General features: G+C 64.4%; 57 protein-coding genes, 2 tRNA genes and 1 pseudogene (1 of these 60 cut by a window edge). 36 read left to right on the top strand and 24 right to left on the bottom strand.

All coding sequences use genetic code 11. The features are described 5' to 3' along the window. The 4 genes from RX330_RS17685 to RX330_RS17700 form a co-directional block, all read left to right on the top strand. On the top strand, nt 1-72 hold the 3' end of the coding sequence (locus tag RX330_RS17685; protein WP_212089738.1) for a beta-ketoacyl-ACP synthase III. Its footprint begins 909 nt before the window's first position; only the last 72 of its 981 coding nucleotides appear in the window; its start codon lies beyond the left edge, outside the window; the stop codon is at nt 70-72. A 133-nt stretch (nt 73-205) separates the two neighbouring features. Further along, on the top strand, nt 206-547 hold the full coding sequence (locus tag RX330_RS17690; protein WP_018456841.1) for an integration host factor subunit alpha: 342 nt from the start codon (nt 206-208) through the stop codon (nt 545-547). Between the two features lie 24 nt (nt 548-571). Further along, complete coding sequence (locus tag RX330_RS17695) at nt 572-1,153, top strand: MerR family transcriptional regulator (protein WP_317243803.1); 582 nt, start codon at nt 572-574, stop codon at nt 1,151-1,153. Nucleotides 1,154-1,260: 107 nt separating this feature from the next. Continuing rightward, nucleotides 1,261-1,338: transfer RNA gene (locus RX330_RS17700), tRNA-Pro, on the top strand. A 303-nt stretch (nt 1,339-1,641) separates the two neighbouring features. On the opposite strand, the gene RX330_RS17705 is transcribed toward RX330_RS17700, so the two are convergent. Further along, the gene (locus RX330_RS17705; RefSeq protein WP_317243804.1) at nt 1,642-2,265 is read right to left on the bottom strand and encodes a TetR/AcrR family transcriptional regulator; all 624 of its coding nucleotides are present in this window, start codon (nt 2,263-2,265) and stop codon (nt 1,642-1,644) included. Between the two features lie 124 nt (nt 2,266-2,389). On the opposite strand from RX330_RS17705, the gene RX330_RS17710 reads away from it, so the two are divergent. Further along, entirely contained in the window at nt 2,390-3,355 is a 966-nt protein-coding gene (locus RX330_RS17710; RefSeq protein WP_317243805.1) for an alpha/beta fold hydrolase, read from the top strand. Between the two features lie 118 nt (nt 3,356-3,473). Here RX330_RS17710 and RX330_RS17715 read toward each other — a convergent pair whose 3' ends face one another. Together RX330_RS17715 and RX330_RS17720 are read right to left on the bottom strand one after the other, a co-directional pair. Beyond that, nucleotides 3,474-4,244, bottom strand: coding sequence for an EAL domain-containing protein (locus RX330_RS17715; RefSeq protein WP_317243806.1), 771 nt, complete (start codon nt 4,242-4,244; stop codon nt 3,474-3,476). 350 nt (nt 4,245-4,594) lie between these two features. Further along, nucleotides 4,595-4,762 (bottom strand): hypothetical protein, encoded by a 168-nt coding sequence (locus RX330_RS17720; RefSeq protein WP_245333756.1) that lies wholly within the window; start codon nt 4,760-4,762, stop codon nt 4,595-4,597. Between the two features lie 652 nt (nt 4,763-5,414). Here RX330_RS17720 and RX330_RS17725 point away from each other — a divergent pair. After that, nucleotides 5,415-6,386: an SDR family NAD(P)-dependent oxidoreductase gene (locus tag RX330_RS17725; protein ID WP_317243807.1), complete on the top strand. Its 972-nt coding sequence runs from the start codon at nt 5,415-5,417 to the stop codon at nt 6,384-6,386. 262 nt (nt 6,387-6,648) lie between these two features. Further along, nucleotides 6,649-7,782: an alpha/beta hydrolase gene (locus tag RX330_RS17730; protein ID WP_317243808.1), complete on the top strand. Its 1,134-nt coding sequence runs from the start codon at nt 6,649-6,651 to the stop codon at nt 7,780-7,782. Here the strand turns inward: RX330_RS17730 and RX330_RS17735 are convergent. Continuing rightward, nucleotides 7,779-8,285: a MarR family winged helix-turn-helix transcriptional regulator gene (locus RX330_RS17735; protein WP_212089754.1), complete on the bottom strand. Its 507-nt coding sequence runs from the start codon at nt 8,283-8,285 to the stop codon at nt 7,779-7,781. The two genes, RX330_RS17730 and RX330_RS17735, sit on opposite strands and share 4 nt — an antisense overlap. A 399-nt stretch (nt 8,286-8,684) precedes the next feature. Between RX330_RS17735 and RX330_RS17740 the strand changes: the two genes are divergently transcribed. Then, nucleotides 8,685-10,172, top strand: a complete 1,488-nt coding sequence (locus tag RX330_RS17740) for a porin (protein ID WP_212089762.1) — start codon at nt 8,685-8,687, stop codon at nt 10,170-10,172. 306 nt (nt 10,173-10,478) lie between these two features. On the opposite strand, the gene RX330_RS17745 is transcribed toward RX330_RS17740, so the two are convergent. The 3 genes from RX330_RS17745 to RX330_RS17755 form a co-directional block, all read right to left on the bottom strand. Continuing rightward, nucleotides 10,479-10,952 carry a GcrA family cell cycle regulator gene (locus RX330_RS17745; RefSeq protein ID WP_317243809.1) on the bottom strand — a complete coding sequence of 158 codons (474 nt, stop codon included), beginning with the start codon at nt 10,950-10,952 and terminating at the stop codon, nt 10,479-10,481. Nucleotides 10,953-11,026: 74 nt separating this feature from the next. After that, nucleotides 11,027-11,224, bottom strand: a complete 198-nt coding sequence (locus RX330_RS17750; RefSeq protein WP_007603456.1) for a hypothetical protein — start codon at nt 11,222-11,224, stop codon at nt 11,027-11,029. A gap of 200 nt (nt 11,225-11,424) precedes the next feature. Then, nucleotides 11,425-12,366, bottom strand: a complete 942-nt coding sequence (locus RX330_RS17755; protein WP_317243810.1) for an acetamidase/formamidase family protein — start codon at nt 12,364-12,366, stop codon at nt 11,425-11,427. Nucleotides 12,367-12,530: 164 nt separating this feature from the next. On the opposite strand from RX330_RS17755, the gene RX330_RS17760 reads away from it, so the two are divergent. From RX330_RS17760 to RX330_RS17770, 3 genes are read left to right on the top strand one after another with little or no spacing between them, the layout of a single operon-like run. Beyond that, nucleotides 12,531-13,298, top strand: coding sequence for a YdcF family protein (locus RX330_RS17760; RefSeq protein ID WP_317243919.1), 768 nt, complete (start codon nt 12,531-12,533; stop codon nt 13,296-13,298). A 56-nt stretch (nt 13,299-13,354) separates the two neighbouring features. Further along, nucleotides 13,355-14,137, top strand: coding sequence for a DUF169 domain-containing protein (locus RX330_RS17765; protein ID WP_317243811.1), 783 nt, complete (start codon nt 13,355-13,357; stop codon nt 14,135-14,137). Nucleotides 14,138-14,146: 9 nt separating this feature from the next. Then, a complete protein-coding gene (locus tag RX330_RS17770; RefSeq protein WP_317243812.1) occupies nt 14,147-15,325 on the top strand; it encodes a saccharopine dehydrogenase family protein in 1,179 nt (392 codons plus the stop codon). Between the two features lie 19 nt (nt 15,326-15,344). On the opposite strand, the gene RX330_RS17775 is transcribed toward RX330_RS17770, so the two are convergent. Then, the gene (locus RX330_RS17775) at nt 15,345-15,764 is read right to left on the bottom strand and encodes a MucR family transcriptional regulator (protein WP_247313727.1); all 420 of its coding nucleotides are present in this window, start codon (nt 15,762-15,764) and stop codon (nt 15,345-15,347) included. A 147-nt stretch (nt 15,765-15,911) separates the two neighbouring features. After that, nucleotides 15,912-16,778, bottom strand: a complete 867-nt coding sequence (locus RX330_RS17780) for a DUF308 domain-containing protein (protein WP_317243813.1) — start codon at nt 16,776-16,778, stop codon at nt 15,912-15,914. Between the two features lie 309 nt (nt 16,779-17,087). Here RX330_RS17780 and RX330_RS17785 point away from each other — a divergent pair, with 309 nt between their 5' ends. Beyond that, a complete protein-coding gene (locus RX330_RS17785) occupies nt 17,088-18,737 on the top strand; it encodes an ArnT family glycosyltransferase (RefSeq protein WP_212089783.1) in 1,650 nt (549 codons plus the stop codon). Between the two features lie 221 nt (nt 18,738-18,958). Further along, nucleotides 18,959-19,738, top strand: coding sequence for a class II aldolase/adducin family protein (locus RX330_RS17790; protein ID WP_212089785.1), 780 nt, complete (start codon nt 18,959-18,961; stop codon nt 19,736-19,738). A 132-nt stretch (nt 19,739-19,870) separates the two neighbouring features. Here RX330_RS17790 and RX330_RS17795 read toward each other — a convergent pair whose 3' ends face one another. Then, complete coding sequence (locus RX330_RS17795) at nt 19,871-21,067, bottom strand: FAD-dependent monooxygenase (protein ID WP_212089793.1); 1,197 nt, start codon at nt 21,065-21,067, stop codon at nt 19,871-19,873. 147 nt (nt 21,068-21,214) lie between these two features. Between RX330_RS17795 and RX330_RS17800 the strand changes: the two genes are divergently transcribed. After that, complete coding sequence (locus tag RX330_RS17800) at nt 21,215-21,691, top strand: MarR family transcriptional regulator (protein ID WP_317243920.1); 477 nt, start codon at nt 21,215-21,217, stop codon at nt 21,689-21,691. Here the strand turns inward: RX330_RS17800 and RX330_RS17805 are convergent. From RX330_RS17805 to RX330_RS17815, 3 genes are all read right to left on the bottom strand, one after another. Then, entirely contained in the window at nt 21,660-22,916 is a 1,257-nt protein-coding gene (locus tag RX330_RS17805) for an O-antigen ligase family protein (protein WP_317243814.1), read from the bottom strand. The genes RX330_RS17800 and RX330_RS17805 overlap by 32 nt on opposite strands. Before the next feature lie 166 nt (nt 22,917-23,082). Further along, entirely contained in the window at nt 23,083-24,633 is a 1,551-nt protein-coding gene (locus RX330_RS17810) for an undecaprenyl-phosphate glucose phosphotransferase (RefSeq protein ID WP_317243815.1), read from the bottom strand. A 118-nt stretch (nt 24,634-24,751) separates the two neighbouring features. Beyond that, a complete protein-coding gene (locus RX330_RS17815) occupies nt 24,752-25,885 on the bottom strand; it encodes a glycosyltransferase family 4 protein (RefSeq protein WP_317243816.1) in 1,134 nt (377 codons plus the stop codon). Between the two features lie 201 nt (nt 25,886-26,086). Between RX330_RS17815 and RX330_RS17820 the strand changes: the two genes are divergently transcribed. Beyond that, nucleotides 26,087-28,381 carry a GumC family protein gene (locus RX330_RS17820; protein WP_317243817.1) on the top strand — a complete coding sequence of 765 codons (2,295 nt, stop codon included), beginning with the start codon at nt 26,087-26,089 and terminating at the stop codon, nt 28,379-28,381. A 97-nt stretch (nt 28,382-28,478) separates the two neighbouring features. On the opposite strand, the gene RX330_RS17825 is transcribed toward RX330_RS17820, so the two are convergent. Beyond that, entirely contained in the window at nt 28,479-29,660 is a 1,182-nt protein-coding gene (locus RX330_RS17825) for a GNAT family N-acetyltransferase (RefSeq protein ID WP_317243818.1), read from the bottom strand. A gap of 130 nt (nt 29,661-29,790) precedes the next feature. Between RX330_RS17825 and RX330_RS17830 the strand changes: the two genes are divergently transcribed. Further along, nucleotides 29,791-30,831: a polysaccharide deacetylase family protein gene (locus tag RX330_RS17830; RefSeq protein ID WP_317243819.1), complete on the top strand. Its 1,041-nt coding sequence runs from the start codon at nt 29,791-29,793 to the stop codon at nt 30,829-30,831. Between the two features lie 3 nt (nt 30,832-30,834). Here RX330_RS17830 and RX330_RS17835 read toward each other — a convergent pair whose 3' ends face one another. After that, nucleotides 30,835-31,056: a DUF2842 domain-containing protein gene (locus RX330_RS17835; protein ID WP_212089807.1), complete on the bottom strand. Its 222-nt coding sequence runs from the start codon at nt 31,054-31,056 to the stop codon at nt 30,835-30,837. A 96-nt stretch (nt 31,057-31,152) separates the two neighbouring features. On the opposite strand from RX330_RS17835, the gene RX330_RS17840 reads away from it, so the two are divergent. Next, on the top strand, nt 31,153-32,235 hold the full coding sequence (locus tag RX330_RS17840; RefSeq protein ID WP_317243820.1) for a COX15/CtaA family protein: 1,083 nt from the start codon (nt 31,153-31,155) through the stop codon (nt 32,233-32,235). A 5-nt stretch (nt 32,236-32,240) separates the two neighbouring features. Here RX330_RS17840 and RX330_RS17845 read toward each other — a convergent pair whose 3' ends face one another. The 4 genes from RX330_RS17845 to RX330_RS17860 all read right to left on the bottom strand — a co-directional run bounded on the left by RX330_RS17845 (nt 32,241) and on the right by RX330_RS17860 (nt 35,752). After that, the gene (locus RX330_RS17845; RefSeq protein WP_212089811.1) at nt 32,241-32,585 is read right to left on the bottom strand and encodes a hypothetical protein; all 345 of its coding nucleotides are present in this window, start codon (nt 32,583-32,585) and stop codon (nt 32,241-32,243) included. Between the two features lie 196 nt (nt 32,586-32,781). Continuing rightward, entirely contained in the window at nt 32,782-34,062 is a 1,281-nt protein-coding gene (locus RX330_RS17850) for an O-acetylhomoserine aminocarboxypropyltransferase (RefSeq protein ID WP_212089813.1), read from the bottom strand. A 150-nt stretch (nt 34,063-34,212) separates the two neighbouring features. Continuing rightward, the gene (locus RX330_RS17855) at nt 34,213-34,797 is read right to left on the bottom strand and encodes a CoA-binding protein (RefSeq protein WP_317243921.1); all 585 of its coding nucleotides are present in this window, start codon (nt 34,795-34,797) and stop codon (nt 34,213-34,215) included. 130 nt (nt 34,798-34,927) lie between these two features. Continuing rightward, a complete protein-coding gene (locus tag RX330_RS17860; protein ID WP_317243821.1) occupies nt 34,928-35,752 on the bottom strand; it encodes an enoyl-CoA hydratase in 825 nt (274 codons plus the stop codon). An 83-nt stretch (nt 35,753-35,835) separates the two neighbouring features. On the opposite strand from RX330_RS17860, the gene RX330_RS17865 reads away from it, so the two are divergent. The 6 genes from RX330_RS17865 (at nt 35,836) to RX330_RS17890 (ending at nt 39,532) form a co-directional block, all read left to right on the top strand. Further along, nucleotides 35,836-36,264 (top strand): PaaI family thioesterase, encoded by a 429-nt coding sequence (locus tag RX330_RS17865; RefSeq protein ID WP_212089817.1) that lies wholly within the window; start codon nt 35,836-35,838, stop codon nt 36,262-36,264. Nucleotides 36,265-36,421: 157 nt separating this feature from the next. Next, on the top strand, nt 36,422-36,886 hold the full coding sequence (gene rplM / locus RX330_RS17870; protein WP_008137961.1) for a 50S ribosomal protein L13: 465 nt from the start codon (nt 36,422-36,424) through the stop codon (nt 36,884-36,886). A gap of 1 nt (nt 36,887) precedes the next feature. Further along, nucleotides 36,888-37,367 carry a 30S ribosomal protein S9 gene (rpsI, locus tag RX330_RS17875; protein WP_008547917.1) on the top strand — a complete coding sequence of 160 codons (480 nt, stop codon included), beginning with the start codon at nt 36,888-36,890 and terminating at the stop codon, nt 37,365-37,367. A gap of 229 nt (nt 37,368-37,596) precedes the next feature. Then, nucleotides 37,597-38,817, top strand: coding sequence for a GGDEF domain-containing protein (locus RX330_RS17880; protein ID WP_317243822.1), 1,221 nt, complete (start codon nt 37,597-37,599; stop codon nt 38,815-38,817). Nucleotides 38,818-38,878: 61 nt separating this feature from the next. Further along, a complete protein-coding gene (locus tag RX330_RS17885; protein WP_212089821.1) occupies nt 38,879-39,118 on the top strand; it encodes a hypothetical protein in 240 nt (79 codons plus the stop codon). A 117-nt stretch (nt 39,119-39,235) separates the two neighbouring features. Then, nucleotides 39,236-39,532, top strand: coding sequence for an antibiotic biosynthesis monooxygenase family protein (locus tag RX330_RS17890; RefSeq protein ID WP_035673823.1), 297 nt, complete (start codon nt 39,236-39,238; stop codon nt 39,530-39,532). Between the two features lie 16 nt (nt 39,533-39,548). On the opposite strand, the gene RX330_RS17895 is transcribed toward RX330_RS17890, so the two are convergent. Beyond that, nucleotides 39,549-40,703, bottom strand: a complete 1,155-nt coding sequence (locus RX330_RS17895; protein WP_317243823.1) for an AI-2E family transporter — start codon at nt 40,701-40,703, stop codon at nt 39,549-39,551. Nucleotides 40,704-40,812: 109 nt separating this feature from the next. Here RX330_RS17895 and RX330_RS17900 point away from each other — a divergent pair, with 109 nt between their 5' ends. Next, nucleotides 40,813-41,571 (top strand): hypothetical protein, encoded by a 759-nt coding sequence (locus RX330_RS17900; RefSeq protein WP_375848582.1) that lies wholly within the window; start codon nt 40,813-40,815, stop codon nt 41,569-41,571. Nucleotides 41,572-41,663: 92 nt separating this feature from the next. Further along, nucleotides 41,664-42,437, top strand: coding sequence for a gamma-glutamyl-gamma-aminobutyrate hydrolase family protein (locus RX330_RS17905; RefSeq protein ID WP_317243824.1), 774 nt, complete (start codon nt 41,664-41,666; stop codon nt 42,435-42,437). Between the two features lie 57 nt (nt 42,438-42,494). On the opposite strand, the gene RX330_RS17910 is transcribed toward RX330_RS17905, so the two are convergent. Next, nucleotides 42,495-43,298 carry an adenylate/guanylate cyclase domain-containing protein gene (locus RX330_RS17910; protein ID WP_317243825.1) on the bottom strand — a complete coding sequence of 268 codons (804 nt, stop codon included), beginning with the start codon at nt 43,296-43,298 and terminating at the stop codon, nt 42,495-42,497. A gap of 355 nt (nt 43,299-43,653) precedes the next feature. On the opposite strand from RX330_RS17910, the gene bla reads away from it, so the two are divergent. The 5 genes and pseudogenes from bla to RX330_RS17935 all read left to right on the top strand — a co-directional run bounded on the left by bla (nt 43,654) and on the right by RX330_RS17935 (nt 46,926). After that, nucleotides 43,654-44,613, top strand: coding sequence for a subclass B3 metallo-beta-lactamase (gene bla / locus RX330_RS17915; protein ID WP_317243826.1), 960 nt, complete (start codon nt 43,654-43,656; stop codon nt 44,611-44,613). Then, nucleotides 44,610-45,635, top strand: a complete 1,026-nt coding sequence (locus RX330_RS17920) for a DUF1254 domain-containing protein (RefSeq protein WP_317243827.1) — start codon at nt 44,610-44,612, stop codon at nt 45,633-45,635. Before bla ends, RX330_RS17920 begins: the two co-directional genes overlap by 4 nt. 82 nt (nt 45,636-45,717) lie before the next feature. Further along, nucleotides 45,718-45,855 (top strand): annotated as a pseudogene (locus RX330_RS17925) (TRAP transporter large permease subunit); the annotation flags it as partial. Between the two features lie 148 nt (nt 45,856-46,003). Continuing rightward, the gene (locus RX330_RS17930; RefSeq protein WP_212090459.1) at nt 46,004-46,213 is read left to right on the top strand and encodes a hypothetical protein; all 210 of its coding nucleotides are present in this window, start codon (nt 46,004-46,006) and stop codon (nt 46,211-46,213) included. 101 nt (nt 46,214-46,314) lie between these two features. Then, complete coding sequence (locus RX330_RS17935) at nt 46,315-46,926, top strand: hypothetical protein (RefSeq protein WP_317243828.1); 612 nt, start codon at nt 46,315-46,317, stop codon at nt 46,924-46,926. A 381-nt stretch (nt 46,927-47,307) separates the two neighbouring features. On the opposite strand, the gene glnA is transcribed toward RX330_RS17935, so the two are convergent. Next, a complete protein-coding gene (glnA, locus tag RX330_RS17940; RefSeq protein WP_212089827.1) occupies nt 47,308-48,717 on the bottom strand; it encodes a type I glutamate--ammonia ligase in 1,410 nt (469 codons plus the stop codon). A 151-nt stretch (nt 48,718-48,868) separates the two neighbouring features. Next, entirely contained in the window at nt 48,869-49,207 is a 339-nt protein-coding gene (locus tag RX330_RS17945; RefSeq protein ID WP_007603495.1) for a P-II family nitrogen regulator, read from the bottom strand. 381 nt (nt 49,208-49,588) lie between these two features. Between RX330_RS17945 and RX330_RS17950 the strand changes: the two genes are divergently transcribed. Genes RX330_RS17950 through RX330_RS17965 form a run of 4 tightly spaced genes read left to right on the top strand, consistent with a single transcriptional unit; the run spans nt 49,589 to nt 52,147 of the window. Next, nucleotides 49,589-51,088, top strand: coding sequence for an NAD(P)H-hydrate dehydratase (locus tag RX330_RS17950; protein ID WP_317243829.1), 1,500 nt, complete (start codon nt 49,589-49,591; stop codon nt 51,086-51,088). Further along, a complete protein-coding gene (locus tag RX330_RS17955; RefSeq protein WP_317243830.1) occupies nt 51,088-51,537 on the top strand; it encodes a GNAT family N-acetyltransferase in 450 nt (149 codons plus the stop codon). Before RX330_RS17950 ends, RX330_RS17955 begins: the two co-directional genes overlap by 1 nt. A 24-nt stretch (nt 51,538-51,561) precedes the next feature. Further along, nucleotides 51,562-51,858, top strand: coding sequence for a type II toxin-antitoxin system RelE/ParE family toxin (locus RX330_RS17960; protein ID WP_317243831.1), 297 nt, complete (start codon nt 51,562-51,564; stop codon nt 51,856-51,858). A 1-nt stretch (nt 51,859) separates the two neighbouring features. Next, nucleotides 51,860-52,147 (top strand): addiction module antidote protein, encoded by a 288-nt coding sequence (locus RX330_RS17965; RefSeq protein WP_212089833.1) that lies wholly within the window; start codon nt 51,860-51,862, stop codon nt 52,145-52,147. Between the two features lie 9 nt (nt 52,148-52,156). Here RX330_RS17965 and RX330_RS17970 read toward each other — a convergent pair whose 3' ends face one another. Beyond that, a complete protein-coding gene (locus tag RX330_RS17970) occupies nt 52,157-53,473 on the bottom strand; it encodes a multicopper oxidase domain-containing protein (protein WP_317243832.1) in 1,317 nt (438 codons plus the stop codon). Between the two features lie 154 nt (nt 53,474-53,627). Here RX330_RS17970 and RX330_RS17975 point away from each other — a divergent pair. Both RX330_RS17975 and tig read left to right on the top strand, forming a co-directional pair. Beyond that, a tRNA-Leu gene (locus tag RX330_RS17975) sits at nt 53,628-53,712 on the top strand. Nucleotides 53,713-53,884: 172 nt separating this feature from the next. After that, nucleotides 53,885-55,246 carry a trigger factor gene (gene tig, locus RX330_RS17980; RefSeq protein ID WP_317243833.1) on the top strand — a complete coding sequence of 454 codons (1,362 nt, stop codon included), beginning with the start codon at nt 53,885-53,887 and terminating at the stop codon, nt 55,244-55,246. Nucleotides 55,247-55,375 lie beyond the last annotated feature (129 nt).

A 55,375-nucleotide genomic window follows, 5' to 3' on the forward strand; every position in this document is an offset into this window, starting at 1 on the left:
AAGGGCGATATGATCTTGCTGGAAGCGATGGGCGGCGGCTTCACCTGGGGCTCCGCGCTCGTGCGCTGGTAGAGCCACAGTCGATAAAATTTTGCCGAATCGGCGCCGATTATCGATGCGCCTGCATTGATGAGCGCTGTTGACCGTCGTATCGTAAGCTCATAATTTCAGACAACAATTGTTCGCCGTGATGTGGGGCAGGGCGATGACCGATCAAAGTAAAACCGTAACGCGTGTCGATCTGTGCGAAGCCGTCTACCAGAAGGTGGGCCTGTCGCGCACGGAATCGTCCGCCTTCGTGGAACTCGTGCTGAAGGAGATCACCGACTGCCTGGAAAAGGGCGAGACGGTGAAACTCTCTTCGTTCGGGTCCTTCATGGTCCGCAAGAAGGGCCAGCGCATCGGCCGCAACCCGAAGACCGGCACCGAGGTGCCGATCTCGCCGCGCCGGGTCATGGTGTTCAAGCCGTCGGCGATCCTGAAGCAGCGGATCAACGCCCAGCACCGCACCAATGGCGATGCCAGCAAGGCTCAACCCGAGGCGTAACGCCTTTCGCGAAGGATTTGGCATTTGGACAAGGCGCCGGATGCGTTCCGAACCATCAGCGAAGTAGCGCAGGAGCTCGACATCCCGCAGCACGTGCTGCGGTTCTGGGAGACCCGCTTCTCCCAGATCAAGCCGATGAAGCGCAGCGGCGGCCGCCGCTATTACCGCCCCGACGACGTCGACCTGCTCAAGGGCATCCGCCGGCTGCTCTACGGCGAGGGGTACACCATCCGCGGTGTGCAGCGGATCCTGAAGGAGCACGGCGTCAAATCGGTGCAGGGCCTCGCCGATAGCGCGGCAGCGGTCTCGTTCGGCGCGATCGAGGATGCCATCGGTGCCAGCCTGAGGGAGCCCGAGGACGACGAGGCGCCCATCAAGGGCATCGCCGACGCCGACGATGACGACTACCAGGGCGATGAGGAGGAAGGCATCGACTTCCGCTTCACCGAGGTCGACGACGAGGAGATCCTCACCACCTTCCGCAAGGGTGGCACCCCCGCCGCACCGGCCGGACCCAGCGCGCTGGACCGGGAGCGGCTCGGCCGGGCGCTCGCCGACCTGGTCGCCTGCCGCGAAATGCTGGACCAGGCACTGAACGAGGGGTAGGGGCGCTTCCGCCTGTTGTGCGGCCAGTTCCCGGGGTCGGACGGAGACACCAAAATGGTGTCGCTCGCCTTGCGCATCGCGCCGATCCTAGCTAATGGAACGACGTTCGGAGCGTGGCGCAGCCCGGTTAGCGCACTAGTCTGGGAGACTAGGGGTCGGAGGTTCAAATCCTCTCGCTCCGACCAAAATTTCCACAGCATCGGTTGGGTGGATGACCGTCGGCGTGGAGCGCCTGCTCCGCCGGTGATGCATGCGCGACCGGGGCGGTAGCGGGCGGGCTTCCGCGGCTGGTAGGCTAAAATGTCGAAAACAACCCCATGCACAGTAGCGAAGCCGTTGATGGAATGACGTTTTTCCGAATCGATTTGACCGGCCTCTGTGTGGATAATCTAGGAAGCCGTTTCAACGGCAATCGGTGAGGAAGCGCGCCTGCTCGCGTCGACCTTCTGACCAGCGAACATCTTCCACATCCCAGTTGCCGGTCCATCTTACCTCAAATACCCCACCACCATCCGCGTCGTCTCGTCCACCAGCACCTTCACCATCTTCTCCGACAGCATCTCCGCCCCGTTCAGCACGGTGTTGTGCGCGACCGCTTCGATCGCGCTGACGCAGATGAAGGTCGCCACATCCATGTCGATCTTTCGCATCTCCTTGCGGTGGCTTTCGAGATAGCCGCGCACGAGGGCGTGGACTTCGCGGTTTGTCGCTTCGACGTCCCTGAGCTGGCCGATGCGCGGGATCTGCTCGGCGAGGATGCGGTGCAGGTCGGGGTCGATGTGGTGGGCCTCGATCGCGACCGTGACGAGCCGGCGTACCGCCTTGTCGATCGGCATGTCCGCCACCTCGACGAAGGCGGCGCGGACGACCTTCATGATCTCGTCGTTGTGACGCTCGATTACGGCGGCGACGAGCGCCTCCTTGCTGGGAAAATACTGATAGAGCGAGCCGACGCTGACGCCGGCGATCTCGGCGATGCGGTTGGTGCTGGCCTTCTCGAAACCTTCACGGACCAGAATGCGAGCGGTCGCCTCGACCAGAGCGTCGACGGTGGCGCGCGACCGCGCCTGCGAGGCATTTTTCCGTGGATTTGTCGGCGGCTTGCGCGCCATGGGCTTGGGTCCTGAATGCGAGTAGAAAAAGCGAGCGAATGCTCGCATTATATCGGCCCGTGGCGGCCTGTCGGCAAGCCCCTTGTGTCGCCATATGGATGCGGGGCCAGGCGGAGAACGGACCATGAGCGTCGCAAGACTTGTGTCGGCCTTGCAGTTTTGTCCTGACATCTGCGGGCCGCGGAGCCGCGACCCTGCGCCAAGCCTGCAAAGTCGCGCTTTCAACCTGCTGCTGCGCCGGCTTCCACATAAGAAGCAACTCGCCTCCGCCGAAGCGGTGCAGTCGCATGTGCAGAAGCTTGCCTTGCAGCCCGCCTCGTTCGAGCCGACCGGGCTCGGTCGCGGTGTCGAGGCGATCCTGACCCGGATGGGCGGCTGGCCCGTCTATTACACCGCGCCGTCCTCGGGCCATGAGGGCTGTAACTATGTCATGTTCCTGCACGGCGGCGGCTACATCAACCAGATCGCGCCGGCGCATTGGCGATTCATCGGCGAGATGACGCGCAAGGCGCGTGCCTCCTGCGTCGTGCCGATCTATCCGCTGGCGCCGCGCGCGACCGCTGGGGATGTCGTGCCGAGGACGGCCGAGCTGCTGCGGATGCTGCTGGAAGACGCAGGCACCGCAAAGGTCACGGTGGTGGGTAATTCCGCGGGCGCAGGACTTGCGCTTGCCGCCTGCCAATGGCTGCGCGATGGCGGCCATCGGCAGCCGGCGCGGCTGGTGCTGATTTCGCCGGCGGCCGATGCGTCGGTCAGCCGTCCGGAGCAGGTCGAGATCGCAACGCGCGATCCGGTCCAGGACATTCCGGGGATCATCGAAGCCGGACGGCTCTATGCCGGCGAGCTCGATGTCGGCCATCCCTTCGTCAGCCCGCTCAACGGTACTTTCCGTTTCCTCGCACCGATGACGATCTTCTCGGGCACGCGCGATCTGCTGTACCCCGACAGCGTCGATCTTGCAGAGCGGGCGAGGGCGGTCGGCGTGCCGGTCGAGCTGCATCTGCTGCGCGACCAGCCGCACAATTATGCGCTGATGCCGACGCCGGAGGGGCGGCAGGCGCGTGCGCTCATCATGCGCGCGATAGCTTAGGAGGCAAGAGGTTGGGGAAGAAAGGTGTGATTGACGTTACAGGGCGGGCAGCCTTGGCGGGTCTGGCGACTGCAATGTTCGGGCGGGGGAAGGCGGCTCGTCATCGACGCGGCGACCGTCAGCTTGCGAGGGCCGCTTCCGTTGCGGAAATCGCGTGCACGTTCGGCAAGCTCATGAACCCCGGCTTGGAAAAATAATATCCCTGGAAGAGATCAATCCCCGCAGCCCGGAGCACCGTCAGTTCGGCTTCGCTTTCCACGCCCTCGGCGAGGAGCTTGATATCAAGTTCACGTGCCATCGATGCGATGCCGGCGACGATGACCTGCTTCGGGCGGCTGAGGTGGATGTTGCGCAAAAGCTCCATGTCGATCTTGATGAGGTCCGGCTGGAGCCTCGCCAGCAAACTGAGCCCGGCATAGCCGGCCCCAAAATCATCGAGCGCGGTCAGAAAACCGAGCGTCTTGTAGGTTCGCACAATGTGCTCGACATGCGCAGGATCGGCCATACGTTCGTTTTCGGTGAACTCGAACATGAGGTTCGCGGGCGAGAAGTTCGAACGGCGCGCCGCCGCCAGGGATTGTTGAATGCACGCCTGCGGCTCGTAGACTGCGTTGGGCATGAAGTTGATGGACAGCCGAGCTTGCGGATCGTCAAACAGCTTTCCGGCGGTCTCAATCGCCATGACTCTGGCGGCCTGGTCGAAGCGGTAAAGCTGGTCTTCGGTCAGTTGGCTCAGGACGCTCTGTGCACTTTCGCCATTGGGCCCGCGCACCAATGCTTCATAGCCCCAGACGCGCTGTTCGTTCACGGCGACGATCGGTTGAAACGCCATCTTGAATTCGAACGGCAGTCCCTCGCCGCCGCCGCATCCCTTGCAGGCCCCCGCCATTGATCTCTCCTTCGTGGAAAGTTCACGATAGGGGCGAGTGATTAAGGATCGGTGCGATCCCGTCGCGGCGTTCCAACCAACGGCGCGAGACCTGCTCGGCGAGGACGCGGTGCAGCCTCGGGGCTGACGCGCTGGCCTCGATCGCCACGATCACGAGCTTGCGCACGGCCCAGTTGATCGGCGGAGGGGCGCGCAACGCGCGTGCGATTATTTTGCGTGAGATTGCTCAATTGGAGAGCGTGACGATTGTCACAAAGCGCTGACGCAATCGGTCTGGCGCAGCTTGAGCCCGTGCGGAGGGACAAGGCGACCCCCGGGCGTTTCCTCGCTATCCGTAGTTCTTCGGGGCCTTAGGCGTGGCCCTTGATCTCGTAATGGCCGGGCACGCATTTGTAGCGCTCGAGGCGCCAATTGGCGTGATAGATCGGATGCTCGCCCATCCATTTCGCCAGCGGTGCCTGTGCGCCGACCGCGCACTGCATCATCGAAATCTCGGGCGTCATGTTGCTGTCAGTCACGATTTCCTCGACGCAACTGCCTGAGCTAGCTACGCTAAGCCGGCAGAGCACGGCAACGACGGTCACGAACATTCCAGTCACCTCATCGGTAGTTTCAGACCACGAAGAGGATGCAAGCGGAGTGCCAGAGCCTGTGACACGCAAACAACACGCTGGCCTGGCCGACTCGACCCAGCGTCCGAACTCCAGTTGATGATTCGGGTTGTAAAAAAATTGCCCCTAAACCGAAGCCGGACAAATACGGGAACCCGTCAGCTCTACGGGCATGAGCCCGCGACGCCGGCGCGCCCCGCAACGGAGCTTCCCGGCGACGATCGTCAGCGCCTAGTCTTTCGAGACGACCGCTTTCGGCGGTCCCCCAGGATGAGGCTGGCGAGCATCGCTGTCTGTTGAAACTGGCGCAACGCACACCGCCCGCATCCTGAGGGCCCGCCAGCGGCTGGCGGCGCGAAGGATGTGCCTCGGGCGAGACGCCCGGATGCAGGGCGCGTGATTGCGTGAGCTTCGTTTAATCCGCGCGCCGAAATAATCGATGTCGAACAATCACGGCGCGCCACTTTCAATTGCGCGTGCAGCGCTGCTACATTTTGCGCGCGCCCGGCAAGCGGCGCGCTAACGAAGAAACATGCCGACAGGGAGGGACCGAAGTCCCATGAAGGATTTTGCTGGAAAGATCGCGGTCATCACCGGCGGCGGCACGGGAATGGGGCGCGAGCTCGCACGGCAGCTCGTGGCCGAGGGCTGCAACGTCGCGATGTGCGACGTCTCGGAGGCCGCGATGGCCGAGACCAAGCGGCTCTGCGAGGCCGAGAAGCTGCCGCAGGGCCTGCGCGTCACGACGCACGTCGCCGACGTCGCGATCGAGGATCATCTGAAGCGTTTCCGCGACGAGCTCGCCGAGCAGCAGAAGACCGACAGGATCCATCTGCTGTTCAACAATGCCGGCATCGGCGGCGGCGGCAGCCTGTTCACCAACACGCGCGAGCAGTGGGAGCGCACCTTCAACATCTGCTGGGGCGGCGTCTATCTCGGCGTGCGAACCTTCCTGCCGATGCTGGTCGCCGCGGACGAGGCCCACATCGTCAACACCGCGAGCGTCAACGGCTTCTGGGCCTCGATCGGCATGGGCCAGGCCCACACCGCCTACAGCTCCGCCAAGTTCGCGGTGAAGGGATTTACCGAAGCGCTGATCAACGACCTCCGCCTGCACGCGCCGCACGTCAAATGTTCGGTGGTGATGCCCGGTCACATCGGCACCTCGATCGTCTCGAATTCGCGCAAGGTGCAGAGCGCCGACGGATCGGAGCGACTCAATGCCGACGAGGTCGCGCTGACCCGCAAGCGCATGGTCGCGGCCGGCGTGCCAGCTGCTGACAAAATGTCGGACGAGGAGATCCAGGCGGTGTTCGCCGAGCGCGCCCGCAGCTTCCTCGAGGATGCGCCGACGAGCGCGGCAGAGGCCGCGAAGATCATCCTCGACGGGGTCAAGGCGGAGCGCTGGCGCATTCTCGTCGGCGAGGACGCCGAGCGCCTCGACGCACGCGTGCGCGCGACGCCCGAGCAGGCCTATGACCGCGCCTTCTACGAAAGTTTTACGCAGGAAGTCGGCTGGCGGCTCGGTTGAAACCGCCAGGCCGAGCCTCGTGGAACGCGCGCGTATTTAGGTATGATAGTTATCATGTCAAGAGTCGCGCCGGTCATTTTGGCCGGCCGCCTTCGTGCGCGTTCGCCATCTCATGACAAAACGGAATGTCACGCATGCGACGTGAATGTCTGTTCAAGCGATGGTGATCTCGAACGGCTGTAATGCCACGCGCGGCCGCTTGGTTGGGGAACCGAAATGGTTTAGTCAGTCTGGTGTAAGCGATGACAGAGCGTAGCTCCCGATGATACCCGCATGCCTCTCGGACGATTTGCTTCTTTGCCCCGAGCGAGAGGACATCTCCGCTGAATTCACGCGGCTGCTCATCGCCGCCCAGGATGGCGGAGCCACGATCGCCGAATGCCTGATGATCGCGCGGCAATTGAAGGGGGGCGATGACCGCTCCTGGCATCGCGAGTGGAAGAGGCTGGCGCAGGCCAATCGGCAGCGCGCCGAGGCCGCGTTCGCCGAAGGTCACATGGCGAGTGCCCAGCGCAACTGGCTGCGCGCCATGAATTACTACGGTGCCGCGGCGATGCCGCTCGAGCCGGACGACGAGCGCCGCTGGGTTGCCGTGCTCGCGATGCAGGAATGCGCGCGCCGCTATCTTTCGGCGCGTAGCCCGGCGGGCGAGGTCGTAACGATCCCCTGGCTCGACGGCCACGCATTGCAGGGCTACTTCCTCCCTGCACAGCCGGGAGGCGGCCAGGCGCCGACCGTGATCTGCATCGGCGAGCCCGGCCATCGCAAGGAAGAGTTCCTGTTCAAGCTCGTGCCGCATGCGCGCGAGCGAGGATTCTCGATGCTGGCCCTCGACCTGTTCGGCGACCAGCGTGACGATTACATCGATGAGCTGCTGCGGCGCCGGGATATCGAGGGCGCGATTCCTTGCGTCATGGATTATCTGGAGACGCGCGGTGACGTCGATTTCGCGCGCGTCGGGATCATCGCCGACGGCTGGGGCTCGTCCTTTGTCGCGCGCGCCGTGTTGCAGGAGCCGCGGCTTGCCGCCGCCGTCTGCGACGGGGGCCTGTGGGACCTGCACGAGCGGGCCTTCTTTGCCAGCCGATTCGCGAGGAGCGACCTCAGCATCGTGCCGGTGCCGCACGCGCCGCTGATGGCCTCCAGCGCCGACTGTCCGGTGCTGATCACGCTCGGCGAGGACGGCTGGCTCAAGGCCGACCGGGCGCGTCAGATCGTCCAGAGCTCCCGGCTCGGCAGCTCGAATGTCATGCTGAAGGTGTTCACTGCGGCCGAGACCGGCGCGGCGCAGGCCCATGCGGACAATCCGAGCCTTGCCAACGAGTACATCTTCGATTGGCTCGAATCGCGGCTCGGCCCCGCCGGGGCGGATCTGAGCGCCGTCGTAGGGCGCTAGAAGTCGAGGGAGATCCGGACGCAGGCCTTCTCGAGGCGATTCTTCAGCGTCGCGAGCTTGGTGGTGAATTCGGTCAACTCGTTCTCGTCGAACTCCTGGAAGACGAATTCGCGGATCGTCTTGTACTGCTCGTTGAGGCTCGTGATGTGCTTCTGCGCCTTCTCGGCCAGCGACAGCCGCACCACGCGGGCGTCGGTCGGCGAGGGGCGACGGCGCAACAGGCCCTTCTTCTCGAGCAGCTTGGACTGGGTGGTGACGAAAGACGGATCGACGTGGAGGAGCTTGGAGACGACGTTGACCGGGATGCCGTCGTCCTTGTCGAGGTCGGAGATCGCCATCAGGATCAGCCATTGCGGGCCGCTGATGCCGAGCGTCTTCGCCCAGAACTGACGCAACTCCTCCAGATACATGTTGATCGACGATATCTCCCAGGTGAAGCGCCTGATGATATCCAGGTTGCCGATCGAGCGCAGGCGCGCTCCTTCTTTCCTCGTCGCGGACACTGCGTCTCTCCCGTGAACCGATTGTTCGGGCCGGTGCTCGTGGATGGGCATTAGTCCACGCAAGCCTGCTCTGACGCAAGTGCAGAGCAGAGTAATTTCGTCATGAAAATTACAAATATGACCGACTCAGGGGATCGGCTGGGGGTGTTGCGCGCGGGGCACAGGCTTAGTGAAACCACAAAGCTTAGTAGATAAAGTATTTTGAGTAGCTGAATGGCGCAGATATGTTGCTCATGGCGGTGGGGGGTACTCGATCGTCCCGTTGCAGGTGGTTCGCTCACGTCACTCCCGAAGGCGGGTGTGTCCGGAAGCGCAAAGTGACCGAGCGGATTCGAAGAGACGGGGATCTGGGGGGCCTTTCGGTCCAGTCTCCGTAAAATAGCAACTTGGAGGTTTTAAATGAAGATGGTGAAGAGCCTTTTGCTCGGCACTGCGGCGGGACTGATCGCCGTCGGTGGAGCTCAGGCGGCTGATCTCCCCGTGAAGGCCAAGGCGGTCGAGTACGTGAAGATCTGCTCGCTGTACGGTGCCGGATTCTACTACATGCCGGGCACTGACACCTGCATCAAGCTGGGCGGCTATCTGCGTGCCGACGCGGTTGTCGGCGCGAGCCCCTACAGCTTCCAGCAAAGCGGCTCGAGCGGCAATCAGGGCTCGAACAACCGTCTGACCAATTACTGGTACAGCCGCGCCCGTTTCGACTTCACCGTCGATACCCGCACGGCGACCGAATACGGTGTGGTGCGCACCTACGCCGATGTGGTCGCCACCTATGACAGCCCATCCGTCACCGGCAGCGGCGGCGGCACGACGGCCCCGACCGGCGCGGCCTCGCTCGGCCTCTTCCACGCCTTCATCCAGTTCGCCGGCTTCACCTTCGGCCGCACGGTTTCGATCTTCGACGCTCCGTGGCAGAGCTATCCGGCAGGCGGCCCCGACACCATTCCCGGCGGCAGCAACCACACCAACGGCGTCAATCAGGTTGCCTACACGGCTGATTTCGGCCAGGGCATCACCGCTTCGTTCGCGTTGCAGGATGAATCGACGGCAACCAACGGCCAGTCGAACCTCTGGAACGTGTCGACCGGTACGGCCGCTCAGTTCGTGACGGGCGTCTACGGCACCAGCGCCTGGGGCGGCACGCGTACGCCCGACATCATCGGTCAGGTTCGCGTCGACCAGGCCTGGGGTCTGGCCCAGATCTCGGTCGCGGCGCATGACATCCATGCGGCCTACTACGGCGCGACGGAAACCAGTGGTCACCCGTCCGACAAGTGGGGCTGGGCCGTGCAGGGTGCCTTGTCGATCAAGAACATCCCGACCGGCGCGGGCGACGTCATCAACCTGCAGGCCGTCTACACCGACGGTGCAACCCGCTACAATTTCCAGAGCCTGTTTCCGCAGAGCTTCTTCATGTTCAGCGGTAGCGGCACCGGCGCGTATCAAAGCACCGGCTTCGCCGGTGTTGCCGACGGCGTCTTCGGGATCGGGACCGGCATCGATACGGTCAAGACCTGGGGCGTTCGCGGTGGCTTCACCCACAACTGGAGCCCGAACTGGACGAGCGGCGTCTATGGCGGCTATGCCCAGCTGAAGTACGGCGATGCGGGCAAGGCCCTGATCTGCACCAACTTCGCAGCGATTGCCGTGCCCGGTGCGACCTGTAATCCGGACTTCAACTTCGCGGTCGTCGGCGTCAATACCGTGTGGACTCCGGTCAAGGGCCTCGCATTCACTGCGGACGTGAGCTGGTCGCGTCTGGACCAGAAGTACTCCGGCGCCATCGCGAGCCCGGGCGTTGCCACCGCGGCAAAGCCGGCGGCAGTGTACGAGCTGAAGGATCAGAACTCGGTCAGCATGCTGCTCCGCGCTCAGCGTAACTTCTAAGATCAATCTCGCTGATTGGTCAGAGAGCCCCGGCGGGAAACCGCCGGGGTTCTTGTGTGCTCTCGTCATTCTCGGGTTTCTTCCGGGGCCGAGCGAAGCACCGGCGCTCAAGCCGTCCGATGGCGTGCCACAAAAAAGCTGGAAGCTTCGGTGCGTTCACTTCTGATAATTATTTACTTACGTGAGTTACTAAGCTATATAGCGCTTGGCTGACAATGAGAGTTGTCACTCCTGGCTTCATGCTAGGCCTCCGAAACCTCCGGCAATGCCCTGCCGGAGGTTTTTCGTTTGTGATGAGCTTGCAGACTAGGCGCGTGCGACACGCAAGCGCGCGTTCGGCCGGTAGGCGAGGCGGCTGTGGCCGGCGCAATAGGGCTGGCCGTCGGGCGCGGAGTTGCCGCAGAAGCAGAAATCCTCGGCGCCCGGCGTCGAAATCGGCCAGCGGCAGCGGTTCTCGGCAAGCTCCAGCAGCGAGCAGCGGTTGGCGTCGTCGATGGGACCTGTCGCCACGGGGGCGTCGGTGTCGCCGTAGATCGTGGCGAGCATTTCATATTGCAGCCGTGGCACGGCCCTCGATGCCCGCGCCAGGCCCCGCTCCTGAACCTTGCGGTCGTCGTTCGTCCTGCCACGGGTCAGGTTGAGGCGAGACAGCTTGCCGATCACGGCGTTGCGGCTGACGCCGATGTCGGCTGCGATCTCGCGGCAGGAGAGGCCGGCCTCGAAGTGCCGCTTCAGAAGCTCGATGCGTTCGTCGGTCCAGGTCGGGGAGAGAACAGGCATGTGGTGCGGTCCCAGGTTGCAGATGCGGCCATCCGCCTCTCGAGATCCGTCCGCTTCACGCATCGAGTGCGCGCTCACGTCCTGCCATTGTCGCGGATCGACAAAAGCCCGTCCTTGATGGCGAGACGGATGCCTTCCTCGATCAGGGTACGCGCGACGCCGGGAACGCTGGTGCCGTGGGTGCCCTGTCTCACCAGCTTTTCCAGATAGGTGATGGTCGAGAGCGCCAAGGTTACGGGAATACGGTCAGTCTCGGCTTTTTCGGTGGCCATGGCCCGAACGCTAGCCTCTTACTCAGGTACATAAAAGTAACGATTAAGACTCTATTTAGGTTTGATGGCGGAAGTCAAATGCAGTCTGCGCTTGACGCTCAGCGCTTTGGAATCGCAAAGGAAATTAGTCACGACCGAGCTCGCCGCGCGGAAGACCGGGCGGCGGCGGGCGTCAGCGGATCGGGAAGGGGCGGCCGGGCTCAGCCGTGCACGATCGCCTTTTCGATCATGCAATGGATGCCCTTGGCGCCGTTGACGGTCTGCGTCACCCGCAAATCTGCCGCCAGGCTGCACAGCGTGTAGGCGTCCTCGCGCGACAGGTTTCGCTTCTCGCCGAGCAGTGCGATCATGTCACGCAGGGCGCGCACCACGCATTGGTCGAGGTCGGGGTCCATCGCCATCGTCATGTAGTGGGTCGCCGTCTCGGCGCGGGGATAGTCGAACCTGAGATCCTTGCGCAGCGTCAGGCGGAAGCGGCCCTGCAGCGCAGTCTCGATCGCGGTGACGCAGACTTCGCCGTCGCCCTGCACGCCATGGCCGTCGCCGCAGGAAAACATCGCGCCCGGCACGAACACCGGCAAATAGAGCGTTGCGCCGGCGCCCAGCTCCTTGTTGTCGAGATTGCCGCCCATGGCGCGCGGGATCAGCGAGGAGATGCGGCCCCAGCTCGGTGGCGGTGAAACGCCCATCACGCCGAAGAACGGTTTGAGCGGCAGGTCGAGGCCCCACGGCATCCGGCCGACCATCCTGGTACGGTCGAGCGGGATGTTGAGGATGCGCGTCTCATGGAAATCGTCGGGCAGGGTGCCGGACAGCGGCTTGATCATGTTCCAGCCCCAATCCTGCCTGAGCTGAACGTCGAGGATCTCGACCGCGAGCACGTCGCCCGGCTCGGCGCCTTCGACGGCGATCGGGCCGGTGAGGATGTGGCCGGGCAACATGCGCTCGTTGTTGGCATGAACCTCGTGCATCTCAGGCGGAATATGAAACTTGCCGCCGTCGGGCAGCATGTCGGGTCCGCCGCTGATGGTGTCGACCGTCACTTCATCGCCGCTCGCGAGGGTGAGGACGGGCTTGAGCGCGGCTTCGAAGAAGCCCCAATGGCAGGTTTTCGGGCTGGAATGCAGGTGGTGATGGGTCATTTGCCGCGTCCGATCACTTTCATCAGGCCGGACTTGACCCGGCGATTGATCCTCTTTCAAGAAGATTTCCGAGGATCGCCGGGCGGGTCAAGCCCTGCGCAGAGGCAAGATCATCCAGCGAGGCTCCCCTGTTTTTCGTTCTGTCCAAGACAATCGGCGCCGCGCTGCTGCCGATCAACCTGCTGGTCGAGCTCGGCATCCTGTCGCTGGTGCTGATGGCGACGCGCTTTGCCGCGCTCGGCCGCAAGCTCGCCGTGACCACGCTGGTGCTGCTGGCGCTGGCGGCGTTCTCGCCGCTCGGCAATCTCCTGATCTATCCGCTTGAATCGCGCTTCCCGGTTTGGGATTCCTCGCGCGGCGCGCCCGACGGCATCATCGTGCTCGGCGGCTCGGTCGACACCGATCTGTCGGCGGCGCATCGCACGCCTGTCGTCGCGCATGCAGCCGATCGTCTGTTTGCGCCGGCCGATCTCGCGCGCCGCTATCCGAATGCGCGCATCGTTTTCACCGGCGGGTCGGCGAATATCATCTCCACCGACGCGAAAGAGGCCGACTATTCGGCGCCCATCCTCGAGAATCTCGGCATTCCGAAACAGCGCATGATCCTCGAGCGCAATTCGCGCAACACCTGGGAGAATGCGATCTTCACGAAAGAGCTGGTGATGCCGAAACCGGGCGAGCGCTGGCTCCTGGTGACGTCGGCCTTCCACATGCCGCGCTCGATGGGGATCTTCCGCAAGGCCGGATTTGACGTCGAGGCCTATCCCGTGGACTGGCGGATGGGCGGACGTGACGACCTTTTTTCCTTCACCAACATGGGTGCGGACGGGCTGGGCCGAACCGAAGTTGCCGTGCGCGAATGGATCGGCCTCGTGGCTTACCGTCTGATGGGCAGGACCGGCGAGTTGCTTCCGGGGCCCACCAAGGACTAGAACGAGGACCGCAAAACAAGACCACGCAAGGCGCGATCGCCCGTCCGGAGGAAGCCATGCAACAGCAGAGTGCAGACAGCATCGATCTGGCCGGCCTCGTCGCCGATCTCAACAGCCTGCTGCGGCTGAAGACGACTGTGATCGGCATGAAGCTGTTCGCGCAAGCGGCCGAGATGGAAGCGATCCCGAAGATCCGGCGGCCGAATGCGATCCACACCACCGACCAGATCGTTTCGATGGCCGCACGGCTGGGCTGGACCGTCGGCATCACCGCCGACGATCTCGTCGGCGCGCAATGCCGAGCGGTGATCGGCCTTGCGCCGCAGGACGAGACATGGCTCGCCGGCGAAAATTACGTCGGGGTCTGGCATGGCACGGCGGACGACGCGCGCAAGCGCCAGGAGGCGCTGGACGTGGTTCCGTTCGGACAATATCAGGCGCTCGCCGTCAGCCCGCTTGCGAGCGGGCGGCTCGATCCGCCCGACATCTGTCTCGTCTATGCGACGCCCGGGCAGATGATTATCCTGATCAACGGGCTGCAATATACCGGCTACAAGAAGTTCGAATGGGGCGTGGTCGGCGAGACCGCCTGCGCGGATTCGTGGGGCCGGGCGCTGAAGACCGGGGAGCCCAGCCTGTCCTTGCCATGCTATGCCGAACGGCGCTATGGCGGCGTGCCGGACGAGGAGATGCTGATGGCCTTGAAGCCGTCGCATCTCGCCAAGGCGGTTCTGGGCATGAAGGCGCTGGCCAAGAACGGCCTGCGCTATCCGATCCCGCCCTACGGCATTCAAAGCGACGTCCGTGCCGGCATGGGCGTGAGTTACGCGAAAAAGTAAGGGACGAGCATGAGCTCTGCGAAATTCGACATCGTCATCTACGGTGCGACCGGTTTCACCGGCCAGCTCGTCGCCGAGTATCTGACCAGGCAATACAAGACCGACAATTCGCTGAATTGGGCGATGGCCGGCCGTAGCCTCGGCAAGCTGAAATCAGTACGCGATGCGATCGGCGCGCCCGGGAATACGCCGCTGATCGTGGCCGATGCGTCCGACGCCGCGTCGCTGAAGGCGATGGCCGAGCAGACGATGTCGGTGATCACGACGGTCGGTCCGTATCAGTTCTACGGCGAGGAGTTGCTGGCTGCCTGCGTCGCCACCGGCACGGATTATTTCGATCTCTGCGGTGAGCCGATCTGGATGCGGCAGATGATCGACAAGTACGAGGCGGCAGCGAAAGAGAGCGGCGCGCGCATCGTGTTTTCGTGCGGTTATGATTCCGTGCCGTTCGAGCTTGGGACCTTCTTCGTGCAGAAAGAAGCCAAGCGGGTGTTCGGCGCGCCGGCGCCGCGCGTGAAGGGCCGCGTGCGCGACATGCGCGGCACGCTGTCAGGCGGCACCGCGGCGAGCGCGAAAGCGACCTTCGATGCGGTCGCCAAGGACCTCAGCCTCGTCGCCATTCTCAACGATCATTTTGCGCTGACGCCCGGCTTCACCGGGCCGAAGCAGCCGAAGGGCAACAGGGCGATCTTCGAGGAGGATCTGCAATCCTGGGCCGCGCCGTTCATGATGGCGCTGATCAACACGCGCAACGTCCATCGTTCCAACATGCTGATGGGCTTTCCCTACGGCCAGGACTTCGTCTACGACGAGATGGTCCTCACCGGTCCCGGTGAGAAAGGCGAGGCCAACGCCAAGCGCGTGATGGCCGCCAACGCCGAGAAGACCGGCCCGAACGCGCCGAAGCCGGGCGAGGGGCCGTCGAAGGAAGAGCAGGAGAACGGCCGCTTCGACCTGCTCTATGTCGCGATCGCGCCAGACGGCCGCATGGTCCGCGTCGGCGTCACCGGCGACCGCGATCCCGGCTACGGCTCGACCTCGAAGATGATCTCCGAATGCGCGATCTGCATGCTGCGCGATACCACGGACGTTCCGGCAGGCTTCTGGACGCCGGGCGCAGCGATGCAGCACAAGCTGATCAAGCGGCTGGTCGATCACGCCGGGCTGACGTTTGGGGTGGAAAGCTAGTTTCGGATCGTGCCCGACTCTACTTCCCCTTCTTCCGCTGCTGCTGTCCGAGGCCCATCTGCTTCGCCAGTTGCGAGCGCGCCACCGCATAGTTCGGCGCGACCATGGGATAGTCGGCCGGCAGGCCCCATTTCTCGCGGTATTGCTCCGGCGTCATGCTGTACTGCGTGCGCAGATGGCGCTTCAGCGATTTGAAGCGCTTGCCGTCTTCCAGGCAGACCAGATAATCGGGCGCAATCGACTTTTTCAGCGAGACCGCCGGCTTGGCCGGCTCGAGCGGCGCAGTCTCGGTGCGGCCCGACGACACCCGCACCAGGGCGCCGTGCACCTGGCTGATCAGGTTCGGAATCTCCGCAGCCGGCGTCGGATTGTTGCTGAGATAGGCTGACACGATGCTCGCCGTCAGCTCGATGAAATTCTTCGCCCCGGCATCAGACATCGGCCCGCCCTCTCTCCACCTTGCTCCTCACGGGATAGACGACGCCGAACTATTCGGTGTCAACAATACGTTCGGCCGAATACGACAATTGACGAGGATGAACCGATGACCGGCGAGGGTGGTGTTTTAGTCGAGCCGCAGCCCGCCTCAGCCCCGCTGGTCGAGATGGGCGCGCAGCTCGTCGATCGAGGCAAAGCGCATCATGCCCTCCGGCATCTGCGCTTCGATCGAGCCGTCGGAATAGAGCGAATAGGCCATGCCGTCGACGATTCCGGATTTGAGCACGGTCACTGGCGGCTGCTCGACGGCTGGCGGCGTCGGCTCGGGTGCAGGCGGCGGGGCGGCCTCCGCCAAGGTGGACGGCGAGCGCGGCGGCTGGCGACGCAAGGCGGCCGGCGGCTCCGGCGGACGCATGCGCTCGGGCTTCGGCCAGGCATCGTCGAAACTGGCAGGCGGACTGTCCAGGGCCTCACCTGGCTCCAGAGGAAGCTGCGGCGGCGCCCCCTCGGTGGCCTTCGCCTCCGCGCGCTCGCGCTCCTTGCGTGAGGTCGAGGCGAACAGGAGGTTGCGCCGGCGCGGCGCTTCCGGAGGTGCGGGCGGCGTCGGAGCTTCCGGCTCCGGCGGCACCTCGACACGCGGACGCTCGCGCGCGGCAGCTTCGTTCTGCCATGGCGGCGGGCCTGCGGCGGGTGGCGGCGGTGGCGGCTCCGTCCTCGCGGCCGAGCCGGACGTCGGCTCGGGCGCTGCTGCGCCTGATACGGCAAGGCCTGGCAGCACGGGCCTGACCCGAACCTCCGACGGCGCGACTGCACCCGCCAGCCGCCGAGCGATGCCCTTCAGTTCTCCGACCACGACATAGAGGCCGACCAGTAACATTCCGGAGCAGACTGCGATCGTGCCCGAGATTATCAGGGGGCTGCCGAGGCTGAACTCCCTGACCGAGAAGCCAAACAGGATCGAAAGGAGGCCCGCCACGACGGCGAAAATCCCCGCGATCAACAATGCCAAGGTCATCGAACTCACCCCCGGCCGCGCATCCACGCGCGACCCGTCACGCCACGATACCGTCATACGATGTTCCACGCCAACGGCGAATTGCAAGCCACGTTCCTAAGAGGAAGGAAATCAGGGACTTATTCACATTCCCTTCAGCCAGGGCTCGCTACTGCTCGTCTGCCGTCAGCATCCGGAATTGCTGCATCGCATCAGGAATTTAGCCATAATGCCCAATTACTTGGTAATGGAACTGCGCTATAGGGAATCCGGGGTTGAGGCCCGCGCGCGCCAGCAGGGCCAAGAGGGGATTCCGGGGCACCGATAGCCATGACATCCATCACGACGTCGGCGATCGATACGCCTCAGCGGCGTTCGGTCGAACGGACTTGCGACGATCTGGCCATGCTGGTGCTGGCTGCGGTCGCCGTCATTGCCGGCTTGACCTTCCGCGACTACGGCCTCGGTTGGGACGATTACACTCACGCCGAATATGCCGACCTGTTGCTGCGCATGTTCGGTTCCGGCTTCAAGGACACCGCGGCGCTCTCTTTCGCCAATCTCTACATGTATGGCGGCGGCTTCGACATGGTCGCGGCTCTCCTGCACAAGATCATTCCGCTCGAATTGTTCGAGACGCGACGTCTGGTCGGCGCCATCGTCGGCGTGATCGGTCTTGCGGTAACGTGGCGGCTCGGCCGCCGCATCGGCGGCCCGCTTGCCGGTCTTGCCTCACTCCTGTTGCTCGCGCTGTGCCCGATCTTCTACGGCCACATGTTCATGAACCCGAAGGACGCGCCCTTCGCAGTGGCCATGGTCGTCCTGATGCTCGGCCTCGTCCGACTCGCCGATGAATATCCGCAGCCGTCGCCGCGCACGATCCTGATCGTCGGCCTCGGCGCCGGCCTTTCGCTCGGCTGCCGCGTTCTCGGCGGTCTCGCGCTGGTCTATGCCTTGATCGCCTTCATCCCGCTCTTCCTGGAAGAATTGCGCAACGAAGGTCTGCGCGAGTCGATCCGCCGCTTCGCCCATGTCCTCTATGTGCTGCTGCCCGGCCTCGTGTTCGGCTACCTCGTGATGGGGCTGATCTGGCCGTGGTCGATCATGGAGCCCGGCAATCCCTTCGAGGCGCTGACCTACTTCTCGCATTTCTTCGAGAAGCCCTGGAAAGAGATGTTCGACGGCGCGATCGTATCGGTGCCGGATATGCCCTGGTCCTATCTGCCGACGCTGTTCGCGCTGCAGCTGCCCGAAGTGATGCTGGTGCTGATGGCCGGCGCCGTGGTCAGCACTTTCGCCGTGCTGCCGCGACGCGAGGTTCCGGCGCGCCGCAAGACCATCCTGCTGATGCTGACGCTGGCCGCAACCCTGCCGCTTGCGATTGCGATGGTGAAGCGGCCGGCGTTGTACAACGGCATCCGCCATTTCGTGTTCGTGATTCCGCCGATGGCCGTGCTCGGCGGCGTCGCTTTCGGCTGGGCCATGGAGCGCCTGCGCGCCAATCACCGCACCTGGCAGCCGGTCGTGCTCGCCACCTTCTGCTTCGGCCTCGCGCTGTCGCTCGCCGAGATGATCCGACTGCATCCCTATCAGTACACCCACTTCAACCACATTGCCGGCACCGTGCGCGGCGCCGACAACCGCTTCATGCTGGACTATTGGGGTCTTGCGCTGAAGCAGGCCTCCGACGAGTTGCGCGAGCAGCTCGTCGAGCGCCAGGAGGTGCCGCCGACCAATCGCAAATGGAAGGTCGCGGTCTGCGGCCCGCAGCGTCCGGCCCAGGTCGCGCTCGGCCCGGACTTCACCATCGGGTGGGATTCCAACGCTGCCGATTTCGCGATGACGCTCGGCGAGTTCTACTGCAAGGGCCTGACCGCGCCCGTGATGGTCGAGATCAAGCGCGACGACGTGGTGTTCGCCCGCGTCTACGACATCCGCGGCCGCAGTATTTCCAGCCTGCTGTCGATTCCGGCGCCGTAGAATTTTCTCCTGAGACGTGGCCCGGATGGAGTGCGGCGAAATCCGGGACCCCTCTCGGAGTGGCCCCGCATTCCGCGGAGCCTGTCATCGGGCGGCGCTTCGCGCCGACCCGTTGGCTCCATGCGGGCTACGCTGGACTGCCGCGCTTTGCGCACCTTGCTGCCAACGAGTAGCGGTACTACGCTCCCTCCACGCAACAACGATGTTCGGAGAGACCAGCCATGTCGCCAGCGGAAGCGCGCCTGAAGGAAGTGCCGTCTGATATGACGGAGGCCGAGTGGCAGCAACGGGTCAATCTCGCCGCCTGCTATCGCCTGGTCGCGCTGTACGGCTGGGACGATCTGGTCGACACCCACATCTCCGCGCGCGTGCCCGGTCCCGATCATCACTTCCTCATCAACCCCTACGGGCTGATGTTCGACGAGATCACGGCGTCCAGCCTCGTCAAGGTCGATTTGCACGGCAATCAGCTCTCCGAGAGCGAGTACAGCATCAACCCGGCGGGCTTCACCATCCATTCGGCGATCCACGAGGTGCGCGAGGACGCGATCTGCGTGCTGCATCTCCACACCCTCGACGGCACCGCGGTCTCGAGCTGCGCGGAAGGGCTGCTCCCGCTGAACCAGACGGCTCAGCTCGTCACCCACGACCTCGCCTATCACGACTATGAAGGCATCGCACTCGACCACGACGAGCGGCCGCGGCTGCAGAAGGACCTCGGCGACCACAACCACATGCTGCTGCGTAACCACGGTACGCTCACGGTCGGCCGCTCTGTCGCCTCCGCCTTCGAGCGCATGTATCATCTCGAACGCGCCTGCTCGATGCAGGTGCGCACGCGCGCGCTGGGCACGCCGGTCTATCCGGTCGAGGAGATTGCGATCGAGAAGAACACCGAGTTGCTCGCCAACCGCGATCGCGCCGAGCTGCGCGCCACCAACCTCGTGTGGCCGCCGCTGCTGCGCAAGCTCGACCGCGAGCTTCCGGGCTATCGGTCTTGAGATTTTCGGGATTTGGTGTAGAGTAGCACCCAACTGACCTCTACGCCTCTTGGAATGAAACGCCGCCCAATTCCGGGCGGCGTTTTTATTTGGTGAGCTTCGTTAGCTGACCCAGCCTATGGCAGGTCGTCGCTACACCGCCCGCGCGTCATACGCGTACATGAAATCCATGCCCTTGGCGCCAAGCGGCAGCAGCCATTTCAGCATCTGATTGCGAACCCATGCGCCGGTGGCGCTGAACTCGCGCTTGCCGTTGCCGTTGCGGCGCGCCATGGCGACGATCTTCTCGGTGCGCGGGCGGCGCTCAGCCTCGAAGGCCTGGAAGGTGGCGCCGAGCTCCTGACCCTGCTGCATCAGGCGCGAGAGCCGCATCGCGTCCTCCAGCGCCAGCGAGGCGCCCTGGCCGGCATGGGGGCTGGTCGCGTGCGCGGCATCGCCGATCAGGAGCGAGCGCTTGCGCGACCAGGTCGGCAGGGTTGCGAGATCGAGCGTGTCGGTGACGACGATGTTCTCGGCCGCTTCGATGATGGCGGGGATTGGATCGTGCCAGCCGCGGTGGAAGTCGCGAAGATGCTGCTTCAATGTCGTCGGATCGAGCGCGCGAAACATCGCCGCGTCCATGCCGTGCGCGGGCTGCGTGCTCCACCACATCACGCCGTCGTTCGGATCGGGGCTGCAATAGCCGTAGCCGAAGAAGCCGCTCCGTCCGAAGGTGGTCTCGACGCGCTGACCGATCGATCTGCCGTCGAGCACGGCGTGCGGCACGAAGCCGCCGAAGCCGATGAGTCCGGTGTCGAACGGTTGCGGTCCGTCCGGGATCACCTGGCGGCGCGTTACCGAGTGCAGGCCGTCGGCGCCGATCAGGAAGTCGCCCTCGGCGGTGCTGCCGTCGGAGAAGTAGGCGATGATCGGCTGGTCGCCGCGGTCCTCGATCTTGATCAGCCGCTTCTCGAAATAGAGCGAGACGCAGGCGCACCAGGCCTTGTCGATCAGGATTTCGTTCAGCGTGGCGCGGGAGATGTTCACCGCGGGCTGGCCGAAGCGCCGCGCCATGTCGCGGTTGATCGAGCCGAGCCGTTCGCCGCCTTGCGAATAGAAGTCGAATGCCTCCGCGACCGAGCCGCGGCTGACCAGCTCCTGCGCAAGGCCGATTTCGTCCATGACATGCATGCCGTTCGGCGCGATCTGCAGGCCGCCGCCGATTCCCTTCGAATAGGGCCAGGCCTCGTAGATCTCGGACTCGATGCCGGCCCGGCGGAGCAGGATCGCGGCCACGGGTCCGGCAATGCCGGCGCCGATGATCAGCGCCTTGCGGGGACGATAGGACATGGGCTTGCTCCCGACATTTCCGCGGTGCTAGGGAGAAAAAGGTCGCTAAATATCTTAGTGACTAAGATATATATCGCCTAAGAGATGAGGTAGGCCTTGTCAAGGACGAAGGCGCGGACGGCGCTGTTGCAGCAGCTCGAGGAGGCGATGCGCCGGTCGTCCGCGCAAGGTGTGCTCTACGGGCAAACCGTTGCCAACGTTGCCGGAATTGCCAATTCCGATCTGGAATGCATGGACATCCTGTACCTCGAAGGCCGTGTTACCGCAGGCAGGCTCGCCGAGGTCACGGGCCTCACGACGGGGGCCATCACCGGCGTGGTCGACCGGCTCGAAAAGGCCGGCCTGGTCCGCCGTGAGCGCGACGAGAAGGACCGCCGCAAGGTTTTCATCGCGGTCGTGCCCGAGGCGATCGCAAAGCTCACCCAGTTCTACGTCCCGATGCAGCAGGCCATGGAGAAGGTGTGTGGCGGTTATTCCGACGAGGAATTGCGTCTGCTGCTGCGCTTCGCCAATGAGGGTTACAAGGGCGTGCTCGCGGCCACGGAGGCGCTCAAGCGTTTGCTCGATACGCCGCCGGAAAAGCGGCCCGATCTCAGGCTGAGGAAGCGTCCTCGCCAGCCCTGATCTTGTAGATCTGTGCGGCCGCGATCATGCCCCACATCACGCCCAGCATCATCCAGAAGTGCCGCCAGTGGTCGGTGTCGATCACGAAGCTTTCGCCGACGGTGCCGACGAAGGCGGCGAACACGGCGAGATATGCACGCTGCCAGGGCACGCGGACGAAGACGTGCCGGAAGCCCATGATGACGGTGGTGAAGACCAGCGCCGGGTAGCACACGCCGGCCAGCCAGCCACCGGACATGAAGGCGTTGAGGTAGGAGTTGTGGGTGTCCTCGGGAAAGAAGCGGTGGAATTGCAGCGGGCCGATGCCGAACGGCAGGTCGAGCGCCATCTCCGCACCCAGGATGTGGCGGCCGAACCGGCCGAAGCGGCCTTCGTCGTAGCTCTGGCCGAAGCTTGCGCGCTGCTTGAACATCTCGGCGGTGGAATCGAACGACAGCAGCACCGCGATCAGCGCCAGGCCCAGCACCGCGGCGACCATCGCCATGATGATGATGCGCGAGCGCTGCGCGTTGGTGCGGCTGGTCAGCACCATCAGCGCCAGCATGAAGGCGGAGGTCAGCACCAGCCCGCCCCAGGCGGCACGCGAGAAGGCGAGCAGGATCGCCAGCGACATGATGCCGAAGGCGATGACGTTGCGGACGGCCTTAGCCAGCTTGTCCGAAACCACGCTCTGCAGCGCGAACAGCGCGGGCAGGATCATGAAGGCGCCGAGCACGTTGGGGTCCTTGAACGTGCCGCGCGCGCGCCCGTAGAGCGTGAGGAGATCGTTTCCGCCGGGAACGAGGTGGAAATAGCCGGCGACAGCCAACACCGAGGCGACCATCGCACCGACCACGAGGCCGCGGCGGAGCATGTCGAGCCGGGCCAGCGTATCCTCGGACATGACCATGGCGAAGAACACCACGGTGACCGCCATATACCAGGATGTGGCGATCCAGCTCACCACCTCGGACTTGTCGAACAGCGGGATCGCACTGATGGTGTAGCCGACATTGAGCAGGACCAGCATCAGCACGAGCGGCATCAGCACGAGTCTCAGCCGCAGGCCGGTGGCGAAGAACGTGACGGTGGCGAGCAGCGTCGCGATCTCGTAGGGGCTCGGCTCGATGAACACGATCGCGCCGGAGGCGCCGACCAGCCACACCAGCGCGCGCTGCAGCGCCAGCACACCGGGCGCAGCCGGTGCGGTCAATTTCACTTCACCGGCTGTCGCCGCATACGCCATCAGACTCTCATACGCTCACGCTACTAGTAGTTACAACTTCCGCTGTCATGCTCCGCGAAAGCGGGGCATCCAGTACTCCGAGCCGTTCGTGGCCGTTCCCGCTGCCGGTGATGACTGGATCGCCGGTCAAGCCGGGCGATGACAGCGTGACTCGGGGGTAGCAAACTCAATACGCGTTCTCGTTCTTGGTCAGCAGCGAGATCGGCGTCTTCAGGAGAATGTAGAGGTCGAACAGCACCGACCAGTTCTCGATGTAATAGAGGTCGAACTCGACGCGCTTCTGGATCTTCTCTTCGTTGTCGATCTCGCCGCGCCAGCCATTGATCTGGGCCCAGCCGGTGATGCCCGGCTTGACGCGATGGCGGGCGAAATAGCCGTCGACGGCCTCGTCGAACAGCCGGCTCTGCAGCTTGCCCTGCACCGCATGCGGGCGCGGGCCGACCAGGGAGAGATTGCCGGCGAAGACCACGTTGAAGAGCTGCGGCAGCTCGTCGAGGCTGGTCTTGCGGATGAAGCGGCCGACGCGGGTGACGCGCGGATCGTTCTTGGTGACGACCTTCGAGGCCGTGGGATCTGCCTGATGGTGGTACATCGAGCGGAATTTGTAGACGTCGATGCGCTCGTTGTTGAAGCCGAAACGCTTCTGGCGGAACAGCACCGGGCCGGGGCTGTCGAGCTTCACCGCGAGTGCGACGAGGCCCATCACCGGCAGGGCGGCGAGCAGGGCGAGGCTGCCGACGATGCGGTCGAACAGCCATTTCATCACCAGGTCCCAGTCGGTGATCGGCGCCTCGAACACGTCGAGCGTCGGCACCTCGCCGAGATAGGAATAGGAGCGGGGCCGGAAGCGCAGCTTGTTGGTGTGCGCGGAGAGGCGGATGTCGACCGGCAGCACCCAGAGCTTCTTCAGCATCTCCAGGATGCGCGTCTCCGCCGAGATCGGCAGCGCGAACAGCACGAGATCGATGCGGGTGCGGCGGGCGAATTCGACGATGTCGTCGACCTTGCCGAGCTTGCGCGCGCCGGCGCAGGTGTCGAGCGCGCGGCTGTCGTTGCGGTCGTCGAACACGCCGAGCACGTGGATGTCGGAATCCTCCTGCGCCTTCAGCGCTTCGACCAGCTGTTCGCCATTGCTGTCGGAGCCGACGATGATGGTACGGCGGTCGAGCCGGCCCTGGCGCGCCCAGCCGCGCACCAGTGCACGCAGCACAAGGCGCTGGACCATCAGTGCAGCGAGCCCGAGGAAATAGAAGGCGGCAAGCCAGAGCCGCGACACCTCGCTGCCGAACTTGGCGAAGAAGGAGATGCCGATGAACAGCAGAAAGACGAAGGACCAGGACGAGATCATCCGCGTCATCTGCCGCAATTGCCCGCGGAACAGCTGCACCTGGTAGATGTCGGCCGCCTGGAAGCACACCACGGCTGCCAATGCGACGGCGACGACCTGGGCGGGATAGAGCCAGCTGAAGGCGCCGGCGCGCGGCATGACATAGCCGAGATAGAGCGCAAGGCCGACGAGGCTGAGCAGCACGAAGTCGGCGAGGCGCACGAAGCCGGTGATCACGACCGGCGAATAGGCGCGCGCGACCTTCTGGTTGACGATTTCGAGCGCAGCAGGAGAGAGCCGGCGGCGGCGCTCCACAAAGGGCTGGTCGCCAGACCTTGCCGCGGCGCTGGTCGCGGCGTCGAGCATCGAGCGTGCGTTGAGCGGTTCCACGGGCGTCCACGTCCATTCCAGAGCCCGCGGCACGGCCTTGAGCGCCCCGGGCGAGCATCCCCTGGCTCTTCGATTATCGGACAAATCGGAAGATTTTCTAAAGCGGGCTTAAGAATGGTTAATGATTGGCAAATGCGTCGCGATAGCCGGCGATCACGCCGTCGACCATCGCGGCCTGCGAGAAATGCACCGAGATGCGTTCGCGCAACGAAACCGCACGTTGCGCCGTTGCCTGGGGATCGTCGAGTGCCGCCGCGATCGCCTCGGCCATGGCCTCGGAATTGCTCGGCGCGAACAGGGCCGGACTGTCGGATCCGAAGATCTCGGGAATGCCGCCGATGCGGGCGGCGATCATGGGAATGCCGGCCGCGCCGGCCTCGATCACGACATAGGGCATGGAATCACCGCGCGAGGGAACGACCAGCAGCCGTCCTTTGGAGAAGCCGTAGCGCGCCTTGACGTGACCGATGAAGCGGATGGCACTGGTGAGGCCGAGCCTCTCGACTTGCGCCTTCAGCGCCGCTGTTTCCTCGCCGTCGCCGCCGAGCGTCAGCGTGACCTTCTTGCCGCCCTCGTGAAGGCGCGCCACGGCATCGACCAGGAGATCCGCGCCCTTGATGTGCCGGAACTCGCCGACATAGCAGAGATCGGTGGCATCGTCGGCGGTCACGACGGGCTCGAATTCCTCCGGGGTGACGCCGTTGAAGACGCAATGCACCACGCCCTTGGGCGTGCCGACGATGCGTTGATAGGTGTCGCGGGCGAACGCGCTCTCGAACAGGAACAGGTCGGTCGCATCCATCAGCGCGCGCTCGAGCCGTGCGTAGAATTCCCCCTTCAGCGTGTTGAGGGGATAGTGCAGCGAGCCGCCATGCGGCGTGTAGATGCGGATGGTATCGTCGGAGCGCCGCCGCATGCGGATGAAGGCGCCGGCCTTGGCGCCGTGGCCGTGCATGACGTCGGGCTTGAGGGTTGCGATCAGGCGCCGCATGCGAAGCCAGACCAGGACGTCGTCGGGCGACGGCTCGCGGCGGATCGCGAGCCGGTGCACGCCGAGCTTCAGCCGCGGCGCGAGCTCGGCCAGTGCCTTGTCGGCGCGCTCGCCGCCGGTGAGGCTGTCGGCGAGAATGCCGACATGATGGCCGCGATCGACCTGGCCGTTGGCGACGTCGAGGATGTGGCGGAAGATGCCGCCGACGGGCGCGCGCACGGCGTGCAGGATACGAAGCGGCCGGTCGGGAGAGGGGGGCATGATCAAAACCAGCGCTCGACGGCGAATGCCGAACAATTCAACGAAATATCGAGACGGATTAAGGGCCCTCGTGGTTAACAAACGGTGACGAGCGCGTGCGCGACGATCGCCGGACGCGGCGATTAACCCAGCGGCAACCTTAATGGAGTGTAATCGCCGGGGTTGAGGTAGCTTGGTGGCGTTGCCCTGCGGGAGTATTCGATGCGTTTAGCGTTTTGGCGTGCCGGCAAGGACCAGGCTGTGGTTGCGCGGGCTGTTTCAAAGTCCAAAGCCGACGCCGCGCCCAAAGTTGAAAGCAAGCTCGAGGCAAAGGTCGAAGCCGAGGTCGAGCCCGGGCCTGCGCCCATCCTCACCAGGCAGCCACAAGTCGAATCCGGCGACATCGACCTGCACGCGCTCGGCGCGGCATTGGCGCGCAGGCGCGGCTGGATCATCGCGCCGACGGTGCTGGCGCTCGTTGCATCCATTGCCGTCGTCAATCTCGTTACGCCCCGCTACAAGTCCGAATCGCGCATCCTCATCGATGGCCGCGAGAACGTGTTCCTGCGCCCGAGCAGCGACCGCAACGAGGAGCGCCAAGCGCTCGACGCCGAGGCCGTCACCAGTCAGGTGCAGCTCCTGCTGTCGCGCGATCTCGCGCGCGAGATCATCAAGAAGAACAAGCTGGCCGAGCGCCCCGAATTCGATCCGGTACTGCAGGGCATCTCGCCGCTGAAGTCGCTGGCCGCGATGATCGGTATCGGCCGCGATCCGTTCTCGATGACGCCGGAAGAACGCGTGCTCGATGCCTATTACGAGCGCCTCCAGGCCTATGCGGTCGACAAGTCGCGGGTGATCGTCGTCGAATTCCAGTCCGCCGATCCCGAGCTTGCCGCCCGCGTCGCCAATTCGATCGCCGACGGCTATCTCGTGCTGCAGCAGGGCGTGCGCCAGGAGCAGGCCAAGAACGCCAGCCAGTGGCTTGCGGGCGAGATCGAGAGTTTGCGCAAGAAGGTCTCCGACGCCGAGGCCAGGGTCGAGGACTTCCGTTCCAAGTCGTCACTCTTCATAGGTACCAACAACACGACGCTGTCGAACCAGCAGATGGGTGAAGTCAACACCCAGCTCAACAATGCGCGCTCGATGAAGGCCGACGCGGAGTCCAAGGCGCGGCTGATCAAGGAGATGCTCCAGAGCGGCAAGCCGATCGAAGCATCCGAGGTCGTGAACTCAGAACTGATGCGGCGGCTGTCGGAGCAGAGGGTGACGTTGCGCGCGCAGCTCGCCGAACAGTCGTCCACGCTGCTCGGCAATCACCCGCGGATCAAGGAGCTGAAGGCCCAGCTCGGCGATCTCGACAACCAGATCCGCGACGAAGCGGCCAAGATCTCGCGCTCGCTCGAGAGCGACGCCCGGATTGCCAGCGGCCGGGTCGATGGCCTGACCGTGAGTCTCGAGCAGCTCAAGAAGCAAGCGGCCTCGACCAACGGCCAGGACGTCCAGCTTCGCGCACTGGAGCGTGAGGCAAAGGCGCAGCGCGACCTGCTCGAGACCTACCTCGCCAAGTACCGCGAGGCCAACACCCGCGAGACTATCGACACGGCGCCGACCGACGGACGCATCATTTCGCGTGCCATCGTCTCGAACACGCCGGCCTATCCGAAGAAGCTGCCGATCGTGCTGATCGCGACGATCGCGACGCTGCTGCTCTCGTCCGGCGTCGTCGTCACCGGCGAGCTGCTCCGCCAGACCGCGCCGCGCGCCGTGGCTGCGGTGCGCCCGGCACAGGCGCCGATGCGCCAAAAGGCGACGGTTCAGCCGGTCGTCGAGCCGATCGCCGATCCCGGCATCGCCACCCCCTTGGCAGAGCCCGCGCCGCTCCAGCCGGAGATGGCGACCGATATGGACGTCACCGAATTCACCGAGATCGAGCATCTCGCCGACAGCCTGCGTGCCGCCGGCGCTGCGGCGAAGAAGATCACCGTGCTCGGCACCGCCTCAGGCGAAGCCATCACGCTGTCGACGCTGACGCTCGCCCGGAATCTGGCGCGCGAGGCGCGCGTCGTTGTGGTCGATCTCGCCGCGTCCTCGCCGACGATCGCCGCGGTGTCGGTCGATGCCTCGGCTTCCGGCCTTGCCGAACTGATGCAGGGCGAGGCATCGTTCGCGCAAGTGATCACCCGGGACAAGCTGTCGCGGCTGCATCTCGTCATGGCCGGTCGTCCCGGTTTCGACCGCAGCCTGCTGCAATCGCCGCGGGTGACGCTCGCCATCGACGCGCTGCTGCGCGCCTACGATCACGTGCTGATCGACGCCGGCAGCGCCTCAGACCTTCCAGCCGAGTTGCTGACGACGCATGCCCGCGCCGTCGTCGTGCCTGATGCGTCGATGGCGAGCGATGCACGCACGCTGATGTGTGAGCAGCTGAGGGCCGTCGGCTTCAGCGAGGTGACGATGCTGAGCAAGCCCGTGCAGCCGTCGGATGCGGTGGAAGCGCCGCGCGTCGTGGCGGCGTAGGTGCTCTTGCCCTCTCCCCCTGTGGGAGCGGGTGGCTCGCCGCGCTAGCGGAGAGACGGGTGAGGGCTTTCCCTCCGCGAGTTTCAAGAGTCCGTTCTTACCCGAACGCCTGCCGCAGCCGCCGCGCCAGGTCGAACAACATCTGGTTCTGCTTCACCAGCCGCTTGCCGCAGCTCAGCGAGGACATCGCCATCGCCGCGAGTTTTCCGCGCGAGGTCAGCGGAACGAAACTGTCGAAGATGTCTTCGTCGTCCTTGCAGAACATCCGCTTGTAGTCGTCCGAACCGATGCCGAGGTCGAGCGAGCGGTAGCCGCGCTCGCCGTAGCGATCGATGATATAGCGCATCAGGATCAGGCCGGGGCTGTAGCGTGCGTGCTCGGACATCGTGTAGGTGTTGAACATCATCGAGAAACGCTCGCCGTCGGCGACCCCCGCGAAGATCGCGATCACCTCGTCGTCGCATTCGAGCGCGTGGATGTCGATGACGCGGCCTTCACCGCGCGGCGCAAGGCAGGCGCTGCGGACGAACTGTTCGACGCCGGGCTCGGCGAAGACGTTCGGGAGCTTCTGTTCCGCCATCCGCACCGGCTTGACGCGAAAGAACCAGTCGAGCAGGCGGGTGACGTCTGCATCGGTAGTGGCGAGGTAATAGCGGTAGCCCGGGAGTGCCTGGAGCTTCTTTTCCTTGCTCTTGAGGCGGCGCCGGAAGGAATTGCTGATCCGCGATGCCGGCGGCACGCCCGGCTCCATCACCAGCTTCGGGCAGCCGTTGATCGCGCTCTGTCGCGGCAGCAGTGCGAACGGGTTCTGCTGGTCGTGCCAGCGCAGTGGTTGCTGCGTCAGCGCGAGCACGTCGATGTGCTCACCGAGCGGCGCAAGCAACGCCTCGAGATCGGCGCTGGTGGTCTGCGCAGCGCACTCCACGTTCCACAGGCCCATGTTGAAGGTCGTGTGCTTGCCGCCCATGAAGCAGGCCGTGCGCACGCCGTGGCCTTGGCGTAGCGAGAGCGGCAGCAGCAGGAGCGGCCTGTGCTCGGCGTCGCGGGCGATCACGACGAACGGGCGCGCGCCCTCGCGCTCGCCGACCAGTCGCTGCCACGGGCTCAGCAGATCGAACCGCTGATAGGGCGTGAAGAGATGGCCGGGCTCCTCGAATGCGCGCCAGAGCGCCTCGACGGCGCCGAGATCGGTGACGATATCGACATGCGCGATCCTGCCCGCTTTCGACCGCGCTGGCGCTTCTGCCGTCCGGCTTTGCATCGCCGCAGCCATGGTCATTCGCGAAACCTGTCGAGAAATCAAGAATTTGCGTAATCGGCCTATGGTCGACCTTTGCAAAGAAATGTCAACAAAGGGTAAGGACAATGGGAGCGGGAACAGGCGCCCGCGGGCGCGAAGGGTGGGGATATTGGCATCCGACGACAGATGGCTGGAACGGCTGCGCCTCGAACTGGCCTGGTTCACCGGCCGGGCCGCGCTGCACAGTCGCGGTGCCGGTGCCATCCTGCGCTTTGAACGGGTGCGCCCGCGGCGTGGCGGGTTTCAGCCGCTGCGCGCGCACGAGATCACGCCGCAGTTTCTCGACCGCGCCATTCGCGCGCTCAAACGCTGGAAGTATGATTTTCTCGGCATGGACGAGGTCTGCCGGCGCGCGGTGACGCTGGCGGAGCAGCGGCGCTTCGTGGCGCTCACCTTCGACGGTGCCAACAAGGACCTGATCGACTTTGCCTACCCGACGTTGGCGCATCACGCCGTGCCCTTTACGATCTACGTACCTACCGCCTTTCCCGACGGCGTCGGACAGGCCTGGTGGCTCGGGCTCGAACAGGTGATCGCGCGCGAGAGTCGCATCAGCCTGATGATGGCGGAGAAGGAGCAACGCTTCGTCGTCACCGATCGTGCCGAGAAGCAGGCGCTGTTTTCGCATCTCGAGAGCTGGCTGCGCTCGCTGCCGCCCGCCGATCTGTCGGCGGCGATCGCCGATCTCTGTACGCGCTATCGGATCGACCTCGCCGCGCTCTCGCGCGAGGCGTCGATGAATTGGGAGGATCTGGCGAAGCTGGCGGCCGATCCGCTGGTCACGATCGGCAGCGCCACCGTGAATTATCCCGTGCTCGCCAACATGAAGGACGCAGCCGCGCTGCGCGAGCTGACAATGGGCAAGGCGGTCGCCGAAGCGGCCTTCGGGCGCGAGATCCGCCATCTTGCCTTTCCGTTCGGCGATCGCGCCGCGTTCCGGCGCAGTCACGTCATGATGGCGGAGGAGGCCGGCTTTGCCAGCGCGGTGTCGACGATATCAGGCATCGTGGACGCGGAAGGGCGGACCAATCTGCGCGCGCTGCCGCGGATTTCATGGGACGGCCGTGTGCGCTCGCTGCGCATGTTGCGCGTGCTGGTGTCGGGCGTCGCCTTTGCGCCGGTGAAGCCGACAGGCGGCGCTACGAACTAGAGGCTAGGAATTGGATCTGGCGCGATCGGGACGCTGCATCCAGCTCACGATCGGCATCGCAGGCAGCACCCAGCCCATGCCGACGACGACGTAATAGATGGCCTGCCGCCAGCCAGACTCGGCAATCCAGGGCATCTGCGCGGCCGCCATGCCGAGCAGGGCCCAGACGGTGGCCAGCACCAGGAGCAGGATGGCGCCGAGGAACTTGCGGGTGCGGATCGTCATGGCGGGAGCTTGCGGCCTTCGCGTAACTTGCGCTGCGGGAGCGGGGGACTATAAGGGGCACGCAGTCCGGTTCAAGCCCTGGTTTTAACCCCTGAAATGACGACGAATTCCGTTCCAACCAACCCGCATCGCGCCGTGCGCTGGTGGCTGATCGTCGTCGCCGCGCTGATTGCACTGATGGTGCTGGTCGGCGGCGCGACGCGGCTGACGGAATCCGGACTCTCCATCGTCGAATGGAAGCCGGTGACGGGCAGCGTGCCGCCGCTGTCGGAGGCGCAGTGGTCCGAGGCGTTCGAGGCCTACAAGCAGATCCCGCAATATCGCGAGCTCAACGCGGGCATGAGCCTGTCCGAGTTCAAGCAGATCTTCTGGTGGGAGTGGAGCCACCGCTTGCTCGGCCGCTTCATCGGCGTCGCCTATCTCTTGCCGTTCCTGTTCTTCCTGTGGCGTGGTGGCCTGTCCGGCGAATTGAAGCGGCGGCTGTGGCTGTTGTTCGCGCTCGGCGGCCTGCAAGGTGCGGTCGGCTGGTGGATGGTCGCCTCGGGTCTTTCGGGACGCACCGAGGTGTCGCAATATCGGCTGGCGGCGCATCTGATGCTGGCGCTGCTGATCTTCGCCGGCATCGTCTGGACGGTGCGGCGGCTCCGGGAGCGGCCGCAGATCGCAGCGTCGGCGCGCCTGCGCTTCACGAGCGCGCTGCTCCTCTGCGTCACCGTCGTGCAAATCTATTTCGGCGCGCTGGTCGCGGGCCTGCGCGCCGGGCGTGCCTACAATACCTGGCCGCAGATCGACGGCGCGTTCATTCCGTCGGCGGAGCGGCTGTGGTTCGAGACGCCGTGGTGGCGCAACATGTTCGACAATGTGCTGACGGTGCAATTCGAGCACCGCATGACGGCCTATTTTCTGTTCGCGCTGGCGGCGCTGCACGCGATCGACGCGGTGCGCTCACGGGCAGGGGCGGCTGCGAGCGGTGCGCTGTGGCTGTTCGCGGCGGTGAGCCTGCAGGCGGTGCTCGGCATTCTCACGCTGGTCAACCAGGTGCCGATTGATCTTGCGCTGTCGCACCAGGCTGTTGCGATCGTGGTGCTGACGCTTGCGGTGGTGCAGGTGGAACGGCTCGTTTCACGCCAGCAGGCGCACGCGCAGCCGCGCGCGGTTCCGGTCGGTCAGGCCGGCTGATCGGATCAGCAATAGCCGTAGACTCCGCAGGCATAGGGCAGCCGCCAGAAATAATCGACCTGCTTTCCGCCGTAATAGGCGCCCTGATAATCGTAGCTCCACGGGCGGCCGTAGTAGCCCGGCAGCGTGTGCGAGCCCGGCAGCAGCGGTGTGCCCGGCAGGTTGCGGATGTAGCTGCCGATGCCATAGGCCGGCGAGATCAGCGCGTCCGGATCGGTCTCGACATAGACCTTCGGCGGCTCCTGCGGCAGAGCGGCGGCCCGCCGCTTCGGCGTGGCCGGCAGGTCGGCGGCAACGGCAGCCGATACCGTCAGCGTCACTGCCAGGGCAGGCATCATCCAGCGCAACATCTTCGGCTCCGAATCAAAGGGCGATCCAGCGACGATGTATGCGGCAGATATGGTTAACGACTGTTAACCGGCGGTCGTCTCGCGACCGTCATTCCGGGGCGGTCCTGCAGGATCGACCCCGGAATCTAGAGCTTGCAAGGAAATATCGAGAGTCCGGGTTCGCGCTGTCGCGCGCCCCGGAGTGACGAGAGTGATCTTACGCCCCCAGCGCCTGCTCCAGATCCGCGATCAGATCTTCCTTGTCCTCGATGCCGACCGAGAGCCGCACCACGTCGGGGCCGGCGCCGGACTTCACCTTGGCGGCATCGTCGAGCTGGCTGTGCGTGGTCGAGGCCGGATGGATGACCAGCGAGCGGGTGTCGCCGACATTGGCCAGATGCGAGAACAGCTGCAGTTTCGACACCAGGCTGACGCCGGCGTCATAGCCGCCCTTCAGGCTGAAGGTGAACACGGCGCCCGCGCCCTTCGGCGCGTATTTGCGTGCGAGCTGGTTGTACTTGTCGCTGGCAAGGCCAGCATAGTTGACGGAGGCGACCGCCGGATGTCCCGCGAGGAATTCAGCGACGGCCTTGGCGTTGTCGCAGTGCTTCTGCATGCGCAACGGCAGCGTCTCGATACCGGTCAGGATCATGAAGGCATTGAACGGCGACAGCGCGGGACCGAGGTCGCGCAGGCCGAGCACGCGGCAGGCGATCGCGAAGGCGAAATTGCCGAAGGTCTCCTGCAGGCGGATGCCGTGATATTCGGGCCGCGGCTCCGACAGCATCGGATACTTGCCGCCGGTGGACCAGTCGAAGGTACCGGCATCGACGATGATGCCGCCGAGCGAATTGCCGTGACCGCCGAGGAATTTCGTCAGCGAGTGCACGACGATGTCGGCGCCGTGGTCGATCGGGCGGATCAGATAGGGCGAAGCGAGCGTGTTGTCGACGATCAGCGGCACGCCGGCCTTGCGCGCCACGGTCGAGATCGCCTCGATGTCGGTGATGCTGCCGGCGGGATTGGCGATGGACTCGATGAAGATCGCCTTGGTGCGCGGCGTCACGGCGCGCTCGAAGCTTGCGATGTCATCGGGATCGGCCCACACCACGTTCCAGCCGAAGCTCTTGAACGCATGCGTGAACTGGTTGATCGAGCCGCCATAGAGCTTTCGCGCGGCGATGAACTCGTCGCCGGGCTGGAGCAGTTGCTGCAATATCACGACCTGCGCGGCGTGGCCCGAGGCCACCGCAAGCGCAGCCGTGCCGCCTTCGAGCGCCGCGACGCGCTCTTCCAGCACAGCGTTGGTGGGATTGCCGATGCGGGTATAGATGTTGCCGAATGCCTGCAGGCCGAACAGCGAGGCGGCGTGGTCGGCATCGTTGAAGACGAACGAGGTCGTTTGATAAATCGGAGTCGCGCGCGCACCGGTGGTGGGGTCGGGCTGTGCACCGGCATGCACGGCGAGGGTTGAAAATCCCGGAAGGCGATCGCTCATTGAGGGCGTCCTGTTTTCTTTGGTCTGAAATCGCGCGGCATGCTGATGGGCGCGGTGCCCGCCGTCAAGGTGCCGCTTCACATCAATGCCATTTGGGCATGATCGTGCTACGCATTGTCGCGTTCGCGAAAGGAATCTTTCGTGATTGCGTCAGCTTTGCTCGGTCTTGTTTTTGGCGGCGCGATCCGATGCTGCGGTATCGCCACCGCCGACACTCATCCGATTGAGGGATAGCCGCATGCCCTGCGTCGGTGCCGGCGCGCGCTTGGAACTGAGCGTGCGCGAGTTCACCCCCATCCAGGAGATCTCGGACGACAAGCGGCCATATTCGATCTTGGGGCAGCGGTTCATCACCACCTTGATACCAACCGATTCCGCCTTCAGCGCGGCCGCTTCATCGCGCGCGCCGAGCTGCATCCAGATCACCTTCGGCAGCGGATCGAGCGTGAGCGCCTCTTCGACCACAGGCATGATGTGGCTCGAGTTGCGAAAGATGTCGATCATGTCGATGGGACGGCCGATGTCTGCGAGCGAGGCGACGAAGGGCTTTCCGAGCAACTCCTTGCCGACATGGCCGGGATTGACCGGGATCATGTCGTAGCCGCGCTGCGCCAGATATTTGAACGCGAAATAGCTCGGCCGCACATTGACCGGCGAGGCGCCGACCATCGCGATCGACTTCACGCTGTTGAGGATGCCGCGGATGTAATTGTCGGGATAGGCGTCGTGGTTCATGTGATCCTTCATTCGTCATTCCGGGCGGCTCGAAGAGCCGACCCGGAATCTCGAGATTCTCAGGTGCGCAATTGCGCACCATAGCTCGATGCTTCGTATCACCCCGGAATGACGGTGCAAGAAGTTGCAGTTACTCGTCCCGCCATGCCGGCGTGCGCTTCTCGATGAACGCGCCGATGCCTTCCTCGGCATCTCGCGCCATCATGTTCTCGGTCATCACTTCGGCCGCATAGCGATAGGCGTCCGCGAGGCTCATCTCGGCCTGGCGATAGAACGCCTCCTTGCCGAGCTTGACGGTGTAGGCAGATTTCAGCGCGACGCGTTGCGCGAGTTCGATCGCGGCACCGAGTTCGGTACCGGCGGGCACCACGTGGTTGACGAGTCCGATCTCGCGGGCGCGCACCGCCGGGATCGGCTCGCCCGTCAGCAGCATCTCCATCGCCTGCTTGCGCGGCACGTTGCGCGACAGCGCCACCATCGGCGTCGAGCAGAACAGGCCGATGTCGACGCCGGGGGTGGCGAAGTGCGCTGCGTCAGAGGCAATGGCGAGATCGCAGCTTGCCACGAGCTGGCAGCCCGCCGCCGTCGCGATGCCCTGGACGGCAGCGACCACCGGCTTTGGCAGATGCACGATCGCCTGCATCATCGCGCTGCAGGCATTCATCATCTCGGCGAAGAACGCACGGCCGCGATCGGGGTCGGTGCGGCGCGCGGTCAGCTCCTTCATGTCGTGGCCGGCGGAGAAGGCGGGGCCGTTGGCCGCGATCACGACGCCGCGGACGGCCTTGTCGTCACGGATCTCGTTAAGCTCGGCATGCAGGCTGGCAATCATCGCTTCCGACAGGCTGTTGCGTGCGGCCGGGCGGTTGAGGGTCAGGACCGCGATGGAGCCTGCGGTCTCGCGCAGCAGGATCGGCGGTTGCGGGGAGGGGGCGCGGGCGGCCTGGCCGGACATCGAGCGTTTCCGTTGGATTATTGCGTTTGGATGACGCAGATAACTTAATGTAACAGGGAACGTGAAGCGAGGGTGGGAACAGCATGGCGTTAGCGAAAATGAGCGTGGCGGAGCTCGAGCAGTTTCTCCGCCATGAGTTTCCCCAGGCCTTCAGCGGCGACGACATCATGATCGAAAGCGCCGACGGCCAGACCTGCCTTTTGCGCCAGCGCTACAGCGAAAGGATGCTGCGGCCGGGCGGAACCGTGTCCGGCCCGACGCTGATGGCGCTCGCCGATTTCGCCATGTACGTGGTGCTCCTGTCGGCGATCGGGCCGATCGGGCTCGCCGTGACCACCAATCTCAACATCAATTTCCTGCGCAAGGGCCAGCCCGGCCAGGACGTGCTGGCCGAGGCGCGGCTGCTCAAGCTCGGCAAGCGGCTGGCGGTCGGGGAAGTGAAGCTGTTGTCCGGCACCTCGCCCGATCCGATCGCCCATGTCACCTCGACCTATTCCATTCCAAATGTTTGAGCTTTTCGCAGGTAATATCGCACCATATTTTTAAGTAGCTGATATTGCAGATATAATTTCCATCTTCGGCCATTGACCGTTGCGCGTCTCTTCTCTAGAACCCGCGCAGTCCGGTGCGGTGTTCGCGCCGATGCTCCCCGTCCACGGAAACTCTGACATGAAAACCTTTTCGGCAAAGCCGGCTGAGGTGACGAAGAAGTGGGTGCTGATCGACGCCAAGGGTCTGGTCGTCGGCCGTCTCGCCACCATCGTCGCCATGCGCCTGCGCGGCAAGCACCTCCCGACCTACACCCCGCACGTTGATTGCGGCGACAACGTCATCATCATCAACGCGCAGCATGCGGTCCTCACCGGTCGCAAGCGCGAGCAGAAGACCTACTACAAGCACACCGGCTATGTCGGCCACGTCAAGGAGCGCACCGCGCGCCAGATCCTCGAGGGCAAGCATCCCGAGCGCGTGCTCGAGAAGGCCGTCGAGCGCATGATCCCGCGTGGCCCGCTCGGTCGCGTGCAGATGGGCAACCTGCGTGTCTACGGCGGCGCCGATCATCCGCACGAGGCTCAGACCCCCGAGAAGATCGACATCGCCAAGTTGAACCGCAAGAACACGAGGGCCGCATAACATGGCCGAATCCATCCAGTCGCTCGACCAGCTCTCGCAGCTCAAAACGGCGGCCGCGCCCGACGCGCCCAAGCACGAGAAGAAGGTCGACAAGTTCAACCGCGCCTATGCCACCGGCAAGCGCAAGGACGCGGTCGCCCGCGTCTGGATCAAGCCGGGCGCCGGCAAGGTCACCGTCAACTCGCGCGAGGTCGAGGTCTATTTCGCCCGTCCCGTGCTGCGCATGATGATCGAGCAGCCGTTCTCCGTGGCCGCGCGTTCCGGCCAATACGACGTGATCTGCACGGTTGCCGGCGGCGGTCTGTCCGGCCAGGCCGGCGCGGTCCGCCACGGCATCTCCAAGGCGCTGACCTATTTCGAGCCGGAGCTGCGAAGCGTGCTCAAGAAGGGCGGCTTCCTGACCCGCGACTCGCGCGTGGTCGAGCGCAAGAAGTACGGCAAGGCCAAGGCCCGCCGGTCCTTCCAGTTCTCGAAGCGTTAATCGCTTCGGTCATATTCGCCGCGAAAGCGGTTCCAATGAGATGCAAAAGGGCGCTGTTTTCAGCGCCCTTTTTGTTGTTCGTTTGTACGCAAATTGATGGAGTGTTTCCCGAAAACTTGGGGCGGCGCAAAAACCTGAATGGAACTCGCAGGACCTAGCGTTGCATTCGGAAGGGCGCGCAAACCGGCTGGGCCGGTCGCGTAACTGCTATGTTCTAGAGGGGGCCGACATGATGTCGCTCGATAGCATCACGCTCTATTTGGTCGCCACCATGGTTGCCGCACTGCTCGGCGCCATGATGGTGTTCTTCGGCACGCAGGAAAACAGTCCTGCGTTGAAATGGTGGGGCACCGCCTATCTGCTCGGTGCCGCATCCGTCGCGCTGTGGACCGCGGCCGGCGACAGGCTGGGCCCGCATCTCTATCTCGCGTTAAATGCGGTCGGCTTCGTCGCCTGCGGCATGGTGTGGAATGCGGCGCGCGTCTTCCACGGCCGCAAGCCGAACTGGCCAGGCCTCGTGCTCGGCGCGCTCGCCTGGGTCGCCGCCGTCACGCTGCTCGATCCTGCGGCATCCATGCTGCGGATGATCGCCGGTGCCGGCATCGTCTCGGTCTATGCAGCGCTGACTGCAAGCGAGCTCTGGAACGAGCGGCGCAAGAGCCTGCAGCGACGCTGGCCGGCCTTCGTGGTGCCGGTGGTGCACGGCTGCGTGTTGATGCTGCCGATTTTGATCGGCAGCTTCATGCGCCCGTACGATGCCGGCTTCTCCTCGAGCATCTGGGTCACCGTGTTCGCGGTCGAGCTCGTGCTCTATGCCGTCGGCACCGTGTTCGTGATCTTCATGCTGGTGTCCGAGCGCACCGTCACCGCCCACCGGACCGCAGCATCCACCGATCCCATGACCGGCATGCTCAACCGGCGCGGCTTCTCGGAAGCTTGCAGTCGCGTGATCGAGCGCGAGGCCAAGGCCGGACGTCCCGTGACCGTGATGATCTTCGACATCGACCACTTCAAGTCGATCAACGATCGTTTCGGCCATCCGGCCGGCGACGAGATGCTGAAACTGTTTTCGACCGTCGTCGTCAGCAATTTGCGCATCACCGACCTGTCGGGCCGCATCGGCGGCGAGGAATTCGCAGCGCTGCTGCCGTGTTCGCTGGAGGAGGGCGTGCTGGTTGCCGAGCGCGTGCGCGAAGCGTTCGAGACCTCCGGCGTCGTGGTCGATGAGGGCCCGGTCGACACCACCGTCAGCATCGGCGTCGCCGGCGGGCCCGCCGGCACCGAGCTCGAGGTGCTGCTGGCTTCGGCCGACACCGCGCTCTACCAGGCCAAGCGCGGCGGCCGTAACCGCGTCGAGGCGGCGGAGGAGCTGCCGCTGTCGCTGGAGAACTGGCGCCGCCAGAGCGCGGCGCGGATTGGTGCGCCGCAGGCGCGGCCGGCTACCGCCTAAAGACGCAAGGCGGCATTGCGGTAAATCTTCTGTTTACCATTCGATCCCTACCATTGCGGTCATGGAATCGATCCGTCGACAGAACCCGCAAGCCGCCCTGATGTCGCTCGAAGCCGCTGCAGCGTCGGCGCGCAGCGGTTTCGCCTGTCTGTTCTCGACCGCGGATGAATATGAGAGCGCGCTGATCAGCGAGCGCCGCGCGCAGGGCCGCTACGCGCAAAGCCGCCGCAGCCACTGGCCGCTCGTGCTGTTCGTCGGTTGCGCCCTCATCGTGACGGGCACGGTTCTGCTGCTGGTCTGAGTGACCTGCATAAGGGAGACCTGCATTTTTTGGCCGACCAGGGCGCCGTTTCGGCGCCTTTTTCTTTTTGGCCGGCTGCGGTAGACACGCCCATCGAACAAAAACGGGTGGAAACCGATGATCACCGAGATCGCGCAAATCGACGTCAAGCCGGGCAGCGAGAAGGACTTCGAGGCCGCCGTCGCCAAGGCCAAGGCCGCTTTCGGCCGCTCGAAGGGGTTTCACGGCTTCGAGCTGCACAAATCGATCGAGAAGCCGCAGCGCTACCGGCTCATGGTGAAATGGGCCACGCTGGAGAACCACACCGTCGATTTCCGCGGCTCGGAGAATTTCACCGAATGGCGCGGTCTCGTCGGCCAGTATTTTGCCTCGCCCCCTGAGGTCGAGCACACCGAGACCGTGCTGACGACCTGATCTGCTTCATGACGTATTACGCCGCCTCGGCCAGGGGCGGCGCCTCCTCATACGTCTTGAAGTGGTCGATCATGACCTTGGCGATGGCGACCAGCGGCAGCGCCAGCGCCAGGCCCCAGATTCCGAATACGACGCCGAGCACGATCTGGAACGCGAACAGCGTGGCCGGCGGGATGTTGAGCGCCTGCCGCTGCAGGATCGGCGTCAGCACGTAGCTTTCCATGGCGTGCACGCCCATGAAAAGCAGAAAGGCCGACAGCGCCGGGATCCAGCCCGAGGCGAGGCTTGCCAGCACCACGATCACGCCGGCGATGATGGCCCCGACGGTCGGGATGAAGGCGAGCAGACCGGCCTGAATCCCCAGGATGAACGCGCCGGGGATGCCGATGAGGGCAAGCCCGATCCAGGTTACTGCGCCGACCGCGAGCATGACGACGATCTGCGCGATCAGCCAGCGCTCCAATGTCTCAGCGATGCGGTCGATGACGAGGGCGACGCGGGTGCGGTGCCTCGCCGGTGCCAGGAACAGCAGGCCGTCGTGATAGACGGCGGGCTGGGCGGCGAAGGCGAAGCCCAGGAACAACACGATGAAGATGTTGCCGACGCCGTGGATGGTGCCGAGCAGCAGTTTGACCGTCTGGCTCACGATCGCGCCGCCGCTGGAGGCCAGCGCACCCGCGCCGGGCAAGGCACCGCGCGTGGGCGCTGCCGGCGAGGGCGTCGCCTCCGATGACGCACTGACCGACGAATCCGACGCACCGTTGCCGAGATCGAAGAAGCTGGTGTCGATGCCGTGGCTATCGAGGAAGGACCTGACGTTGACGAGCTGCGACTTGAGGGTCTTGCTCAGCAGCGAAGCCTGCTCGGCGATGGTGGCGCCGCCGAGATAGGCGATGCCGGCGAGCATCAGGGCGAGCGCGGTGCACACGATCGTGAGTCGCACCGCATGCGGCAGCGGCACGCGGCGGCCGAGAGCGATGGTCAGCGCGTTGAGGCCGAGACCGAGCAGCATGCCGGTGAAGATCAGGAGCAAGGTGGCGGCGAAATACCAGGTGAAGAGCAGCATTGCCGTAAACAGCACGACGCCGATGCCCCCGACCGAGATCGCCCAAGCCTGATCTCGGGCCAGGTCGCCGCGGGTCCGTGAGCGTTCATCTTTCGACATGGTCACATCGAGTCCTTTCAGCGCAGTGCGCGCTGCACTCTCTCGACAAATGCACTTCCGATCAAGACCGCGTCAACGCGCTGGTTTGACGCCGGCGCGCCGACGGTGCAGAGCCATGAGGAAGAACAATGGGGGCGGCTTGAGCTTCATCAGCAAATGGGTCGGTCTGCTCGGGCTCCTGGCCGTGCTCGTGATCGGCGACCAGATCCGCATCAACCGGCCCGGCCACAAATTCCGCCTCACGGTCGAGGTGACGACGCCTGACGGGATCAAGTCCGCGTCCGGCATTCTCGCCGTCGTGCCCGACCGCAACTATAACCGCGGCGGCCGCACCACGACGCGCGGGGAGGCGGTGTTCGTCGACCTCGGCCAAGACCTCGGCCAAGATCATCGCCAAGTCCACGGCCAACGGAGGAATCTGGTGGCCTTGCTGGCGCACCGGCAGGGCGCCAAGCTGGACTTCGACGACATCAACTATGTCGCGCTCCGCGCCTATGGCGCCGCGCGCGGCAACCGCGTCGCGTTCAACGATATCCATCGGCAAACCGGCGTCGTTCCGGTGCAGGGAGATCTCGTTCCCGTGCTCGTGAGCTTTGGCGACCCCAATGATCCCAAGACCGCGCGCCTTGTCGCCGGCGACCATGCGGAAGCGGTTCTGGGCGAGGGCTATGCGATCCGTGGCATCACGGCCGAGGTCGTGCCCAACGGGTTTTGGCCGATTGATTTCGGCAGGGTGCTCGGGGACCCCGTGACGCGCGGAATCAACGAGAAACTGCCCTGGCTGGCCGCGGAGGGCGATCCGGCGGCGACCGCCCTGAAGGCCGCCGGCCTGCCCGTCGAGGGCGAGGCCCGGGAGGCCTTTACGCGAAAATAGCATTGCCGTCCCGCGATCCCTTCTGTTGAATTTGTTCCATCGGAGGGGCATGTTTGGAGAATCTTCTGCGGCGGCGAGGCACGGAACGACAGATGAGAAAGCCGGTCGTCGGCGTGATCGGGAATTCCCATCGCGTCGAAAATCGATTTCAGGTCCAGATGGTCGGCGAGCGAAACCTGCGCGCCGTGGCCGAGGTCTCCGGTGGCTTGCCGTTGATCGTCGCGGCCGCGCCCGACATCACCGATATCAGCGCGCTGCTGGACGTGGTCGACGGGATCGTGCTCACCGGCGCCCGCGCCAACGTCCATCCCACCCGCTTCAATGTCGACCCGTGTGAGCGGCACGAGCCGTACGATATCCACCGCGACGAGGTGGCGCTGGCGCTTTCGGTCGCCTGCGTATCCCGCGGCATTCCGCTGTTCGGCATCTGCCGCGGCCTCCAGGAGATGAACGTCGCCTTCGGCGGCTCGCTGCATCCCGAGATCCGCGAGATTCCCGGCCGCATGAATCATCGCATGCCCCGGCTCGAGAACGGCGAGATCCATCCCGATCCGACCGTCGTGTTCGCCGACCGTCACGACGTCGACCTGACGCCGGGCGGAGCATTCGCGCAGTTGCTCGGCTGCGAGAAGATCCGGGTGAATTCGCTGCACGGGCAGGGCATATTGGAGCCCGGAAAGCGCGTGCTGATCGAGGGCATCGCCGAGGACGGCACCATCGAGGCGATCCGCATCGCGGAAGCCCCGACCTTTGCGCTCGGCGTGCAATGGCACGCCGAATACGATCCCCAGCACAATCCGATCAACCGCAAACTGTTCGAGGCCTTCGGCGAAGCGCTGGTCGCGCGGCAGAAGGCGGCGGCGTAGGGCACGCTCGGCGCCAATAGCGGACCGCCCTCGAAGGCTCGCAGGAGCGACTGGACATCAACGCGTGAGCTTTGCGACATAGGCGTTGATGGGGGCGGGGTAACCCTTGAGAAGCAAGCTGCGCTGCTCGGCCGCGATGCCGGTCGATGCTTCGTCCCAGACCGCCGGGCTGATGATGATCTCGCCGCCCCTGGCCGCTGCGACCAGCCGTGCGCAGAAGTTCATGGGGTCTCCAAGCGCGGCAAACTGGTAGTTGCCGTCCTCCACGCCGATCGAGCCGACAAACGTCTTGCCCGCATGCACGCCGACGCCAATGGAAAGCCAGGGGCCCACGGGATCGTCATGTCCGGTCGCGCGCAGCAGCGCGAGCCCGGCGTTGACTGCATGCTGACGATAATCGCGGCCCGAAAAGCCGGGTAGAAAAATTCCGATCACCTCGTCGCCGACCATCTTGTCGACCACGGCGTCGGTCTCGGCGAACACGTCGGTTGCCACGCGGAAAAAACGCTGCATGAGCGCCGCAAACTCGGTTGGGCCCATGCGCGCAGCAAGCTGGGTCGATCCGCGTACGTCGGCATAGAGCATCGCGATCTCGACCTCGGCGCCGCCCCGCTCTTTGGCAAGCACTGTCTCGCACTGCTCGCAGATGTGCGGATTGCGCCGCCACGGCCGAAAGCCCGCAAGTCGCAAGGCTGGCGCGGTGAAGCCATCGAAACCCACGCAACAGAGCCGGCAGCGGTTGTCCGCGGTTGGCGACAGCATGCGCATCACCGTGCGGCCGCGGCGGAGCGTGGGGTGCTCGCCGGACAGCATCTTTTGCCAAAACGCGTTGCGACCCTGCTCGTCCCTGCGGTCAGACATCAAACTTCTCGTTCGATCGCCCGAAGTCAGTCTCTTCCATCCTAGACCGCGGGCTGGAAGCCGGCAACGAAACTCGCCACCATTGGGAATGGGCCCCCGGCTCTGCGGCGCAACGTCGCCGCCTGAAGACCCACGGTTGCCCGCCCTGTCATTAGGCATGTCGCGCCGGCGCTACCGTGTCCACCGCAAGCCCGGCCCGCATCTCGTGACGATCGCGAAGCGCCCTGTTTGCCCGACGCCTCGCGGGCGGCCGCCATGAGGGACCATCGCTCTACGGATGCCGGCGCGGACTTCCATTCGCTGCATTTCCGCCTATGCTCGCGAGCACCGCAGACCCGGGCTCGGGGAGATGACGATGGCTTCTCCAGACAGAGTTGGTGCGATTCTGATCGCCGCTACCGTCCTTCACCTCGCAACGGCCCAGGCGGTGGCACAGACCAAGCCTCCCAATGCTCCAACCAAGGAGCAACTCGCCAACGACAACAAACTCTTCGTCACGCTGGCGAAGAAGGCGCTGAAGTGGGAGGAGCCGACCGAGCCGGTCAGTATCGTCGGTCCAATCCATTTCGTCGGCACCAAGGGCCTCGGCATCTTTCTTCTCACGACCGCCGAGGGCCACATCCTGATGAATACCGGAATGCCTTCGTCGGGGCCCATGATCGTCGATTCCATCCGTAAGCTCGGCTTCAAACCGGAAGACATCAAGCTCATGATCAACGGCCATGCTCACGTGGACCATGCCGGTGCCTTTGCCTGGCTCAAGGAGCGGTTCGCGGCCGAACTTGCCGTCATGAAGGACGACGTCGCGGCGATGGAAAGCGGCGATGCCGACGACTTCAAGTATGGCAATGATCTCACCTATCCGCCCGTCAAGGTCGATCGCATCCTGCGCGATGGCGACACCATCAAGATGGGCGACGTGCTGCTGACCGCTTACCACACGCCGGGCCATACCAGGGGCGCGACGACCTGGATCGCCAACCTCGTCGTCGACGGCAAGCCTTTGATCGTTGCCTTCCCCGACGGCGCCGGCTTCAATCCCGGTTATCGATTGGCGAAAAGTCCATCCTATCCCGGCATTGCCGATGACTACCGCCGGACACACCATGCGCTCGAAATGCTCAGGCCCGACATCTGGCTGGCGCAGCACAATGAGTATTACGACCTCGAAGGCAAGCGCGAGCGCGCCAGGACGGAGGGCGTGAAAGCCTGGATCGATCCGGAGGGATATCGCCGCTTCATCGCCGACAAGAAGCGCGCCTTCGAGGACGAGGTCGACGAGGAAATGGCCATTCCAAAGGGAGGCTCCAAATGAGCCGCGTGGCCTGTCTATCGCTGCTGCTAATGCTGGCGGTCCCCGCCGTCGCCGCCGAGAGCGGGGACCAAGCGCCCAAGATGGTCAATGTGCACAATTTCGTTCGCGCCGAGACCGATCTCTATTTCCGCAAGGCTGCCGTGGACGACGGCGCCTTCGGCAAGCTCCGGCACCGCCGCGCGGTGGCATCGATCGACAAGCAGGACGTCGTGCGCATGAACCGCGACACGCTCTATTCGTCCGGTGTGTTCGATCTCGACGCCGCGCCGGTCACGATCACGCTGCCGGACGCCGGCAAGCGCTTCATGTCGATGCAGGTGATCTCCCAGGAACATTACACGACGGATGTCGTCTACGGTCCTGGCACGTTCACCTATTCAAAGGACAGGGTGGGAACACGCTACGTCTACGTCATCATTCGCACGCTCGTGGACTCGGCAAGCCCGCAGGACGTGAAGGCTGCGAATGTCATCCAGGATGGCATCAAGGTCGAACAGGCGTCTGCCGGCAAGTTCGAGGTGCCGCGCTGGGACAAGACATCGCAGGATAAGGCGCGCAGCGCCCTCGAAGCGCTCGGCTCGCTGGGCGGCGTTGTCGACCGGTTCGGCAGGAAAGGCGAGGTCGACCCATTCGATCATCTCGTCGGCACCGCGATCGGATGGGGCGGCAACCCACGCAGCGCGGCCGATTATCAGAGCTATTATCCGCCGCAAAACGACGGCAAGGGCGTCTATCGCCTCACCTTGAAGGCCGTGCCGGTCGACGGGTTCTGGTCGGTCAGCCTCTATAACGAGAAAGGATTTTTCCAGAAGAACGCGCTCGACGCGTATTCTCTGAACAACCTCACGGCGACGCCCGACCCGAGCGGCGCCGTCGTGATACAGTTCGGCGGCTGCGGCAAGGCGACGCCGAACTGCCTTCCGATCATGAAAGGCTGGAATTATACGATACGGCTCTATCGTCCGCGGCAGGAAATCCTCGACGGGAGTTGGAAGCCGCCGCCGCCGCAGCGCGCGTCGTAGTTTATCGCTGGCCTTGGCTGGATTTCTTTTCTGCTCCGAAGCGGAACGCGCCTTCCTCGCAGGAGCGAGCGCCTGAATTGCGTTAGGCACGATCCTCAAACGATGCTGCCTCGCAGAGGACATGCCGGATTCGATGGGGCAGTTGTTCGGTCCCGTTCGTGGCGGTCTCGGCTATTGCGTGATCATCGTCGGCTTCATCCTCGGTACCATCACAGGCACCTACCTGGGCGCCTGGGGGCCCATCGCTCCTTCAGATCGCACTCTTCGCGGGCTCCGCGTTTGCTCTGAGCGTGAAATCGGCCGGTGGAGTAGACGGTCACCTCGTGCTGTGGCTAAATCCGAGCCCGGAGCAGCATTAGGAGAGCCCGATGCCGTATTTCCCATCTGGACAAGACAGAGACTTCCGCATCTGCAAGGTGCTTGCCGACGTATTTTGCGCAATCTTGCTCGGGACCTTTTCCATCGTGTTCTTCGGCTGGTTCGGCGGCATTGTCGCTTTCGTTTTGCTCGAAGTTTGCCTGATCGGGCTCGACTGGCTCATCCCAAGCGATGACGACGCGGCAGGCGTTGTCCGCTGAGGACCTCTTCAGCGGCGGAACTTCGCTTCGTTCAATCCTGGGCGCCGGATCATCCCTACGCGCGACCATCCAACGCGTTTCTCAAATTGGAATTGCATCCGATGACGCGCATCATCACCGCCATCGCTCTGCTCCTGCCTGCGTTCTCCGCATCGGCCCAAACCGCGCCGCCGCAGGAGGGGCCGATCACCTGCACGTCGCCGGTGGCGCCTGACGACACCGAGAAGAGCCTGAAACAGCGCTACGGCAAGGACGCCGTGGTGCAGGAGGTGCCTCGCGCCGAGGGCGAACGCTACAAGGGGGTCGTGCTGTTCCCGAAGGCGAGGGACCGTCGCATCGAGATTGCCTTCACCGACGACAAGGCCGGGCGCGCCTCCGGCCTGACCTTGCGCGATGCAGGCAGGCCCAGTCTGTGGAACGTCGCCGGTGTCACGATCGGATCCTCCCTTGCCGACGTGCAGAAGGCCAACGGCAAGCCGTTCCTCGTCAGCGGCTTCGAATGGGACTATGGCGGTTTCGTCACCGACTGGAAGGGCGGGGCGCTCGGACGTCCGATGCAAGGTGGCTGCCGGATGACGATCCGTTTCGGTGGGAAGACCGGCGCGCCCAAAGCGTTGTCCGGTGACGGCGTCAAGGCGGCCTCCGACAACGCGGCGCTGGTGAAATGGGCGCCCGTCGTGACCGAGATCGGCGTCAACTTTCCGGACAAGTGACGATGCCGCGCGTTCGCCATCCTTACGCTGCGCTTGTTGGACAAGAGTGACGACTGCGCCACCCATCCAATGCGCGTCCGAAATCTCGGGTGAAATAAACCAATCGGTAGGAATTGGTCCGTGGCTGTTTTTGCGGATCTGATTTGTTCTTTGAGAACGAAGTGGAGTCAGATGCAGAACGAAAGCCGACGTGTCCGAGACGCAAGCGACACGGCCGCCATGCGGACGAAGCGCAGGCGCGCCAGCCAATCGTCCGGCTCGGCTTGATCCAGCTTTTCACCCGCCTTGACGGCAGGTCGGGAGCTTCGATTTCAATATCGCTGAAACGAAAAGGCGCTTCCGTCGGAAGCGCCTTTTGCTGTCGCATGAAGTCCGGGTCGCTTAGTTCGAATAGTACATCTCGAACTCGACCGGGTGCGGGGTCATTTCGAAGCGGGCGACTTCGGTCATCTTCAGCTCGATGTAGGCGTCGATGAAGTCGTCGTCGAACACGCCGCCGGCCTTGAGGAAGCCGCGGTCCTTGTCGAGGTTTTCGAGCGCCTCGCGCAGCGAACCGCAGACGGTCGGGATCTGCTTCAGCTCTTCCTTCGGCAGGTCGTAGAGGTCCTTGTCCATCGCCGGACCCGGATCGATCTTGTTCTTGATGCCGTCGAGGCCGGCCATCAGCATCGCGGCGAAGCCGAGATAGGGATTGGCCATCGGATCGGGGAAGCGCACCTCGACGCGCTTGGCCTTCGGCGAAGCGGTGTAGGGGATGCGGCAGGAGGCCGAGCGGTTGCGCGCGGAGTAGGCGAGCAGCACGGGGGCCTCATAGCCCGGGACCAGACGCTTGTACGAGTTGGTCGACGGGTTGGTGAAGGCGTTGATCGCCTTGGCGTGCTTGATGATGCCGCCGATGTAGTGCAGGCAGGTCTCCGACAGATCGGCGTATTTGTTGCCGGCGAACACCGGCTTGCCGTCCTTCCAGATCGACTGATGCACGTGCATGCCCGAGCCGTTGTCGCCGTAGATCGGCTTCGGCATGAAGGTGGCGGTCTTGCCGTAGATGTGCGCGACCTGGTGGATGCAGTATTTGTAGATCTGCATGTGGTCGGCCATCAGCGTCAGCGTGTCGAACTTCATGCCGAGTTCGTGCTGGGCGGAGGCGACCTCGTGATGGTGCTTCTCGACCTTGACGCCCATCTTGGCCATGGCCCCGAGCATCTCGGAGCGCATGTCCTGCACCGAGTCCTGCGGCGGCACGGGGAAGTAGCCGCCCTTGGTGCGGATGCGGTGGCCGAGATTGCCGCCTTCATATTCGGTGTCGGAGTTGGTCGGCAGCTCCGAGGAATCGAGGCGGAAGCCGGTCTTGTAGGGGTCGGCAGAATAGCGCACGTCGTCGAACACGAAGAACTCGGCTTCGGGGCCGACGAACACGCTGTCGCCCACGCCCATCGACTTCACCATGGCTTCCGCCTTCTTGGCGATGCCGCGGGGGTCGCGGTTGTAGGGCTCGCCGGTGGTCGGCTCGAGCACGTCGCAGGTGATGACCATGGTGGTCTCGGCGAAGAACGGGTCGATCGTCGCAGTGACCGGGTCGGGCATCAGGCACATGTCGGACTCGTTGATCGCCTTCCAGCCGGCGATCGAGGAGCCGTCGAACATCGTTCCTTCGGCGAAGATGTCGTCATCGATCATGCTGACGTCGAACGTCACATGCTGCCACTTGCCGCGCGGATCGGTGAAGCGCAGGTCGACGTATTTGACGTCGTTGTCCTTGATCGATTTCAGGACGTCTTTGGCGGTCTTCATGCATACCCCTTTTGGCTCTGCGGGTCGGTTTCCAGATGAGCAAAACTATTCTCGCTCGAGCGAGTTTTGCGCGACCGCACAAACGAAATCAGGCCGCCGAAGCAGCCTTATTTCTAGTCGGAGTGTCGCAAAATTCGGGATAGCACCCGGCTCAGATAGCGTCCAGCCCGGATTCGCCGGTTCGGATGCGGATCGCCTCTTCGATATTGGAGACGAAGATCTTACCGTCGCCGATGCGCCCGGTCTGCGCGGCGCGGCGGATGGCGTCGATGGCGCGCTCGACCAGATCGTCGCCGATCACGATCTCGATCTTCACCTTGGGCAGGAAATCGACGATGTATTCTGCGCCGCGGTACAGCTCGGCGTGCCCCTTCTGCCGGCCAAACCCCTTGGCCTCGGTGACGGTGATGCCCTGAAGGCCGACTTCCTGAAGCGCTTCCTTCACCTCGTCGAGCTTGAATGGCTTGATGATGGCTTCGATTTTCTTCACTGCGCGCCTCCCGGCCTTTCGAACAAAATGCAACGTCTTCGTCAGGATGCGCTTCTCTCAACGCACGATCTTGTCTTCGCTAAGCCGGGATCCCTGACTGTCCGGCCTACAACGGCCGGCGACACCCTGATAAATGCCAGTGAGCACGACGGACCGAAGCGGCTTCCTCGAAAGCAGGGTCTATGCCAAGTTGCAAATGCCCTGATTATTGAAGCGTTATCAGCCTTTTAACGAGCATCTCTGAGTGTAGCGCCGACCTGCACAAAATACCGAAGACTACGAAATAGGCAAACGGTTCAATATGTGTGCAGATCGTTGTTCCCCGCGTCGGATCGGCACTGAAGATGCCTGTTGAAAAGGCGATTGTACTAGGGAAGTGGCATGGAAGTTCTGACCAACGCCGAAATGCAGCGCGCGGACCAGCTCGCCATCGCGGCCGGCACGCCCGGTTTCAAGCTGATGCTCAGCGCGGGCCAGGCGGTCGCTGATGCTGCCCAGGCGCTGGTGGAGGAGGGGCCGATCCTGATCGTGGCCGGGCCCGGCAACAATGGCGGTGATGGCTTTGTCGCCGCCGCCGAGCTCGCCGCCCAGGGCCGCGAGGTCTCGGTGATCGCGGCGTGCGAACGCGAGCAGCTACAGGGCGATGCGGCCTCCGCCGCGCGCGGCTGGAAGCATCCGCTGCTTCCGTTCAACCTGCAGGCGATCGGACGGCCCGCGCTGATCATCGACGCGCTGTTCGGCGCCGGCCTCAGCCGTCCCGTCGACGGCGAGGCGCGCGCGATGATCGAGGCGATCAACGCCAACGGCGCCCCGGTGCTCGCGGTCGACCTGCCGAGCGGCATCAACGGCACCAGCGCGGCGGTGATGGGCGCGGCGGTGAATGCCACCGAGACCGTCACCTTCTTTCGCAAGAAGCCGGCGCATCTGCTGCTGCCGGGCCGGATGCATTGCGGCCGCGTGCGCGTCGCCGACATCGGCATCGACGCGCAGGTGCTGGACGAGATCGCGCCGCAGACTTTCGAGAACGATCCGGATTTCTGGGGTGGCGCTTTTCCGGTGCCGCGCATGGACGGCCACAAATACGCGCGGGGTCACGTGCTGGCGGTCTCGGGCGATGCGACGGCGACCGGCGCGGCGAGGCTGGCAGCGCGCGGCGCGCTGCGGGCAGGGGCGGGCCTGGTGACGCTGGCGAGCCCGCGCGATGCGCTCGCGATCAACGCGGCCGCGCTCACGGCCGTCATGGTTCGTCCCGTCGACACGGCGATCGAGTTCGGCGAGCTGCTCGGCGACAAGCGCTACGGCACCTGCATCATCGGTCCCGGCGCAGGCATCGGTGAGCGCACCTGCGATCTCGTCCACACCGCGTTGAGCGCGCAGCGTCATCTGGTGCTCGATGCCGATGCGCTGACGAGCTTTGCCGCAACCCCCGAGCGCCTGTTCGAATCGATCAAGTCCTCAGGTGACAATGCGGTGGTGCTGACGCCGCACGAAGGCGAGTTTCCACGCCTGTTCTCCGACCTCAGCAACAAGCATCCGGGCCGCTCCAAGTTGGAGCGCGTGCGCGCCGCCGCCGAGCGCTGCGGCGCCGTCGTGCTGCTGAAGGGGCCCGACACCACCATCGCCGCTCCCGACGGCCGCGCCACCATCGCCGCCAACGCGCCGCCCTGGCTCGCTACCGCCGGCGCAGGCGACGTCCTCTCCGGCATCATCGCAGGACTGCTGGCGCAGGGCGTGCCGGCGTTCGAAGCCGCCACCATTGGCGTCTGGATGCATGGCGAGGCGGCAAGCGAGGCGGGACCGGGCCTGATCGCGGAAGACCTCACCGAGACGCTGCCGGCCGTGCACCGGCGGATCTATTCTGCGCTGGGGGTAGAGTATTAGTGCTTAGACAGCTCGCGCTCGTGAATATGGGCGCAGCTGCGCGGGTGCATCGGATCGCGTTCGACCGGGCGATGCCGTGGCTCGCCGGGCTGCGCACGCCGGACGAGGATCGCTGGTTCTATCGCGAGCGTGTCTTTCCGACGTGCCGGGTGTGGGGATGCTTCGACGATGGCGAACTGAGCGGGATCATCGCGTTCCGCGAGGGCTGCGTCGAGCAGCTCTACGTGCTTCCGACCGCCCAAGGCCGGGGCGTCGGCACCGAGCTCCTCTACGTCGCCAAGGGCGTCTGCGAGCGGTTGGAGCTCTGGACCTTTCAGCGCAACGCAACGGCGCGACGCTTCTACGAGGCGCGCGGGTTCGAACTGGTCGAGCAGACGGACGGGGCGCGGAACGAGGAGCGGGAGCCGGACGTCCGCTACCGCTGGACGCGTGCGCCAGTTGATCTTTGATGGATTGTAGTCTAAAAACTACATGTGGTTGAGCTCAAGCAGACTGAAACGTTTCGGAAGTGGCGATCGCGGCTCCGAGACGAGCGCGCCAAGGCCCTGATCGCCTCGCGACTGGATCGGTTAGCTCAAGGACATGCCGGTGATGTTGAGTCGGTGGGCGACGGAGTAAGCGAGCTGCGTATTCATCACGGCCCCGGCTATCGCATCTATTTCGAGAAGCGGGGCAGCCTCATCATCGTTTTGCTCTGCGGTGGCGACAAGAGCACGCAGGCGAAAGACATCAAGGCGGCCAAGCGCCTGGCCGAGACGTGGAGCGAGTAAGATGGGCGAGAAGCTGACGACCTATGATCCAGCCGAGGACCTTCAGTCCGACGAGGCCATCGCCATCTTCATGGAGGAGGCATTCAAGACCGAGGATGCTGCCTATATCGCGCATGCGCTTGGTGTGGTCGCTCGCGCCAAAGGGATGACGCAGATCGCCAAAGACACGGGCCTGTCGCGTGAGCAACTCTATCGTTCGTTCAGCACCAACGGTAACCCGACGCTCAAGACGACGATCGCGGTGATGAAGGCTCTTGGAATTGAACTCACCGCCAAGCCGCACGCTTAACCGCGCGCCTCACTCCACCGCGTACCAGCGCACCAGCCGTGGCGCGGCCCAGTCGGTTGCGACGGATTCGATCAGCCATCGTCCGGGAGAGGTCGGCGCGAACGCGATGCGCTGGGTCTGGCCGGGCTCGATCGCGAGCGTGTCGAGCCAGTAGGGCTTCCAGCCGTCGTCGAGCCTGTCGAGCAGGCGGAAGGGCGGGCCGTGCAGGTGGAAGACGGTGGTTGCGGGGGCAGGGTTCTTCAGGGCCAGCACGAGGGTGCGGCCGGGCCTGCCGCGGAAGGCTGGCGTCGAGGCGGTGGAGAAGGCCGCAGGCCGGGTCCAGCCGGCGTCGGTTGCGCCAAGCGCGACATCGAACCGCAGGGCGCCTTTCAGGTCGAGTTTTTCGGGCAGGTCGTTCGGCGGGAGCGACTGTGCAGGCGGGGGCGGCGCGCGCCGTTCCAGTGTGCCTGATATCATGAGACGGCCGACCTGGCGCGCCTCCTTGCCGTCATGCAGCAGCAATGCGGCCGATGTGGCCGCATCCACGAAGGCGTCGGCGCGTGCGCCCGGTGCCAGCACCAGGGCGCCGTTTCGGGCTGAGAACGGCTCGGCGGGCTGCCCGTCCAAGGCCATCACGCGGACGTCGTGGCTCTCCAATTTGATTGCGAGGACAGTACGTTGCGAGCCGTTGATAAAGCGCAGCCGCAGCCGCTGATGGCTTGGGGCTGAGAGTTCGAATGAAGTCTGTCCGTTGATCGTGTAGAGCGTCGCCGCGTCGTTCGGGGCCTGGCCCGGTGGGACCGCGGTGCCATCCGGCCGCAGGCGCCATTCCTCGATCAGCAGAACCTCGTCGCGGTCGACGGCAACCGGGCTGGCCTCGGCCGCGATGATCGGACGCGGGCGCGTCGGCTGCTTCAGGTCGTCCTCGAACAGGCGGAAGTCGGCCAGCAAGGTTCCGGCATTGGGAATTGAAATGATTGATGTTTCAACCGCATTTGGCGGCGCAGGGGCGCGGCCCCGGAGCGGGTCGGCCGGGGCTCCCCCGCTGAGGCCGTACCAGACTGGCGCAAGCGGCACAGGCAGGTCGTTCCGAAACACCACTTCGCAACGGTCGCCACGCCTCAGACGGACGTCCCTGAGATGGTTTGCGGCGGCGAGCTCCCAGATGGGGGTCGGCGGCTGCCCCGGCCTCAGAGCCAGCGTTGACGGCCTTGCCTGAAGCGCGAGCTGGGCGGTCACGAGCGGCCCTGCGCCACCCGCCAACAGCCCGGCGGCCGAGGCGCCAAGTCCTGCCGAAAGTCCGGCCAAAAGATCGCGTCGGGTCGGGTCGAAGATCCCAGGTTTCATCGGCCGATCCGGACCACGGCGCGCTGGATAAGTCCAGCCGTCGTGCCTACGTAAAGCCTGCCTCCATCGGGCCATTTTTTTGCTGCGAACAGTCAGGCACATGCTATAAGCCCGGCCGCCCGCGGCATCGCGGCCGGTCTTGATGCAACTTCACGCGGGCGTGGCGGAACTGGTAGACGCGCTGGATTTAGGTTCCAGTGACGAAAGTTGTGGGGGTTCGAGTCCCTCCGCCCGCACCAAGCGCTTATCGCGTTTGCACGGATTACGAGACCTGCTTTCGTGCGGATGTTCGTCCGCCGGGAGCCGGTCCAATGAAGCACCGGCGTTGAGGCGCTTGCCTCGCGCCGGATCGATTGATGACAGCGTCCCGACGCATGCGCGCCGGGGCCGAAGAGAAGAAGATTGGACGCCATGCAGGTCACAGAGACCCTCTCGGAAGGTTTGAAGCACGAGTTCAAGATCAGCGTTCCCGCGTCTGATCTCGACGCCAAGGCCGGTGCCAAGCTCGTTGACCTCAAGGACAAGGTCCGCATCAACGGCTTCCGTCCCGGCAAGGTCCCGGTCGCTCACCTGAAGAAGGTCTACGGCCGTTCGGTGATGGCCGAGACCATCGACCAGACCATCCGCGACACCAACACGCAGCTGTTCTCCGAGCGCGGCTTCCGCCTTGCGACCGAGCCGAAGATCACCATGCCGAGCGAGCAGGCCGAGGTCGAGGAGCTGCTGAGCGGCAAGACCGATCTGACCTACACGGTCGCGATCGAGGTGGTGCCTTCGATTGCGCTCGCCGACTTCAAGACCTTCGAGGTCGAGAGGCCCGTCGCCGACGTCACCGACGCCGACGTCGACGAGGCGATCAAGCGCATCGCCGATACCAACCGCAGCTTTGCCGACAAGGGCGAGGGCGCCAAGGCCGCCTCGGGTGATCGCGTCACCATCAACTTCAAGGGCAGCATCAACGGCGAAGCCTTCGAGGGCGGCACCGGCGAGGGCATCCAAGTCGCCATCGGCTCCAACACCTTCATTCCCGGCTTCGAGGAGCAGCTGATCGGCATCGGCGCGAATGAGACGCGCACGCTGAAAGTGTCGTTCCCGAAGAACTACATGAACGAGAAGCTCGCCGGCCAGCCGGCCGAGTTCGAGACCACCGCGACGCTGATCGAGGCGCCGCAGGACCTCGCGATCGACGACGAGTTCGCCAAGTCGCTCGGCCTCGAATCGCTGGAGAAGCTGAAGGAAGCCGCGCGCGAGCGTCTGGTTGCCGAGTTCGCCGGCGCGACGCGCCAGCGCGTCAAGCGCGCGCTGCTCGACCGCCTCGACGAAGCGCACCGCTTCGAGGCGCCCCCCTCGCTGGTCGACGAGGAGTTCAATCTGATGTGGAACTCGGTCAAGGCCGAGATGGATTCCGCCGGTAAGACCTTTGCCGACGAGGACACCACCGAGGATGCTGCCAAGGAAGAGTATCGCAAGATCGCCGACCGCCGTGTGCGGCTCGGCCTCGTGCTCTCCGAGATCGGCGAGAAGAACAAGATCTCCGTGACCGACGACGAGGTCGGCCGCGCCGTGATCGAGCGCGCGCGCTCCATGCCCGGCCGCGAGAAGGAAGTCTGGGACTATTACCGCAGCAACGCCCAGGCGTTGGCCCAGCTTCGCGCACCGATCTATGAGGACAAGGTCGTCGACTTCATCCTCGAACTCGCCAACGTGACCGAGAAGAAGGTCACGCGCGAGGATCTCTACAAGGACGACGAGGCTGAAAAGACCGCCGCCTGAAGGGTTTGAGATAGTCTCCTATTAAGGATGATCGGCAAAGAGGCCCAGCTAGCCAGATGGCCGGCTGGGCCTCTTTGTGCGAATCAGCTTCAACTGCCCGACGGATTAAGCCTTAATGCGCTCCGCACT

This window comes from Bradyrhizobium sp. NDS-1 (genome assembly GCF_032918005.1).
Classification (GTDB): Bacteria; Pseudomonadota; Alphaproteobacteria; order Rhizobiales; family Xanthobacteraceae; genus Bradyrhizobium; species Bradyrhizobium tunisiense.

Bases quoted from the DNA above. Each gene is read 5' to 3' on its own strand.
- RX330_RS17690 (WP_018456841.1), top strand. From the start codon at position 206: ATGACCGATCAAAGTAAAACCGTAACGCGTGTCGATCTGTGCGAAGCC.
- RX330_RS17705 (WP_317243804.1), bottom strand. From the start codon at position 2,265: ATGGCGCGCAAGCCGCCGACAAATCCACGGAAAAATGCCTCGCAGGCG.
- RX330_RS17710 (WP_317243805.1), top strand. From the start codon at position 2,390: ATGAGCGTCGCAAGACTTGTGTCGGCCTTGCAGTTTTGTCCTGACATC.
- RX330_RS17715 (WP_317243806.1), bottom strand. From the start codon at position 4,244: ATGGCGGGGGCCTGCAAGGGATGCGGCGGCGGCGAGGGACTGCCGTTC.
- RX330_RS17725 (WP_317243807.1), top strand. From the start codon at position 5,415: ATGAAGGATTTTGCTGGAAAGATCGCGGTCATCACCGGCGGCGGCACG.
- RX330_RS17730 (WP_317243808.1), top strand. From the start codon at position 6,649: ATGATACCCGCATGCCTCTCGGACGATTTGCTTCTTTGCCCCGAGCGA.
- RX330_RS17740 (WP_212089762.1), top strand. From the start codon at position 8,685: ATGAAGATGGTGAAGAGCCTTTTGCTCGGCACTGCGGCGGGACTGATC.
- RX330_RS17745 (WP_317243809.1), bottom strand. From the start codon at position 10,952: ATGCCTGTTCTCTCCCCGACCTGGACCGACGAACGCATCGAGCTTCTG.
- RX330_RS17750 (WP_007603456.1), bottom strand. From the start codon at position 11,224: ATGGCCACCGAAAAAGCCGAGACTGACCGTATTCCCGTAACCTTGGCG.
- RX330_RS17755 (WP_317243810.1), bottom strand. From the start codon at position 12,366: ATGACCCATCACCACCTGCATTCCAGCCCGAAAACCTGCCATTGGGGC.
- RX330_RS17765 (WP_317243811.1), top strand. From the start codon at position 13,355: ATGCAACAGCAGAGTGCAGACAGCATCGATCTGGCCGGCCTCGTCGCC.
- RX330_RS17770 (WP_317243812.1), top strand. From the start codon at position 14,147: ATGAGCTCTGCGAAATTCGACATCGTCATCTACGGTGCGACCGGTTTC.
- RX330_RS17775 (WP_247313727.1), bottom strand. From the start codon at position 15,764: ATGTCTGATGCCGGGGCGAAGAATTTCATCGAGCTGACGGCGAGCATC.
- RX330_RS17780 (WP_317243813.1), bottom strand. From the start codon at position 16,778: ATGACCTTGGCATTGTTGATCGCGGGGATTTTCGCCGTCGTGGCGGGC.
- RX330_RS17785 (WP_212089783.1), top strand. From the start codon at position 17,088: ATGACATCCATCACGACGTCGGCGATCGATACGCCTCAGCGGCGTTCG.
- RX330_RS17790 (WP_212089785.1), top strand. From the start codon at position 18,959: ATGTCGCCAGCGGAAGCGCGCCTGAAGGAAGTGCCGTCTGATATGACG.
- RX330_RS17795 (WP_212089793.1), bottom strand. From the start codon at position 21,067: ATGTCCTATCGTCCCCGCAAGGCGCTGATCATCGGCGCCGGCATTGCC.
- RX330_RS17800 (WP_317243920.1), top strand. From the start codon at position 21,215: ATGCGCCGGTCGTCCGCGCAAGGTGTGCTCTACGGGCAAACCGTTGCC.
- RX330_RS17805 (WP_317243814.1), bottom strand. From the start codon at position 22,916: ATGGCGTATGCGGCGACAGCCGGTGAAGTGAAATTGACCGCACCGGCT.
- RX330_RS17815 (WP_317243816.1), bottom strand. From the start codon at position 25,885: ATGCCCCCCTCTCCCGACCGGCCGCTTCGTATCCTGCACGCCGTGCGC.
- RX330_RS17820 (WP_317243817.1), top strand. From the start codon at position 26,087: ATGCGTTTAGCGTTTTGGCGTGCCGGCAAGGACCAGGCTGTGGTTGCG.
- RX330_RS17825 (WP_317243818.1), bottom strand. From the start codon at position 29,660: ATGACCATGGCTGCGGCGATGCAAAGCCGGACGGCAGAAGCGCCAGCG.
- RX330_RS17835 (WP_212089807.1), bottom strand. From the start codon at position 31,056: ATGACGATCCGCACCCGCAAGTTCCTCGGCGCCATCCTGCTCCTGGTG.
- RX330_RS17840 (WP_317243820.1), top strand. From the start codon at position 31,153: ATGACGACGAATTCCGTTCCAACCAACCCGCATCGCGCCGTGCGCTGG.
- RX330_RS17845 (WP_212089811.1), bottom strand. From the start codon at position 32,585: ATGTTGCGCTGGATGATGCCTGCCCTGGCAGTGACGCTGACGGTATCG.
- RX330_RS17850 (WP_212089813.1), bottom strand. From the start codon at position 34,062: ATGAGCGATCGCCTTCCGGGATTTTCAACCCTCGCCGTGCATGCCGGT.
- RX330_RS17855 (WP_317243921.1), bottom strand. From the start codon at position 34,797: ATGAACCACGACGCCTATCCCGACAATTACATCCGCGGCATCCTCAAC.
- RX330_RS17860 (WP_317243821.1), bottom strand. From the start codon at position 35,752: ATGTCCGGCCAGGCCGCCCGCGCCCCCTCCCCGCAACCGCCGATCCTG.
- RX330_RS17865 (WP_212089817.1), top strand. From the start codon at position 35,836: ATGGCGTTAGCGAAAATGAGCGTGGCGGAGCTCGAGCAGTTTCTCCGC.
- rplM (WP_008137961.1), top strand. From the start codon at position 36,422: ATGAAAACCTTTTCGGCAAAGCCGGCTGAGGTGACGAAGAAGTGGGTG.
- rpsI (WP_008547917.1), top strand. From the start codon at position 36,888: ATGGCCGAATCCATCCAGTCGCTCGACCAGCTCTCGCAGCTCAAAACG.
- RX330_RS17880 (WP_317243822.1), top strand. From the start codon at position 37,597: ATGATGTCGCTCGATAGCATCACGCTCTATTTGGTCGCCACCATGGTT.
- RX330_RS17885 (WP_212089821.1), top strand. From the start codon at position 38,879: ATGGAATCGATCCGTCGACAGAACCCGCAAGCCGCCCTGATGTCGCTC.
- RX330_RS17890 (WP_035673823.1), top strand. From the start codon at position 39,236: ATGATCACCGAGATCGCGCAAATCGACGTCAAGCCGGGCAGCGAGAAG.
- RX330_RS17900 (WP_375848582.1), top strand. From the start codon at position 40,813: ATGAGGAAGAACAATGGGGGCGGCTTGAGCTTCATCAGCAAATGGGTC.
- RX330_RS17905 (WP_317243824.1), top strand. From the start codon at position 41,664: ATGAGAAAGCCGGTCGTCGGCGTGATCGGGAATTCCCATCGCGTCGAA.
- RX330_RS17910 (WP_317243825.1), bottom strand. From the start codon at position 43,298: ATGTCTGACCGCAGGGACGAGCAGGGTCGCAACGCGTTTTGGCAAAAG.
- bla (WP_317243826.1), top strand. From the start codon at position 43,654: ATGGCTTCTCCAGACAGAGTTGGTGCGATTCTGATCGCCGCTACCGTC.
- RX330_RS17920 (WP_317243827.1), top strand. From the start codon at position 44,610: ATGAGCCGCGTGGCCTGTCTATCGCTGCTGCTAATGCTGGCGGTCCCC.
- RX330_RS17930 (WP_212090459.1), top strand. From the start codon at position 46,004: ATGCCGTATTTCCCATCTGGACAAGACAGAGACTTCCGCATCTGCAAG.
- RX330_RS17935 (WP_317243828.1), top strand. From the start codon at position 46,315: ATGACGCGCATCATCACCGCCATCGCTCTGCTCCTGCCTGCGTTCTCC.
- glnA (WP_212089827.1), bottom strand. From the start codon at position 48,717: ATGAAGACCGCCAAAGACGTCCTGAAATCGATCAAGGACAACGACGTC.
- RX330_RS17950 (WP_317243829.1), top strand. From the start codon at position 49,589: ATGGAAGTTCTGACCAACGCCGAAATGCAGCGCGCGGACCAGCTCGCC.
- RX330_RS17965 (WP_212089833.1), top strand. From the start codon at position 51,860: ATGGGCGAGAAGCTGACGACCTATGATCCAGCCGAGGACCTTCAGTCC.
- RX330_RS17970 (WP_317243832.1), bottom strand. From the start codon at position 53,473: ATGAAACCTGGGATCTTCGACCCGACCCGACGCGATCTTTTGGCCGGA.
- tig (WP_317243833.1), top strand. From the start codon at position 53,885: ATGCAGGTCACAGAGACCCTCTCGGAAGGTTTGAAGCACGAGTTCAAG.